Origin of the sequence: Xanthomonas sp. D-109 (assembly GCF_017746095.1) — a bacterium.
Lineage (GTDB): Bacteria > Pseudomonadota > Gammaproteobacteria > Xanthomonadales > Xanthomonadaceae > Xanthomonas_A > Xanthomonas_A sacchari.
Genome location: NZ_JAGHWV010000011.1, coordinates 1 through 55,710, shown reverse-complemented (window position 1 = coordinate 55,710; position 55,710 = coordinate 1). Strand labels below are relative to the sequence as shown.

General features: G+C 69.5%; 54 protein-coding genes and 1 tRNA gene (1 of these 55 only partly in view). 35 read left to right on the top strand and 20 right to left on the bottom strand.

Annotated features, from left to right (window positions below; translation table 11 throughout):
- Window positions 1-1,460 carry the 5' portion of an aldehyde dehydrogenase family protein gene (locus J7357_RS11715; protein WP_209246639.1) on the bottom strand. 73 nt of this gene lie to the left of the window's left edge, so the window shows 1,460 of its 1,533 coding nt (coding positions 1-1,460); it begins with the start codon at window positions 1,458-1,460; the stop codon falls past the left edge of the window.
- A gap of 249 nt (window positions 1,461-1,709) precedes the next feature.
- Window positions 1,710-1,786, bottom strand: a tRNA-Arg gene (locus J7357_RS11710).
- A 353-nt stretch (window positions 1,787-2,139) separates the two neighbouring features.
- Here J7357_RS11710 and J7357_RS11705 point away from each other — a divergent pair.
- The 3 genes from J7357_RS11705 to J7357_RS11695 all read left to right on the top strand — a co-directional run bounded on the left by J7357_RS11705 (window position 2,140) and on the right by J7357_RS11695 (window position 6,453).
- Window positions 2,140-2,499: a hypothetical protein gene (locus J7357_RS11705; RefSeq protein ID WP_244667456.1), complete on the top strand. Its 360-nt coding sequence runs from the start codon at window positions 2,140-2,142 to the stop codon at window positions 2,497-2,499.
- A gap of 463 nt (window positions 2,500-2,962) precedes the next feature.
- Entirely contained in the window at window positions 2,963-5,488 is a 2,526-nt protein-coding gene (gene thrA / locus J7357_RS11700; protein WP_209246637.1) for a bifunctional aspartate kinase/homoserine dehydrogenase I, read from the top strand.
- A gap of 5 nt (window positions 5,489-5,493) precedes the next feature.
- Complete coding sequence (locus J7357_RS11695) at window positions 5,494-6,453, top strand: homoserine kinase (RefSeq protein WP_209246635.1); 960 nt, start codon at window positions 5,494-5,496, stop codon at window positions 6,451-6,453.
- A 528-nt stretch (window positions 6,454-6,981) separates the two neighbouring features.
- Here J7357_RS11695 and J7357_RS11690 read toward each other — a convergent pair.
- Window positions 6,982-7,275, bottom strand: coding sequence for a hypothetical protein (locus J7357_RS11690; protein WP_209246633.1), 294 nt, complete (start codon window positions 7,273-7,275; stop codon window positions 6,982-6,984).
- Between the two features lie 61 nt (window positions 7,276-7,336).
- Here J7357_RS11690 and thrC point away from each other — a divergent pair, with 61 nt between their 5' ends.
- Entirely contained in the window at window positions 7,337-8,638 is a 1,302-nt protein-coding gene (gene thrC / locus J7357_RS11685) for a threonine synthase (RefSeq protein WP_209246631.1), read from the top strand.
- 34 nt (window positions 8,639-8,672) lie between these two features.
- On the opposite strand, the gene J7357_RS11680 is transcribed toward thrC, so the two are convergent.
- Both J7357_RS11680 and J7357_RS11675 read right to left on the bottom strand, forming a co-directional pair.
- Window positions 8,673-8,987: a hypothetical protein gene (locus J7357_RS11680; RefSeq protein ID WP_010340756.1), complete on the bottom strand. Its 315-nt coding sequence runs from the start codon at window positions 8,985-8,987 to the stop codon at window positions 8,673-8,675.
- Window positions 8,988-9,288: 301 nt separating this feature from the next.
- Entirely contained in the window at window positions 9,289-10,044 is a 756-nt protein-coding gene (locus J7357_RS11675) for a helix-turn-helix domain-containing protein (RefSeq protein WP_209246629.1), read from the bottom strand.
- Between the two features lie 111 nt (window positions 10,045-10,155).
- On the opposite strand from J7357_RS11675, the gene hisS reads away from it, so the two are divergent.
- Window positions 10,156-11,556: a histidine--tRNA ligase gene (gene hisS, locus J7357_RS11670; protein ID WP_209246627.1), complete on the top strand. Its 1,401-nt coding sequence runs from the start codon at window positions 10,156-10,158 to the stop codon at window positions 11,554-11,556.
- A 60-nt stretch (window positions 11,557-11,616) separates the two neighbouring features.
- Here the strand turns inward: hisS and J7357_RS11665 are convergent, their stop codons facing one another.
- Window positions 11,617-12,918 carry a hypothetical protein gene (locus J7357_RS11665; protein ID WP_244667455.1) on the bottom strand — a complete coding sequence of 434 codons (1,302 nt, stop codon included), beginning with the start codon at window positions 12,916-12,918 and terminating at the stop codon, window positions 11,617-11,619.
- A gap of 189 nt (window positions 12,919-13,107) precedes the next feature.
- On the opposite strand from J7357_RS11665, the gene J7357_RS11660 reads away from it, so the two are divergent.
- The 21 genes from J7357_RS11660 to J7357_RS11560 all read left to right on the top strand — a co-directional run bounded on the left by J7357_RS11660 (window position 13,108) and on the right by J7357_RS11560 (window position 32,391).
- Entirely contained in the window at window positions 13,108-13,434 is a 327-nt protein-coding gene (locus tag J7357_RS11660; protein ID WP_209246625.1) for a YerC/YecD family TrpR-related protein, read from the top strand.
- A gap of 9 nt (window positions 13,435-13,443) precedes the next feature.
- On the top strand, window positions 13,444-14,358 hold the full coding sequence (gene hisG / locus J7357_RS11655; protein WP_010340765.1) for an ATP phosphoribosyltransferase: 915 nt from the start codon (window positions 13,444-13,446) through the stop codon (window positions 14,356-14,358).
- Window positions 14,355-15,650, top strand: coding sequence for a histidinol dehydrogenase (hisD, locus tag J7357_RS11650; RefSeq protein WP_209246622.1), 1,296 nt, complete (start codon window positions 14,355-14,357; stop codon window positions 15,648-15,650). The genes hisG and hisD overlap by 4 nt, the downstream gene beginning before the upstream one ends.
- Window positions 15,647-16,747 (top strand): histidinol-phosphate transaminase, encoded by a 1,101-nt coding sequence (gene hisC / locus J7357_RS11645; RefSeq protein ID WP_209246620.1) that lies wholly within the window; start codon window positions 15,647-15,649, stop codon window positions 16,745-16,747. The genes hisD and hisC overlap by 4 nt, the downstream gene beginning before the upstream one ends.
- On the top strand, window positions 16,744-17,817 hold the full coding sequence (gene hisB / locus J7357_RS11640) for a bifunctional histidinol-phosphatase/imidazoleglycerol-phosphate dehydratase HisB (protein ID WP_209246618.1): 1,074 nt from the start codon (window positions 16,744-16,746) through the stop codon (window positions 17,815-17,817). The genes hisC and hisB overlap by 4 nt, the downstream gene beginning before the upstream one ends.
- A gap of 28 nt (window positions 17,818-17,845) precedes the next feature.
- On the top strand, window positions 17,846-18,448 hold the full coding sequence (hisH, locus tag J7357_RS11635; RefSeq protein ID WP_209246616.1) for an imidazole glycerol phosphate synthase subunit HisH: 603 nt from the start codon (window positions 17,846-17,848) through the stop codon (window positions 18,446-18,448).
- Window positions 18,445-19,179 carry a 1-(5-phosphoribosyl)-5-[(5-phosphoribosylamino)methylideneamino]imidazole-4-carboxamide isomerase gene (gene hisA, locus J7357_RS11630; protein WP_209246614.1) on the top strand — a complete coding sequence of 245 codons (735 nt, stop codon included), beginning with the start codon at window positions 18,445-18,447 and terminating at the stop codon, window positions 19,177-19,179. The genes hisH and hisA overlap by 4 nt, the downstream gene beginning before the upstream one ends.
- Window positions 19,173-19,949: an imidazole glycerol phosphate synthase subunit HisF gene (hisF, locus tag J7357_RS11625; protein WP_209029142.1), complete on the top strand. Its 777-nt coding sequence runs from the start codon at window positions 19,173-19,175 to the stop codon at window positions 19,947-19,949. Before hisA ends, hisF begins: the two co-directional genes overlap by 7 nt.
- Complete coding sequence (gene hisIE, locus J7357_RS11620; protein ID WP_209246612.1) at window positions 19,939-20,562, top strand: bifunctional phosphoribosyl-AMP cyclohydrolase/phosphoribosyl-ATP diphosphatase HisIE; 624 nt, start codon at window positions 19,939-19,941, stop codon at window positions 20,560-20,562. The genes hisF and hisIE overlap by 11 nt, the downstream gene beginning before the upstream one ends.
- 274 nt (window positions 20,563-20,836) lie before the next feature.
- The gene (locus tag J7357_RS11615; RefSeq protein ID WP_209246610.1) at window positions 20,837-21,511 is read left to right on the top strand and encodes a GrpB family protein; all 675 of its coding nucleotides are present in this window, start codon (window positions 20,837-20,839) and stop codon (window positions 21,509-21,511) included.
- Between the two features lie 60 nt (window positions 21,512-21,571).
- Window positions 21,572-22,348, top strand: a complete 777-nt coding sequence (locus J7357_RS11610; protein WP_209246608.1) for an ABC transporter permease — start codon at window positions 21,572-21,574, stop codon at window positions 22,346-22,348.
- 2 nt (window positions 22,349-22,350) lie between these two features.
- On the top strand, window positions 22,351-23,223 hold the full coding sequence (locus tag J7357_RS11605) for a CCA tRNA nucleotidyltransferase (RefSeq protein WP_244667454.1): 873 nt from the start codon (window positions 22,351-22,353) through the stop codon (window positions 23,221-23,223).
- 11 nt (window positions 23,224-23,234) lie between these two features.
- Window positions 23,235-24,515 carry a hypothetical protein gene (locus J7357_RS11600; protein WP_209246606.1) on the top strand — a complete coding sequence of 427 codons (1,281 nt, stop codon included), beginning with the start codon at window positions 23,235-23,237 and terminating at the stop codon, window positions 24,513-24,515.
- Window positions 24,516-24,715: 200 nt separating this feature from the next.
- Entirely contained in the window at window positions 24,716-25,264 is a 549-nt protein-coding gene (locus J7357_RS11595) for a hypothetical protein (RefSeq protein WP_209246604.1), read from the top strand.
- Window positions 25,264-26,613, top strand: coding sequence for an AMP-binding protein (locus J7357_RS11590; protein ID WP_209246602.1), 1,350 nt, complete (start codon window positions 25,264-25,266; stop codon window positions 26,611-26,613). Before J7357_RS11595 ends, J7357_RS11590 begins: the two co-directional genes overlap by 1 nt.
- Window positions 26,606-26,887, top strand: a complete 282-nt coding sequence (locus J7357_RS11585; RefSeq protein ID WP_010340779.1) for a phosphopantetheine-binding protein — start codon at window positions 26,606-26,608, stop codon at window positions 26,885-26,887. Before J7357_RS11590 ends, J7357_RS11585 begins: the two co-directional genes overlap by 8 nt.
- Complete coding sequence (locus tag J7357_RS11580) at window positions 26,884-28,233, top strand: coproporphyrinogen-III oxidase family protein (RefSeq protein WP_209246600.1); 1,350 nt, start codon at window positions 26,884-26,886, stop codon at window positions 28,231-28,233. Before J7357_RS11585 ends, J7357_RS11580 begins: the two co-directional genes overlap by 4 nt.
- Before the next feature lie 5 nt (window positions 28,234-28,238).
- Window positions 28,239-28,994 (top strand): hypothetical protein, encoded by a 756-nt coding sequence (locus tag J7357_RS11575; protein WP_209246598.1) that lies wholly within the window; start codon window positions 28,239-28,241, stop codon window positions 28,992-28,994.
- Window positions 28,991-29,695, top strand: a complete 705-nt coding sequence (locus J7357_RS11570; RefSeq protein ID WP_019800376.1) for an SDR family NAD(P)-dependent oxidoreductase — start codon at window positions 28,991-28,993, stop codon at window positions 29,693-29,695. Before J7357_RS11575 ends, J7357_RS11570 begins: the two co-directional genes overlap by 4 nt.
- Window positions 29,689-30,537, top strand: coding sequence for a sulfotransferase (locus J7357_RS11565; RefSeq protein WP_209246596.1), 849 nt, complete (start codon window positions 29,689-29,691; stop codon window positions 30,535-30,537). The genes J7357_RS11570 and J7357_RS11565 overlap by 7 nt, the downstream gene beginning before the upstream one ends.
- Before the next feature lie 267 nt (window positions 30,538-30,804).
- Entirely contained in the window at window positions 30,805-32,391 is a 1,587-nt protein-coding gene (locus tag J7357_RS11560) for a calcineurin-like phosphoesterase family protein (protein ID WP_209246594.1), read from the top strand.
- A gap of 109 nt (window positions 32,392-32,500) precedes the next feature.
- On the opposite strand, the gene J7357_RS11555 is transcribed toward J7357_RS11560, so the two are convergent.
- The 7 genes from J7357_RS11555 to J7357_RS11525 all read right to left on the bottom strand — a co-directional run bounded on the left by J7357_RS11555 (window position 32,501) and on the right by J7357_RS11525 (window position 40,111).
- Window positions 32,501-33,046 carry a hypothetical protein gene (locus J7357_RS11555; RefSeq protein ID WP_209246592.1) on the bottom strand — a complete coding sequence of 182 codons (546 nt, stop codon included), beginning with the start codon at window positions 33,044-33,046 and terminating at the stop codon, window positions 32,501-32,503.
- A gap of 554 nt (window positions 33,047-33,600) precedes the next feature.
- Complete coding sequence (locus tag J7357_RS11550) at window positions 33,601-34,659, bottom strand: C13 family peptidase (RefSeq protein WP_209246590.1); 1,059 nt, start codon at window positions 34,657-34,659, stop codon at window positions 33,601-33,603.
- 8 nt (window positions 34,660-34,667) lie between these two features.
- Window positions 34,668-35,366: an acireductone synthase gene (gene mtnC, locus J7357_RS11545; RefSeq protein WP_209246588.1), complete on the bottom strand. Its 699-nt coding sequence runs from the start codon at window positions 35,364-35,366 to the stop codon at window positions 34,668-34,670.
- 3 nt (window positions 35,367-35,369) lie between these two features.
- Window positions 35,370-35,936 carry an acireductone dioxygenase gene (locus J7357_RS11540; RefSeq protein WP_010340791.1) on the bottom strand — a complete coding sequence of 189 codons (567 nt, stop codon included), beginning with the start codon at window positions 35,934-35,936 and terminating at the stop codon, window positions 35,370-35,372.
- A gap of 95 nt (window positions 35,937-36,031) precedes the next feature.
- Window positions 36,032-36,673, bottom strand: coding sequence for a methylthioribulose 1-phosphate dehydratase (locus J7357_RS11535; protein ID WP_017912143.1), 642 nt, complete (start codon window positions 36,671-36,673; stop codon window positions 36,032-36,034).
- Between the two features lie 446 nt (window positions 36,674-37,119).
- The gene (locus J7357_RS11530) at window positions 37,120-38,553 is read right to left on the bottom strand and encodes an amino acid permease (RefSeq protein WP_209246586.1); all 1,434 of its coding nucleotides are present in this window, start codon (window positions 38,551-38,553) and stop codon (window positions 37,120-37,122) included.
- A gap of 85 nt (window positions 38,554-38,638) precedes the next feature.
- The gene (locus tag J7357_RS11525) at window positions 38,639-40,111 is read right to left on the bottom strand and encodes an amino acid permease (RefSeq protein WP_209246584.1); all 1,473 of its coding nucleotides are present in this window, start codon (window positions 40,109-40,111) and stop codon (window positions 38,639-38,641) included.
- 169 nt (window positions 40,112-40,280) lie between these two features.
- On the opposite strand from J7357_RS11525, the gene J7357_RS11520 reads away from it, so the two are divergent.
- Window positions 40,281-40,856 carry an NUDIX hydrolase gene (locus J7357_RS11520; RefSeq protein WP_209246582.1) on the top strand — a complete coding sequence of 192 codons (576 nt, stop codon included), beginning with the start codon at window positions 40,281-40,283 and terminating at the stop codon, window positions 40,854-40,856.
- Between the two features lie 389 nt (window positions 40,857-41,245).
- Here the strand turns inward: J7357_RS11520 and serA are convergent, their stop codons facing one another.
- Entirely contained in the window at window positions 41,246-42,487 is a 1,242-nt protein-coding gene (gene serA / locus J7357_RS11515) for a phosphoglycerate dehydrogenase (protein WP_010341823.1), read from the bottom strand.
- Between the two features lie 261 nt (window positions 42,488-42,748).
- Here serA and J7357_RS11510 point away from each other — a divergent pair, with 261 nt between their 5' ends.
- From J7357_RS11510 to J7357_RS11500, 3 genes are all read left to right on the top strand, one after another.
- Window positions 42,749-44,137: an FAD-binding oxidoreductase gene (locus tag J7357_RS11510; RefSeq protein ID WP_209246580.1), complete on the top strand. Its 1,389-nt coding sequence runs from the start codon at window positions 42,749-42,751 to the stop codon at window positions 44,135-44,137.
- Window positions 44,138-44,253: 116 nt separating this feature from the next.
- Entirely contained in the window at window positions 44,254-44,571 is a 318-nt protein-coding gene (locus tag J7357_RS11505) for a DUF2388 domain-containing protein (RefSeq protein ID WP_010341821.1), read from the top strand.
- Between the two features lie 41 nt (window positions 44,572-44,612).
- On the top strand, window positions 44,613-46,490 hold the full coding sequence (locus tag J7357_RS11500; protein ID WP_244667453.1) for a DUF4105 domain-containing protein: 1,878 nt from the start codon (window positions 44,613-44,615) through the stop codon (window positions 46,488-46,490).
- A gap of 341 nt (window positions 46,491-46,831) precedes the next feature.
- On the opposite strand, the gene J7357_RS11495 is transcribed toward J7357_RS11500, so the two are convergent.
- From J7357_RS11495 to J7357_RS11470, 6 genes are all read right to left on the bottom strand, one after another.
- The gene (locus J7357_RS11495; protein WP_209246578.1) at window positions 46,832-47,263 is read right to left on the bottom strand and encodes a hypothetical protein; all 432 of its coding nucleotides are present in this window, start codon (window positions 47,261-47,263) and stop codon (window positions 46,832-46,834) included.
- Window positions 47,264-47,267: 4 nt separating this feature from the next.
- A complete protein-coding gene (gene yeiP, locus J7357_RS11490; protein ID WP_010343353.1) occupies window positions 47,268-47,834 on the bottom strand; it encodes an elongation factor P-like protein YeiP in 567 nt (188 codons plus the stop codon).
- A 113-nt stretch (window positions 47,835-47,947) separates the two neighbouring features.
- Window positions 47,948-48,718, bottom strand: coding sequence for an SDR family oxidoreductase (locus J7357_RS11485; protein WP_209246576.1), 771 nt, complete (start codon window positions 48,716-48,718; stop codon window positions 47,948-47,950).
- Between the two features lie 112 nt (window positions 48,719-48,830).
- Window positions 48,831-49,727: a hydroxymethylglutaryl-CoA lyase gene (locus tag J7357_RS11480; RefSeq protein ID WP_209246574.1), complete on the bottom strand. Its 897-nt coding sequence runs from the start codon at window positions 49,725-49,727 to the stop codon at window positions 48,831-48,833.
- 166 nt (window positions 49,728-49,893) lie between these two features.
- On the bottom strand, window positions 49,894-50,298 hold the full coding sequence (locus J7357_RS11475; protein WP_209246572.1) for a VOC family protein: 405 nt from the start codon (window positions 50,296-50,298) through the stop codon (window positions 49,894-49,896).
- The gene (locus J7357_RS11470) at window positions 50,295-51,083 is read right to left on the bottom strand and encodes an enoyl-CoA hydratase-related protein (protein ID WP_209246570.1); all 789 of its coding nucleotides are present in this window, start codon (window positions 51,081-51,083) and stop codon (window positions 50,295-50,297) included. The genes J7357_RS11475 and J7357_RS11470 overlap by 4 nt, the downstream gene beginning before the upstream one ends.
- A 124-nt stretch (window positions 51,084-51,207) precedes the next feature.
- On the opposite strand from J7357_RS11470, the gene J7357_RS11465 reads away from it, so the two are divergent.
- The 5 genes from J7357_RS11465 (at window position 51,208) to J7357_RS11445 (ending at window position 55,587) form a co-directional block, all read left to right on the top strand.
- A complete protein-coding gene (locus tag J7357_RS11465) occupies window positions 51,208-51,459 on the top strand; it encodes a FeoA family protein (RefSeq protein WP_010343348.1) in 252 nt (83 codons plus the stop codon).
- The gene (gene feoB, locus J7357_RS11460; protein WP_209246568.1) at window positions 51,456-53,315 is read left to right on the top strand and encodes a ferrous iron transport protein B; all 1,860 of its coding nucleotides are present in this window, start codon (window positions 51,456-51,458) and stop codon (window positions 53,313-53,315) included. The genes J7357_RS11465 and feoB overlap by 4 nt, the downstream gene beginning before the upstream one ends.
- A gap of 1 nt (window position 53,316) precedes the next feature.
- Complete coding sequence (locus J7357_RS11455) at window positions 53,317-53,571, top strand: DUF6587 family protein (protein ID WP_209246566.1); 255 nt, start codon at window positions 53,317-53,319, stop codon at window positions 53,569-53,571.
- A 73-nt stretch (window positions 53,572-53,644) separates the two neighbouring features.
- On the top strand, window positions 53,645-54,853 hold the full coding sequence (locus J7357_RS11450; protein WP_209246564.1) for a PLP-dependent aminotransferase family protein: 1,209 nt from the start codon (window positions 53,645-53,647) through the stop codon (window positions 54,851-54,853).
- A 20-nt stretch (window positions 54,854-54,873) separates the two neighbouring features.
- The gene (locus J7357_RS11445) at window positions 54,874-55,587 is read left to right on the top strand and encodes an MOSC domain-containing protein (protein WP_209246562.1); all 714 of its coding nucleotides are present in this window, start codon (window positions 54,874-54,876) and stop codon (window positions 55,585-55,587) included.
- Window positions 55,588-55,710 lie beyond the last annotated feature (123 nt).

Here is a 55,710-nt window from a genome sequence, read left to right as displayed (position 1 = left end):
ATGTACACCTTCCACGCGTCCGAGCCGGATTCGCGGCCGCCGCCGGTGTCCTTCTCGCCGCCGAAGGCGCCGCCGATCTCGGCGCCGGAGGTGCCGATGTTGACGTTGGCGATGCCGCAGTCGCTGCCGGCCGCGGACAGGAACTTCTCCGCCGCCTTCAGGTTCTGCGTGAAGATCGACGAGGACAGGCCCTGCGGCACGCCGTTCTGCATGTCGATGGCCTCGTCCAGGGTGCTGTACTTCATCACGTACAGGATCGGCGCGAAGGTCTCGTGCTGCACCACTTCATCGCTGTTCTTCAGGCCGGTGACGATCGCCGGCAGCACGAAGTTGCCCGGGCGGTCCAGCGCGGTGCCGCCGGTCTCGACGGTGCCGCCGGCGGCCTTGGCCTTGGCGATCGAGTCCAGGAACTGCTCGACCGCGCCGCGGCTGTTCAGCGGACCCATCAGGTTGGCCGGGTCGGTGGGATCGCCGATCTTGCCTTCGACCTGCTTGTAGGCCTTGACCAGGGTGGCCAGCACGGTGTCGTAGATCGATTCGTGCACGATCAGCCGGCGCGTGGTGGTGCAGCGCTGGCCGGCGGTGCCGACCGCGCCGAACACGATGCCGGGCACGGCCAGCTTCAGGTCGGCGCTCTCGTCGAGGATGATCGCGTTGTTGCCGCCCAGTTCCAGCAGGCAGCGGCCCAGCCGGCGCGCGCACTTCTCGGCGACGACGCGGCCGACCTGGGTCGAGCCGGTGAAGCTGATCAGCGGGATGCGGGTGTCCTCGACCAGGCGCTCGGACAGCGCCACGCCGGCGTCGTTGATCAGGAAGAAGATGTCCGGGAAGCCGGCATCGCGCAGCGCGTCGTTGCAGATCTTCATCGACGCGATGGCGGTCAGTGGGGTCTTGTTGGACGGCTTCCAGATGCAGATGTCGCCGCAGATCGCCGCCAGGAACGCGTTCCAGCTCCACACCGCGACCGGGAAGTTGAACGCACTGATGATGCCGACCAGGCCCAGCGGCTGGTACTGCTCGTACATGCGGTGGCCCGGACGCTCCGAGTGCAGGGTGTAGCCGTACAGCATGCGGCTCTGGCCGACTGCGAAATCGGCGATGTCGATCATCTCCTGCACTTCGCCGTCGCCTTCCGGCTTGCTCTTGCCCATTTCCAGCGCGACCAGCGAGCCCAGCGCGTCCTTGTGCTTGCGCAGTGCCTCGCCGCACAGCCGCACCGCCTCGCCGCGGCGCGGGGCCGGGGTGGTGCGCCAGACCTTGAACGCGGCCTGGGCGCGGGCGATCACCGTCTCGTAATCCTGCTCGGTGGTGGCCTGCACCTCGGCGATGATGGCGTTGCTCGACGGGTTCAGCGGCTGCAGTACGCCGGCGCCGGTGGCGCTGGACCACTCGCCGTTGCCGAGATAGGTGCCGGAGTTGGTGGCGGCGAGGCCGAGCGCCTTGAGCAGGTCAGCGGACATGGAATCTCCTGGGTTCGTTGCGACAGGGAAGGCGACCGCAGGCGGGGGACGCGGGACGCGAAGCCGGCAATTTTAGCAGACCGGACGTAGCCGGCCGTCGCCGCTGCCGGGCTGGGTGCCTCGTGGGCGCGAAAGCCCACCGGCGCGCCGTCATGGCGGCTCCGCCACGTGCTTCGGCAAGCAAGAAGGAGGACCGGGGGGAGAGAGTCGCTGCCGGCAGGAGCGCCGCTGCCGCCGACATGAACGAAATGGTGACCCCGGCGCGATTCGAACGCACGACCTGTCCCTTAGGAGGGGACCGCTCTATCCAGCTGAGCTACGGGGCCATTGGCCTGCGGGGGGATTCTACGACGCTGAATCGCGCGTTGTCGCCCCGGCCTGCAATAACGTCCTTTACACCTTGTGCCGACGCGGACTGAGCATCGCCCTGCGTAGGCTGCGGACGTCGGCCACTGCGCCTGGCGGCGATTCGCGCCGCGATCCCGCGTCGTCGCAGAGTCGACACATGACGGACGCAGTTGCCTCCGTCACGTTCGCTACAAGCGTCCCGACCGCAGTTGCTGCGGCGGGATGATCGCCGCCGCGCATCGGCGGTCCTGGTCGCCGCGGGCTGGCATGACTGCCGGTTGTCCGGCATGCCCGCAGCGATTCCCACCCCTATGCGAAGCAGGAGTTACAGATGAAAACAGCAATGAAGATGGTCCTGGTCGGTTCGATGCTGGCTGCCCTGGCAGCGTGCAAGCGCGATGGCGACCAACCGGCCACCGATCCGAATGCCGCCAACCCGCCGGCCGCGGCCGATGGTAGCCCGGCAGGCGGCAGCACCGCGCCGGCAGGCAGTACGGCGCCGGCGGGCAGCACCAGCGGCGACGCCACCGGCACCGCGACCGGCACCGCGACCGGCACCACCGGCACCGATGCCGGCCAGGGCACCATGCAGGGACAGGACGGCACGTCGCCGACCACCCCGCAGGACCCGGCCAACCCGGATCCGCAGCAGCCGACGCAGACGCCGCCGGCGGATCAGAAGCAGCAGTAAGGCTTGCGCAAGCGCGCGGCGCCACGGGCGTCGCGCGCTCGGTCGGTGCGGATCGTTCGGTACGGGTCGCATCGGCATTTTCCGCGTGCTTGCTTGCCATGCGACCCGGCGCAACACCGGGTTTTTCAGGCTTTCGCGATAGTCACTTTTGCAACCGTCTTGCTTGGCCAGTCGGCCGATGCTGCGCTTGCACACGCGGCGCTTGACAGCGCCCCGGCGCATGATGTCCTCTTGCGTCCATGCCTCTGGTCCACGCCCTCGTCGCTCCCTCGCTTCCGCGTTCGCTTCTGCGCGCGGCTGCGGGCGCTGCGGGCATTACCACCGGTATTACCACCCTCACCATTCGCCCGGTGCGGCCCGTCGTCTTCGTCTGATCGTCGAACACCACGGCCCCGCACCCGGATCAGGATGCGGGGGACACCCTCGGCCTGATGCGAGCGGGGCCTCCACTCCGAGGTCTCCCATGTCGTCCCCCGCCGTCGCTTCCGCTGTCGCCGTTTCGCCCGATTCCGCCGTCGATCCCGCGCTCGCCGCTGCCACCGTCGTGCACAAGTTCGGCGGCACCTCGGTGGCCGATGCCGAACGCTACCGCCATGTCGCGCAACTTTTGCTGGCGCGCCCGGAGCGGCTCCAGGTCACCGTCGTCTCGGCGATGAAGGGCGTCACCGATGCCTTGATCGGCCTGGCCGAGTTGGCCGCGCGCGGCCACGGCGACTGGCGCGAGCGCTGGCACGAAACCCGCGCCCGCCATCGCGCCGCCGCCGTGGCGCTGCTCGGCGAGCACGCCGGCGCCACGGTGGAATGGCTGGACGCGCGCTTCGAGCATCTGGCCGAGATCCTCGCCGCGCTGGCGGTGATCGGCGAGCTGCCACGGGAAGTGCTGGATCGCGTGCAGGGCCTGGGCGAGGTGTATTCGGCGCAACTGCTGGGCGATCACCTGCGGGCGCTGGGCGAGGACTGCGCGGTGCTGGATGCGCGCGAGGTGCTGGTGGTCGACCGCGGCGAGCTGGGCGTGGACGTGGACTGGGAGGCCAGCGCGCAGCGCCTTGCGCAGTGGCGCGCGCAGCACCCGCAGCAGCGCATCGTGGTCACCGGCTTCGTCGCCCGCGACCGCGCCGGCCGCATCACCACGCTCGGCCGCAACGGCAGCGACTACTCCGGCGCGATCTTCGCCGCGCTGTTCGAGGCGGCCGAACTGCACATCTGGACCGACGTCGACGGCGTGCTCTCGGCCGACCCGCGGGTTGTGCCCGAAGCGGTGCAACTGGAAACGCTCAGCTACGACGAAGCCTGCGAACTGGCGTACTTCGGCGCCAAGGTCGTCCATCCGCAGACCATGTCGCCGGCGATCGAGCGCGGCCTGCCGATCATCATCCGCAACACCTTCCAGCCCGAACACCCGGGCACCCGCATCACCGCCAGCAGCGCCACCAGCGGCCCGATCAAGGGCCTGACCCTGAGCCCGGACCTGGCCGTGCTGAATCTGGAGGGCACCGGCCTGATCGGCGTGCCCGGCACCGCCGAACGCGTGTTCGCCGCGCTGCGCAACGCGCGCGTGTCGGTGGTGATGATCTCGCAGGGTTCTTCCGAACATTCCATCTGCTGCGTGGTGCGGCAGAACGAGGCCGAGCGCGCGCGCGACGCGGTGCTTTCCGCGTTCGCGCACGAACTGGTCGTCGGCCAGGTGCAGCGCGTGCAACTGACCACCGGCATCAGCGTGCTGGCCGCGGTCGGCGACGGCATGGCCGGCCAGCCCGGCGTGGCCGCGCGCCTGTTCGAGTCGCTGGGCCGCGCCCAGGTCAACATCCTGGCGATCGCGCAGGGCTCGTCCGAGCGCAACATCTCGGTGGCCATCGACAGCGCGCACGCGACCAAGGCGCTGCGCGCCGCGCATGCCGGCTTCTGGCTGTCGCCGCAGACCTTCTCGGTCGGCGTGATCGGGCCGGGCAACGTCGGCGCGGCACTGCTGGACCAGTTGCGCGCCGCGCAGCCGCAATTGCTGGCCAAGGCCAACCTCGACCTGCGCCTGCGCGCGGTCGCCTCGCGCAGCACGATGCGCCTGGAGCCGCGCGCCTTCGCCGGCGACTGGCGGCAGGCGCTGGCCGCCGGCCAGCAGCCGACCGACCTGGACGCGTTCACCGCCCACCTGCTGTCGGCGCACCTGCCGCATGCGGTGATCATCGACTGCAGCGGCAGCGCCGACGTCGCCGACCGCTATGCCGGCTGGCTGGCCGCCGGCATCCACGTGGTGACTCCGAACAAGCAGGCCGGCGCCGGGCCGCTGCCGCGCTTCCACGCGATCCGCGCCGCCGCCGCCGCCAGCGGCGCGCGGTTCCGCTACGAGGCCACGGTCGGCGCCGGCCTGCCGGTGATCACCACCTTGCGCGACCTGGTCGATACCGGCGACGCCGTCACCGCGATCGAAGGCATCTTCTCCGGCACCCTGGCCTGGCTGTTCAACAAGTACGACGGCAGCGTGCCGTTCGCGCAGCTGGTGGCCGAGGCGCGCGGCATGGGCTACACCGAACCGGACCCGCGCGACGACCTGTCCGGCACCGACGTGGCGCGCAAGCTGGTGATCCTGGCGCGCGAGGCCGGGCACGAATTGAGCCTGGAGGACGTGGCGGTGGAAAGCCTGGTGCCGGAGGCGCTGCGCCAGGCCAGCGTGGACGATTTCATGGCGCGCCTGCACGAAGTCGATGCCGTCTTCGCGCAGCGCCTGCAGGCGGCCAAGGCGCGCGGCTGCGTGCTGCGCTACGTGGCGCGGCTGGCGCCGGGCCATGCGCCCAGCGTGGGCCTGGTGGAACTGCCGGCCGACCATGCCTTCGCCAACCTGCGCCTGACCGACAACGTGGTGCAGTTCACCACCCGCCGCTACTGCAACAATCCGCTGGTGGTGCAGGGGCCGGGCGCCGGCCCGGAGGTGACCGCCGCCGGCGTGTTCGCCGACCTGCTGCGGGTGGCGGCGGGCGAGGGCGCGCGCCTGTGAGCCGGATGCAGACGCTCGCGGCCGGTGCTGTCGGCACCGCTGCGCTGCCGACGCAGGCCCGCGCGTTCGCGCCGGCTTCGGTGGCCAACGTGGCGGTGGGGTTCGACCTGCTGGGCTATGCGGTGGAGGGCGTCGGCGACACGGTGACGGTACGTCGCATCGATGCGCCTGAGGTGCGCATCGCGGCGATCCGCGGCACCACCGTGGCGTTGCCGCTGGAGGCGGCGCGCAATACCGCCGGCGCTGCCCTGATGTCGCTGCGCGAGGCCTTGGCGCTGCCGTTCGGCTTCGAACTGGAGATCGACAAGGGCATTCCACTCAGCTCCGGCATGGGCGGCTCGGCCGCCTCGTGCGTGGCGGCGCTGGTGGCGGCCAACGCGTTGTTGGACGTGCCGCTGTCACGCGACCAGCTGTATCGCTATGCGCTGGACGGCGAGGCGGTGGCCAGCGGCAGCCGCCACGGCGACAACCTCGGGCCGATGCTGCTGGGCGGGCTGGTGTTGTCGACCCTGGAGCGGTTGGTGCCGGTACCGGTGCCGGGCGGTTGGCACAGCCTGCTGGTGCATCCGGACGCCACGCTGGAGACGCGCCACGCGCGCGCGGCGTTGGCCGGGGAGTACCGGCTCGGCGAGTTCGTGGCGCAGAGCGCGAACCTGGCGTTGGTGCTGGCGGGTTGTCATGCCGGCGACGAGTCCCTGGTGCGCGCCGGCTTGCGCGACGTGCTCATCGAGCCGCGGCGTGCGCCGCTGATCGTCGGTTTCGACGCGGCCAAGGCGGCGGCGTTGGCGGCGGGGGCGATGGGCGCGGGCATTTCCGGCGCCGGCCCCAGCGTCTTCGCTTGGTTCGCCACCCGCGCCGAGGCCGAGGCGGCGGCACCGGCGGCGCAGGCGGCCTTCGCTGACGCGGGCTTCGGCAGCCAGCATTGGGTCTCGCCGCTGCAGTGTCCGGGAGCGACGTTGCTGTAGCCACTTATGGAGCGGTGCGTTGTCCGCGCCGCTGTTGCTCTTGCTGTTGCTAGTGTCGTTGCTGTTGCCGATTTCGAATTTGCTTTTGCTGTTGCAGTCGCTGTTGCTGTGGTCGTTGGTTTTGTTTTTGCTGTTGCCGTACCGGGTTCCCTTCCGAAGCGGCGGCCATCGCGGGGAAACACCCGAAGGGCGGCGTACATGGATGTACGCCGTCCGCGGCAGGGGCAGGATGCCCCTTCCGCGGATCCCCGTGCTGGACGCGGACCCGGAGCGCGCAGCGCGGAGGGCGCGAGGCAGGGCGCGCTTTCTTTTGGTTACCTTTTCTTTGCGCGAGCAAAGAAAAGTAACTCGCCCGCAAGGGCGAAAGCCTTTGCTGTTGTTGTTGCTTTAAGACCCATGTAGGAGCGGCTTCAGCCGCGACCAAGGAGGTGACGAAGCACCTGTCGCGGCTGAAGCCGCTCCTACAAGTTCCGTGCGTCCGACAGGAAAAAAAGCAACCAACAGCAACAGCTTTCGCCTGGCGGCGAGTCACTTTTCTTTGCTTGTGCAAAGAAAAGTAACCAAAAGAAAGCACACCCCGCAGCGCGCCCTCCGCGCTAACGCGCTCCGGGTCCGCAGCCACGACGGGCATTTTTCGACGGCACATCCCTGTGCCGGCGAAAAACGACGCGCATCCTGCGCGTCGCCCTTCGGGTATTCGCCCGCCGCGGCTGCCGCGCCGAGGGGACCCCGGGTGAAGCAAAACAGCAACAGCCACAGCCACAGCAACAGCCACAGCAACAGCAACAGCCACAGCCACAGCCACAGCAACAGCAACAGCAACAGCCACAGCCACAGCTAAGAACGACAGTGCGATCGAATTCCCCCTGTTAATGGAACCACCATGAACTTCATCTCCACCCGTAATGCCGCACCTTCGGTCTCGCTCAGCCAAGCCATCGCCGCCGGCCTCGCCCCCGATGGCGGCCTGTACGTGCCCGATCGCATGCCCGCCGCCCGCGACCTGCGCGCCGGCGCCAGCCTCGCCGAGACCGCGGAGGAGCTGCTGGCACCGTTCTTCGAGGGCGACGCCCTGGCCGCGGAACTGCCGGCCATCTGCGCCGAAGCCTTCGACTTCCCTGCGCCGCTGCAGCCGCTGGCCACGCCGGGCGACCACGCGCTGGAGCTGTTCCACGGGCCGACCGCCGCGTTCAAGGACTTCGGCGCCCGCTTCCTGGCGGCCTGCCTGACCCGCCTGCGGCGCAGTGCGGCGACGCCGCTGACCATCCTGGTCGCCACCTCGGGCGACACCGGTGCCGCGGTCGCGGCCGCGTTCCATCGCCAGCCCGGGCTGCGCGTGGTGGTGCTGTATCCGGACGGGCGCGTGTCGCCGCGGCAGGCGCACCAACTTGGCTGCTTCGGCGACAACATCCACGCCTTGCGCGTGGCCGGCTCCTTCGACGATTGCCAGGCGCTGGTCAAGCAGGCGCTGAACGACGCCGAGCTGCAGGCACAGGCACCGTTGAGTTCGGCCAACAGCATCAGCCTGGGGCGCTTGCTGCCGCAGATGAGCTACTACGCACACGCAGCGCTGCAGCACCATGCCGCGCATGCGCAACTGCTGAACCTGGTGGTGCCGACCGGCAATCTCGGCAACGCATTGGCCGCGATCCTGGCGCGTGCGCTGGGCGTGCCGCTGGGCCGGATCGTGCTGGCGACCAACGCCAACCGCGTGTTGCCGGACTTCTTCGCCGGCGCCGACTACGCGCCGCAGCCCAGCGTGGCGACCCTGGCCAACGCGATGGACGTCGGCGCGCCGAGCAACGTCGAGCGCCTGCGCTGGCTGTACCAGGGCGACGACGCCACGCTGCGCACGCAGTTCCAGGCGTACTCGGTGGACGATGCGCAGATCCGCCAGACCATCGGCGAGCGTTTCCGTCGCTACGGCGAGGTGCATTGCCCGCATACCGCCACCGCGCTGCACGTGCTGCAGCAACTGCGCGCCGAAGGCGCCGAGGCCGACGCCGGCGACTGGGCAGTGGCGGCCACTGCGCATCCGGCCAAGTTCGAAGGGGTGGTGGAGCCGCTGATCGGGCAGCCGGTGGCGGTACCGCCGGCCCTGGCGGCGTTGCTGCAGCGGCCGGCGCAGGCCGAGCCGATCGCGCCGGACTACGCGGCCTTGCGCGCGCGGCTGCTCGCCGGCTGAGCGGTGCGCAGGCGGCGCCTGCGCACGTGGTGGCTCAGTCGGACGGCTGCAGCCGCTGCCAGGCGGCCAGGACGATGCCGCGTACTTGCAGCCAGTCCAGGCGCGAACGCGGGTGGTCGCGCAGGAACACGTCGCGCAGCTGCGCGACCACGTCCTCCACGCGCTGGCCGTGGTACTTGAGGTAGGCGTCGTAAGCCAGCTTCAGCGCCGGCTCGTAGTCGTGGAACGTGTAACCGGGCTGATGGAAGGGGCTGTGTACGAACTGCGCCTTCCAGAACTCCAGTTCGCGCTCGCGATCCAGCATCACGCAGGCGCGCGAGGCGTGTTGCATCTCGATGGCGACGGCCATGTTGGCCCTCCGAGTGGTCCCCCCCACCGGCACCGCGGCGGCGCCGCAGGTGTATTGCGCACGCAGTCTAAGCCGGCAGGACGCTGCTGCCGCGGGGGCCGGCTGAAGCGTTCAGAGCGGGCGCGGCGACAGCATTGCACGCGCTGGCAGACAAGGCGACCCGTTGGCCGCCAGCGGAGACTGCACGGTTGTCCACACGCGATGTGGAGCGTTGCCCTGGAATCCTGTGGATAACTGGCCGGGCGCCGCACGGCGTCAGTGCCTGCAGCGGCGTGGCGAAAAAATCGCCACCTCGGTCCGCTCAGTCTTCGTCCGACGCCAGCCGGTGCAGCGCGGCGAAGTCACGGATCTCGACCACATGCAGCTGCGGCAAGGCGATCAGACCCTGCTGGCGCAGCTTGGTGAAGGTGCGGCTGACCGTCTCCATGGTCAGGCCGAGATGGTCGGCGATGTCGCCGCGGCCCATTGGCAGCACCACCTTGTTGCCGGCATCGCCCTGGCGCGCGGCGCGGGCGGCGAGCTTGAGCAGGAAATCGGCCAGCTTCTCGGTCGGCTGCAGCCGCGCCAGCGCCAGCGCCGCGTCCTGCGCCGCGTCCAGTTCCAGGCAGGCGCGCTGCAGCAGCTTGCGCTCCAGGTGCGGGAACTGGCTACGCAACTGCTGCATCTGCGCCACCGGGACCCGGCACACCCGGCTGTCGGCGATGGCTTCGATGTCGTGCCGGTGCCGGGCCGATTCGCTCAGGCCCACGTAGTCGCCGGGCAGCACGAAGCCGGCCACCTGGCGACGGCCGTCGGCGAGGGTACGGACCAGGCGCAGTGCGCCGGCGGTGACGGTATAGACCGCCTGCCGTGCCTCGCCGGTGCGCGCCAGGGTGGCGCCGGTGGCATAGGTCAGCGAGGTGGTGACCCGTTCCAGCGCCTGCACCTCGTCGCAGGCCAGCGCCGAGCAGATCGCCAGGTGGCGGACCGCGCAATGCAGGCATTCGTTGCCGTGCGGCACGCGCGGGGCGGCCGGTTCGGCGTACGGCACGTCGAATCCGGAAGGAGGCCTGTTCATGGGCATGGCAGCGGCTTCGGCACCCGCGAATGATACGCCGATGCGGCCGGGCGTGGCCGGTGCGGCTAGAATTGGCATCCCGCTCGCCCCCGAATCGCAGGAGTTCCGCACGTGATCAAGCCCCGTACGCCGCCCGGCATCATGGAATTGCTGCCGCGCGAGCAGATCGCGTTCCAGCGCATGCTGGACGTCATCCGCCGCAATTACGAGCGGTTCGGGTTCCTGCCGGTGGAAACGCCGGTGTTCGAGCTGTCCGACGTGCTGCTGACCAAGTCCGGCGGCGAGACCGAGCGCCAGGTGTACTTCGTGCAGTCCACCGGCGCGCTGGCCAATGCCGCGGCCGAGGGCGCCGAGGGCGGGCTGCCGGAATTGGCGCTGCGCTTCGACCTGACCGTGCCGCTGGCCCGCTATGTGGCCGAGCACGAGCACGAGCTGAGCTTCCCGTTCCGTCGCTACCAGATGCAGCGCGTGTACCGCGGCGAACGCGCCCAGCGCGGCCGTTTCCGCGAGTTCTACCAGTGCGATATCGACGTGATCGGCAAGGATGCGCTGAGCATCCGCTACGACGCCGAGGTGCTGGCGGTGATCCATGCGGTGTTCGCCGAACTGGGGATCGGCGATTTCGCCGTGCAATTGAACAACCGCAAGCTGATGCGCGGCTTCTTCGAGAGCCTGGGCGTGGCCGAGGGCGAGCGCCAGCTGGCGGTGCTGCGCGAGGTCGACAAGCTGGACAAGCGCGGTGCCGACTACGTGCGCGAGACGCTCACCGGCGAAGGCTTCGGCATTCCCGCCGAGCAGGTGCAGCGCATTCTCGACTTCGTCGCGGTGCGCTCCAGTGGCCATGCCGATGCGCTGGCGCGGCTGCAGGCGCTGGAGGCCGATGCGGCGTCCAGTGCGATCCTGCGCGAGGGCGTGGCCGAACTGCGCGAGGTGCTGGCCCTGGTCAAGGCGCTGGGGGTGCCGGAGACCGCGTACTGCCTGAATTTCTCCATTGCCCGTGGCCTGGACTACTACACCGGCACTGTCTACGAGACCCTGCTGACCGACTATCCGCAGATCGGCTCGATCTGCTCGGGCGGCCGCTACGAGGACCTGGCCAGCCACTACAGCAAGTCCAAGCTGCCCGGCGTGGGCATCTCCATCGGCCTGACCCGGCTGTTCTGGCAGTTGCGCGAGGCCGGGCTGATCGACGGCATCGCCTCCAGCAGCGTGCAGGCGATGGTGGCGCTGATGGACGAGGCCAAGCTGGACGACGCGCTGGACATCGCGCGACGCCTGCGCGCCGGCGGCATCAATACCGAAGTGCAGATGGAGCCGAAGAAGATCGGCAAGCAGTTCCAGTACGCGGCCCGCGCCGGCATCCGCTTCGTGGTGCTGGCCGGCGACGACGAACTGGCGCGCGGCGTGGTCGCGGTCAAGGACCTGCTGCGCGAGCAGCAGTTCGAGGTCGCCCGCGACGAGCTGGCCAGCACGCTGCAGGTGGAACTGGAGCAGGCCAAGGTGATGGCCTGAGTTTGGTGGCGACGGCCGGCGACGGCCGCCGCGCTCTGCAGGATTCTCGTAGGAGCGGCTTCAGCCGCGACCAGTATGGCCGGTAAACCCGGCCGTGGCTGATCCCCCAAGCGCGGGCGACAGCAGGCCCGCACCCTGCAGCATCGCCTTCAGCGCACGCCGCTGCGCGGCGTCGTCCGCCGGCCAGCCCTGCAACTGCGCGACGACCTTGCCGTCGCGCACCAGGAAGAACGTCGGCATGCGCCATTCGCGCGGCAGCAGCGGCCATTCCTCCACGTCGTAAATCGGATGCAGCGGCGTCTGCGGCTGCGCCTGGTTCCAGGCGCGCAGTGCCTCCAGGTCCTCGCTGCCGGGCGGCAGGGTCAGCCACAGCGCATGGCGGCGGAACGCCGGGCCCAGTTCGGGATCGGCGGCAATGGCGCGCGCGGCGTCGGCGGCGAAATGGCAGCCGGCGGTGACCAGGAGTTGGGTCGGCCCCAGATCGATGCGCTGCCGGCGCAGGGTGCGGCCATCGGCGTCCAGCGACCACAGCGTCGGCCCCTGCGCCGTCGCGCCCAGGCGGTCCTCGAAGCGCAGCCAATGCGGCCATTCGGCGCTGCCGCCATCGGCCAGCAGGCGCCGTGCGTCTTCCACACGATGCGCGAGCAGCAGCGCGTTGCCGGCGTCGTCCACCTGCGCCGCGCTGGCCTGGCCGCGGCGCCGCAACTGCGCCAACACCTGCAGTTGCGTGTCCAGTCCCGCCGGGGTGGGGCGCAGCGCGTAGGTCGCGACGACGGCCCGATACAGAAGGTCCAGCGCGGTCGCGTCCGATTGCCCGAGGGCGGCGGGGTCGAATGCTTCGGGCAGAGCGCTGCGCACTGCGGGCCAGGGATCGCGTCCAGTGCGGCCGAGGCTGTCCAGATTCAGGTTGTAGACGTTGTAGCGACGTTCCAGGTCGCCGATGGGGGCGGCGGGATCGTGGGCGCGCGGCTGCGTCGCCCAGTGCGGCAAGCTCTCGGCGTAGCGCTCGGCGCCGAACAGGGCCAGCAGTGCGCGGCCCTGTTCGCGGGTGAGCTGCGGCAGATCCTGCGTATCGAATCCGCCCAGGCCGTTGCGGCCGAACACCAGGCCGTCGAGAAAGCGCTCGCGCGCGCCGGGCGTGAGGGCATCCAGGGGCGTGGGCTGGCCGGCGTGGGCGCGCAGGTAGGCCTTGAGCTGGGCGGTGGAGCGGATCGGCAGTCCTGGCACAGTGGCCGCGGTCTCGCCGCTTGCGGCTCCTTGGAGGGGAGGCAGCGGCTGCGCAAGCGCCTGCGTCGCCAGGCACAGGGCAAGAGCGGCAGAACACGCATGGCGCATGCGGCATTCCAGAGCGGCGGCGGTCATCGCCGATCCTAACGGCTGCCGGGTACTCCTTCCATGCGCTGCCGGCGGCGTCTGCGCGCAGCGTGAGGCCAGATCGCGGCAACGCGCTGTGCGCCGGAACGCGCAACAGGATGGCCCGGAGGCTGAACGCCAGGTCGCTGCGACCCGCCCAAGCTTGACCTTGTAATAGCGTGCTATTACATTAGCGCAATGAAACAACGTCCCGCCCCTGCAGCAGACCGCGATGGCGACGCCTCGTTCAAGGCGTTGGCGCGTACCCTGGCCCAGCTCGGCAAGCCGCAGGAAGTGGCGGCGTTCCTGCAGGACCTGTGCACGCCGGCCGAGCTGGAGGCGATGGCGGACCGCTGGCGGGTGGTGCCGCTGCTGCTCAAGGGCGTGCCGTACCGCGAGATCCACGACCTGACCCAGGTCAGCGTCACCACCATCGGCCGTGTCGCACGGACCCTGGAATACGGCGCCGGCGGCTATGCCGCGGCGCTGCGCCGGCAGACGGCGCGCCCCTCCGATTCCCACTGAGATGTCCTGATGAGTGCTTCCCTGGCAGCACCGGCCCGCGACCGGCTGCGTATCGCGATCCAGAAGAGCGGCCGCCTGGCCGAGCCGGCCCGCGCGGTGCTGGCCGCCTGCGGGCTGAGCTGGCGCGAGAGCCGCGACAAGCTGTTCTGCTACGGCGAATCCCTGCCGGTGGACCTGCTGCTGGTGCGCGACGACGACATCCCCGGCCTGATCGCCGATGGCGTTTGCGACTTCGGCATCGTCGGCCGCAACGAACTCGACGAGCAGGCCGGCGAGCGCCGCCGCAATGGCTTGCCGGAGGCCTATCGCGCCCTGCGCGGGCTGAACTTCGGGCAATGCCGGTTGATGCTGGCGGTGCCGGAGAGCTGGGAGTGGAGCGGCCCGCAACAGGTGCAGGGGCTGCGCATCGCCACCAGCTATCCGGCGGTGCTGGCCGACTGGCTGGACGCGCGCGGCATCGCTGCGCAGGTGGTGGAGCTGTCCGGCTCGGTGGAGATCGCGCCGCGCCTCGGTACCGCCGACCTGATCTGCGATCTGGTGTCCAGCGGCGCCACCCTGGCCGCCAACCAGCTCAAGCCGGTGGAGACGCTGCTGGAGAGCGAGGCGGTGCTGGCCGGCCCGGTCCGCGAACCGGCCGATGCCCGCGCGGGCCTGGCGGCGATGCTGCTGCGCCGGCTCGACGGCGTGCTCAAGCTGCGCGACAGCAAGCTGCTGATGTTTCGCGCTGCGCGCGAGCGGGTCGCCGACCTGGCGCGGCTGCTGCCCGATGCCGAACCGCTGGTGCAACTGCCCGGCGACGCCGACGGCCCGCTGCAATTGCAGACCATGTGCCACGGGGCCATCACCTGGCAGCGCATGGAGGAACTGGAGCGCGCAGGCGCGCAGGGGTTGATGGTGTTGACGGTGGAGCGGTCGCTGGCATGAATCGATTGGAATGGAGCGCGCTCGACGCGCAGGAGCGCACCCAGGCGCTGACCCGGCCGGTGCAGCGCGTCGCCGACCAGACTCGCAGCGCCGTGGCGCAGGTGCTGGACGCGGTGCGCAGCCGCGGCGACGTCGCGTTGCGCGAGCTCACCGCGCGCTTCGACGGCGTGGTGCTGGAGACGCTCGAAGTGAGCGCCGAGGAGTTCGCCGCCGCCGAAGCGGCGGTGCCGGCGCCGCTGCGCGGGGCGATGGCCGAGGCGGCGGCGCGGATCGACACCTTCCACCGTGCGGGCATGGCGCAGCCGTATGCGGTCGAGACCGCGCCGGGCGTGGTCTGCGAGCGCGTGGTGCGGCCGATCGGGCGGGTCGGCCTGTACGTGCCGGCCGGCAGCGCACCGCTGCCGTCGACCGCGCTGATGCTGTGCGTGCCGGCGGCACTGGCCGGCTGCCGCGAGGTGGTGCTGTGCACGCCGCCGCGCGCCGACGGCTCGGCCGATCCGGCGGTGCTGGTCGCGGCGACGCTGTGTGGTGTGGACCGGGTGTTCAAGCTCGGCGGCGCCCAGGCGATCGCGGCGATGGGCTTCGGCACCGAGACCGTGCCGTCCTGCGACAAGCTGTTCGGTCCCGGCAACAGCTACGTCACCGAGGCCAAGCAGCAAATCGCGCAGGCCGGCGCGGCGGCGATCGACATGCCGGCCGGTCCGTCCGAGGTGCTGGTGATCGCCGACGCCGGCGCCGATGCCGCCTTCGTCGCCGCCGACCTGCTGTCGCAGGCCGAGCACGGCCCGGATTCGCAGGTGCTGCTGCTGTCCGACAGCGCCGCGCTGATCGAGGCGGTGGAGAACGAACTGGAGCGGCAGCTGGCGACGCTGCCGCGCGCGGCGATCGCCCGGCAGGCGCTGGCCGCGTCGCGGCTGATCCGTGTCGACACCCTGGAGGATGCCTTCGCCATCAGCAACCGCTACGCCCCGGAACACCTGATCCTGGCGCTGCGCGCGCCGCGCGACTGGCTGGACCGGGTCGAGGCCGCCGGCTCGGTGTTCCTGGGCGACTACACCCCCGAGGCGCTGGGCGATTACTGCAGCGGCACCAACCACGTGCTGCCCACCAGCGGCGCGGCGCGCGCCTACAGCGGCGTGAGCGTGGCCAGCTTCCAGAATTTCGTCAGCGTGCAGAGCGCCAGCGCCGCCGGCATCGCCACGATCGGCGGCTGCGCGGTGCTGATGGCGCGTGCCGAAGGCCTGGACGCGCACGCCAATGCGGTGGCGCTGCGCATGGAGAAGGCGGCATGAGCGCGGCCTCCGACGCGCGCGCCGTGCTGGCGCTGGTCCGCCCGGACCTGCGCGACTTCGCCGGCTACTCGTCCGCACGCAGCAGCGCGCTGCAGGGCGACATCTGGCTCAATGCCAACGAGTCGGCCTGGGCCAACGCCGCCGATGGCGACGCCGGCAACCGCCGCTATCCCGACCCGCAGCCGCCGGCGCTGCGCGCCGCCCTGGCGCAGCTGTACGCCTGCGCCCCGGAACAGGTGCTGCTCGGTCGCGGCAGCGACGAGGCCATCGACCTGCTGCTGCGCGCCCTGTGCGAGCCGGGCCGCGACGCCATCGTCATCACCCCGCCGGTGTTCGGCATGTACGCGGTCTGCGCGCGGCTGCAGAACGCGCGCGTGGTCGAGTTGCCGCTGCGCGATACCGCCGAAGGCCTGCTCACCGACGTGGACGCGGTGGTGGACGCCGCGCTGAGCCAGATGGCCAAGCTGGTGTTCCTGTGCTCGCCGGGCAACCCCGGCGGCGCGGCGATCGCGCTGGCCGACATCGCCCGCGCCGCCGAGCGCCTGCAGGGCCGTGCGGTGCTGGTGGTGGACGAAGCCTATGGCGAGTTCTCCGACGAGGCATCGGCGACGACCTTGCTCGCGCGCCACGCCAACCTGGCGGTGCTGCGCACGTTGTCCAAAGCCCACGCGCTGGCGGCGGCGCGGATCGGTTGCGTGATCGCCGATCCGGCGCTGATCGCGGTGCTGCGGCGTTGCCAGGCGCCGTATCCGATTCCGGCGCCGTGCACGCAACTGGCGCTGGCCGCGCTGCAGCCCGAACCGCTGCGGCAGACCGCGGCGCGGGTGCAGGAAGTGCGCGCCGAGCGCACGCGCATGCAGGCGGCGCTGGCGGCGCTGCCCGGCGTGCGCCAGGTGTATCCGTCGCAGGGCAATTTCCTGCTGCTGCGTTTCGACGACGCCGAGGGCGCGTTCCAGGCGCTGCTGGCGGCCGGCGTGGTAGTACGCGACCAGCGCGCCGCGCCCGGCCTGGGCGACGCACTGCGCATCACCCTGGGGACGCCGGCGCAGAACCAGCGCGTGCTTGGCGCGCTGCAGGCGTGGAGGGCGGCGGCATGACCCCGATCCTGTTCGTGGACCGCGACGGCACCCTGATCGAGGAGCCGGCCGATTTCCAGATCGACGCCTACGAGAAGCTGCGCTTCGTGCAGGGCGTGATCCCGGCGATGCTCAAGCTGCGCGACGCCGGCTACCAGTTCGTCATCGTCACCAACCAGGACGGCCTCGGCAGCGAGGCCTACCCGCAGGCCGCCTTCGATGGCCCCAACGGCCTGATGCTGCAGATCTTCGCCAGCCAGGGCATCGTGTTCCGCGAGGTGCTGGTCGACCGCAGTTGGCCGGCCGACAATGCGCCCACGCGCAAGCCCGGCATCGGCCTGATGCTGCCGTACCTGCAGGACCGCAGCATCGACTGGGCGCGCTCGGCGATGGTCGGCGACCGCGTCACCGACATCCAGTTCGCCGAGAACCTGCGCATCCGCGGCTTCCAGTTGCGCACCGCGCAGTTCGGCGGCGAGTGGGACTGGGCCGGCATCGCCCACGAGCTTGCCGATGCGCCGCGGCGTGCGCGGGTGCAGCGCGACACCAAGGAAACCCGCATCGCGGTGGAACTGGACCTGGATCTGGTGCGCGACCCGCACTGCGCCACCGGCCTGCCGTTCTTCGACCACATGCTCGAGCAGATCGGCAAGCATGGCGGCTTCGCCCTGGACGTGCGCGCCGAAGGCGACCTGCACATCGACGAACACCACACCATCGAGGACACCGGCCTGGCGCTGGGCCAGGCACTGCGGCAGGCCTTGGGCGACAAGCGCGGCATCGGTCGCTACGGCTTCACCCTGCCGATGGACGAGACCCTGGCCAGCGCCGCGCTGGATTTCAGCGGGCGCCCGTACTTCGTGTTCGAAGGCGAGTTCAAGCGCGAGCGGGTCGGCGACATGCCCACCGAACTGGTGCCGCACTTCTTCCGCTCGCTGTGCGACGCGGCCGGGCTGAACCTGCACCTGAGCGTGCGCGGCGACAACGACCACCACAAGGTCGAGGCCTGCTTCAAGGCGCTGGCGCGCGCCTTGCGCCAGGCGCTGAAGCGCGAGGGTGCGGCGCTCCCCTCGACCAAGGGGGTACTGTGATGCGCGCGGGTTTCGCAGGGAGCGTGCGATGAGCGATGTCGCCCTGATCGATGCCGGCGGCGCCAATCTCGGTTCGGTGCGCTACGCGCTCGAACGCCTCGGCGTGGAAGCCCGGCTGGTGCGCGACGCCGCCGGACTGCAAGGCGCGGACCGGGTGATACTGCCAGGTGTCGGCGCCGCGCCGCACGCGATGGCGCGGCTGCGCGAACAAGGTCTGATCGAGCCATTGCGCGCGCTACAGGTGCCGCTGATCGGCATCTGCCTGGGCATGCAGTTGCTGTTCGAGCGCTCGGAGGAGGGCGATGTCGACTGCCTGGGCCTGCTGACCGGCGTGGTCCGGCGCATGCCGCCTGCGCTGGGCATCCGCGTGCCGCACATGGGCTGGAACCGGCTGTTGCCGCTGCGGCCATCGTCGCTGCTGGCGGGCGTGCCGGACGGTGCCAGCGCCTACTTCGTGCACGGCTATGCCGCACCGGTCACAGGCGACACTGTTGCCGCCTGCGATCATGGCGGCCTGTTCACCGCGGTGGTGCAGCATGGTCGCCGCTGTGGCGCGCAATTCCATCCCGAGCGCTCGGCCGACACCGGCGCGCGCATCCTGCGCAACTTCCTCGAGACCGATTTCCCATGAGCTTCGTCGTCTATCCCGCGCTGGACATCCGCGACGGCCGCGTGGTGCGGCTGGCGCAGGGCGACTACGCCCGCGAGACCCACTACGGCGACGATCCGCTGCGCCGCGCGCAGGCCTTCGCCGAGGCCGGCGCGCAGTGGATGCACCTCGTCGACCTGGACGCGGCCCGCGCCGGCGGCTACACCCTGGCGCCGCTGCTGCAGCGGATCCGCAGCGAGACCGGGCTGCAGGTGCAGACCGGCGGCGGCGTGCGCTCGCGTGCCGACGTGCAGCGCCTGCTCGAGGCCGGCGCCAGCCGCGTGGTGATCGGCTCGCTGGCGGTGCGCGATCGCGAATCGGTGCTGGAATGGCTGGCCGAGTTCGGTCCCGAGCGCATCACCGTGGCGCTGGACAGCCGCCAGGACGCGCGCGGCGTCTGGCGCCTGCCCGTGCACGGCTGGACCGAGACCTCGTCGCTGAGCCTGGATACGCTGGCCGGCGAGTACGCCGCGGCCGGGCTGGTGCATCTGCTGTGCACCGACATCGCCCGCGACGGCATGCTGTCCGGGCCGAATCTGGCCTTGTACGCGCACCTGCGGCAGCTCGCACCGACGCTGGCAGTGCAGGCCTCCGGCGGCATCCGCGACGCCGCCGACGTGCGCGGCGCGCGCGAGGCCGGCTGCGCCGGCGCGGTGCTCGGCAAGGCCTTGCTGGAAGGGCGGCTGCGCCTGGATGAGGCGCTGGCATGCTGAGCCGGCGCATCATCCCGTGCCTGGACGTACGCGAAGGGCGCGTGGTCAAGGGCGTCAAGTTCCGCGACCACGTGGACATGGGCGACATCGCCGAATTGGCGTTGCGCTACCGCGACCAGGGTGCCGACGAACTGGTGTTCTATGACATCGGCGCCAGCCCGGAAGGACGCTCGGTGGACTACGCCTGGGTCGAGAAGGTGGCGCGGTTGCTGGACATCCCGTTCTGCGTGGCCGGCGGCATCCGCGACGTCGCCACCGCGCGCGCGGTGCTGCACGCCGGCGCCGACAAGATCTCGATCAATTCGCCGGCGCTGGAGCGGCCGGCGCTGATCGCCGAGCTGGCCGAGGCATTCGGCGTGCAATGCGTGGTGGTCGGCATCGATTCGATCCGCGAGGACGATGGCCAGTGGCGCGTGCGCCGCTTCACCGGCGATCCCAGCAAGACCCAGGCGCTGCGCGTGCGCACCCTGGACTGGGTGGTGGAGGCGCAGCGCCTGGGCGCCGGCGAGATCGTGCTCAACTGCATGGACAGCGACGGCGTGCGCCGTGGCTACGACATCGCCCAACTGCACGAGGTGCGCGCCCTGTGCAAGGTGCCGCTGGTGGCCTCCGGCGGTGCGGGCGAGATGCAGCACTTCGCCGACGTGTTCGAGCGTGCCGACGTCGACGGCGCGCTGGCCGCCAGCGTCTTCCACAGCGGCGCGATCCCCATTCCCGAACTCAAGCGCTTCCTGCGCCAACGACAGATCGAGGTGCGCGATGGCGCATGAACATTCCCACGATGCGGACGCCGCCGACGCGGCGCTGGACTGGGGCAAGGGCGACGGCCTGTTGCCGGTGGTGGTGCAGGACGCCGCCACGCTGCGCGTGCTGATGCTGGGCTACATGAACCAGGAGGCGCTGGCGGCCACGCGCCGCAGCGGCCAGGTCACCTTCTACAGTCGCAGCAAGCAGCGGCTGTGGACCAAGGGCGAAAGCTCCGGCCATGTCCTGGACGTTGTGGTGATCGACACCGATTGCGATCGCGACACCTTGCTGGTGCTGGCGCATCCGCGTGGGCCGACCTGTCACCTCGGCCGCGACAGCTGCTTCCCGCAGGCGCCGGGCCAGTTCCTGGGTGCGCTCGATCGCCTGGTCGCGCAGCGCGAGCGCGAGCGGCCGGCCGGCAGCTACACCACGCAGCTGTTCGAGACAGGCACGCGGCGCATCGCGCAGAAGGTGGGCGAGGAGGGCGTGGAGACCGCGCTGGCCGGCGTCGCCCAGGGCGACGAGGAACTGCTCGGCGAATCCGCCGATCTGCTCTACCACCTGACCGTGCTGCTGCGCGCGCGCGGCCTGGGCCTGGCCGACGCGGTGGCGGTGCTGGAAGCGCGGCACCGGTAGTCCAGGTGACGCCGCGCCAGGCGTCGCCCATCTTGTCCACATCGCAGCCGCCTTGCCGGTCTGATGTCGCTTGACAACCCGCATGCCTTTGATAAGCATGCGGACACGTGCGAATGCGCTGCCAAGATGGCAGCAATCACGCGGATGTGGAGGCCACGAACCGCGTTCGCGGCGATCAACTGACGTGCAATGGAGATGCAATGGGAAGTTGGCTGGATGCATCACGCCTCGATGCGGGCACTGCGCTCCCTGCGCGGTGCGCCGGTGTCGGGCCATGAGCCCCGACGCCCAGGATCTCGGGGGCGCCCTGCAGCTGGCGCGCGTCATCAGGCGACTCAAGGCGCAGGTGCAGCCCGGCGAGTTGGGCGCGGAGACGGTCGAACACCTCGTGCGCCGCTACGCGCGCGTGCGCCCGCCGGCGTTGACGCTGGACATGCAGAGCCACTACGACCCAGGCTGGCCGCGCGCATTCGAAGAGGAAAAGGATCGGCTGCTGGACGCGTTCGCCGGAGAGGATGTGCCGGGTGTCGAGCATATCGGCAGCACAGCGATCCCGGACTTGCCGAGCAAGAACATCCTGGACATCGCGATGGCACGCGGCGCATCGCTGTCGGCCGAACGGCAGTCCGGCATATTGTCGGAACTCGGCTATCAGGCATATGGCGAAAGCCCGATCGATGCAGGATTCTCCTGGCATTGGCGCATCGGGCAGGCCGGCGATCGCGCGGTCGTGGTCCATACCTGCGCCGCCGACAATCCCCGATTCACCGACATCCGCAATTTCCGCGATTTCCTGCGTGCGTTTCCGCAAGAGCGGCAGCGCTATCTGGAGCTCAAGCAGGCATTGGCGGCGGTGCCCGGGCAGACCTGGCTGGACTACAGCGTGTTCAAGAAAGTCCTCGTGGTGCGGATCACCGCACGCGCCAATGCGTGGCGCCAGGGGACCTGACATGCCGGCATCCCTCCTGGAGGAATCCCGGTTTCATCTGCCGACGCGATCCGGTGCGGTGTGAGGGCCTCGCACAGCCTGATCGCGCTGCAGGCCCTGGTTCGGCGCGAAATCGCGCACATGTTCCGCATGTGGGTGCAGACGCTGGTTCCGCCGCTGACGATGATGGTCCTGTACGTCCTGATCTTCGGCAAGTTGATCGGAACCCGGATCGGCACCGTCGACGGCGTCAGCTACCTGCACTTCATCGCGCCGGGCCTGGTGATGATGTGCGTCATCACCAACAGCTACGCAAACGCATCGAACGCGTTCTATTTCATCCGCTTCAATCGCGCGATCGAGGAACTGCTGGTATCGCCCATGCACGACTGGACCATCCTGCTGGGCTATGTGGCCGCGGCGGTGGTGCGCGGCCTGCTCGTCGGCGGCCTGGTGTTGCTGATCGCATTGCCGATGACCGCGCTGCAGGTCGCGCACCCGTTCATCGTCTTTCTTTCGGCGCTTCTGGCGGCCACGATCTTTTCGTTGGTCGGCGTCATCGTCGCGATCTACGCGAAGAACTTCTACGACACGGCGCATGTGTCGACCTACGTGCTGACGCCGCTGTCCTATCTTGGCGGTGTGTTCTACCCGATCGGCCTGCTGGGCGAGCCCTGGCAGAGCCTTGCGCGCATCAATCCCCTGATGCACGTGATCAGCGCGTTCCGCTACGGCGTGCTGGGCGCGGACGCCGCAGCGAGCGTCGGCACCTCGCTTGTGGTCATGCTGATGTTCATTATAGGCTTGGGCGCTGTCGCGCTGACGTTGCTCGGCAGAGGTGTCGGCGTCAGATCCTGAGCATGGCGGTGAAGCATGCGCGGGACGCAGCGGTGACGATCGGCCGTCAGGACCAGGGAGCTCGCGACATGGACATCGGCGACGCCGCGCTTGCGCCAGGCCTGCTGGAAGCCGCATTCGATCAGCCGGTGTATCGGGACGCCCGATACGACGTGCGCGTGCGCGATCTTGTCGCCGTATTAGGCCGTGCCGGCAAGCGCGTCTTCGTCGTCGGAGGTGCGCCGCGCGACTGGCTGGTGGGCCTGCCCGGCAAGGACATCGACCTGGCGCTGGAGTGCGGCGTGGACGAGGCGCTGCGCCTGCTGCGCGACGCCTATCCCGATGCGGAGGCTGCGGTGCGCATGCGCAACGACCGGTTCGGCGTGGTGCGCTGGGGCGACCCCGCATCAGGTGCGGTCGATCTCAACATCCTGCGCAGCTGGCGGGATATCCAGGGCAACGACATGTGGACGACGACGTTCGTCGCACGTTCGGATCTGGTCGAAGACGCGCTGATGCGCGATTTCTCGGTCAATGCGTTCTATTACGACTGCGCCGGGCAGGTGCTGCGCGACCCGCTGCACTGCGGTACCCGGGATCTGCGCGAAAAATCCCTCCGCATCATCGCCCATCCGCGCGTGCTGGCGGCGAGCTACCGGATGACCTTCCGCATCGCGCAATTCCTCAGTCGCGGCTATTCGCCGACGTCGAACGTGCTCGAGTATCTGAAAGACCATGCCGACCGCGACATCCAGGGCATGGGCGCGCGCATTCGTCGATGGACACCGGAGCAGCTGCGCGTGGAACGCGATCAGCAGGCAGCGTTCAAGGGCGTCCTCTATGCGCACGCCCGCCAGGCCGCCTCCATCGAGACCTTGGACGCCTTCTTCGGCTGAGGGAAACCTGCATGCACGCATCCATCGCCACGACGCCGGCCCCGTTCCGGCGCGTCTTCCAAGCCGGGATGCGCGACGGCGACGGCCACCTGCTCGGCGGCACGGAAGTGCTGCATCTGGTGCCGCATCGAGGAAAGCTGTTTTCCCTGTTGTCCTATTCCCACAACCGCTACCTGCCGGGCGACCCCGCGGTCGGCGCCCAGGTCGCCATGCTGGATCGCGCCGACGGCGAATGGCGCCAGGTGCACGCCTACGACCGCGACTACTGGCGGGCAACGCTCAGGTCGGTGGCGTTTACCGAGGACGAACGCGGGCGAACGCTCGATGCGCCCGTCTCGCTGCTGCTCGCCGGGCCGTCCAACAACAAGGGCGCCGTGTATGTCGATTGCCTCGACGACGACACCGGGACGTGGGCGCGCACGCACCTGGGGAGCGGGTCGGGCCTGACCGCCGCGCGCAGCTTCTTCGTCCACCGCGACACGGTGACCGGGCAGGAGCGCGTCTTCGTCGGCACTTTGCCGCTCGGCATCTTCAGCGGCAGCTACGATCCGGACGTGCCAGGCAAGATCCGCTGGGACCCACAGGCCGAGCTAAGCGGCTACCGGCGCCGTCCCATGGCCTTCACCGAATGCGATGGGGTCCTGTACGTCAGCATCAGGCCGCACATCTATCGGCGCATCGACGGCCCTGTGCCGCGATGGGAGAGCGTGCACACGATCGCCGAACCGCTGATCTTCCCGAGTTGCGGATATCGCGGGCTCATGGGCGTGCCGCATCCCTCCGGATCGGGTCAGGTGTTGCTGGCGGCGTTGGAAGGCGACCGTTGCCGCATCGTCCGGATCGATCCGCAGGACGACTTCAGGGAGACCCTCGAACTGGATGTCCTCGAGTTTCTGGGCGCGCACTGGGGAAAGCGCCCGGCCTTTGGCGTGGTCGCCTACGACGACTTCACGTCGGTGCGCGATCCCGCCAGCGCACAGACGTTGCTGCTCGCAGGCGTTGGAGCCAGCGACAGTGCCCGCGACGACGTGCATCCGCCCGACGGCTGGGCCCGCGACGCCTGGTATCTGATCCGCGATCCGGACGGGCAGCGGCATACGCTCGCGCGGATCGAATCTGCGGATCTGGCGCCGTCCACGCCTCTTTTTGCCGCACGCAGCTTCGCGGCATCGCCGTTCGAACCCGGCATGCTGTACGTGGGCGGCTACGATCCCAATGCGCAACCGTGCCGAGACACCGCATGGGTGTTTTCCGCAGCGGTCGAGACCGTGCTCGCACCGCGAACGCGATGAGATCGAGTGCACTGCCGCGCCCGCATCGACGCCGTCACTTGTCTACATTTTCGAGTCGCGGATGAAAGGTGCGTTGAATTTCAAAAATTCTTCTGAATATACTCAGGTCATAGCCCTTACAGCATAAGGAAATGCACACGTGTTGGTTGTGCATCTGACGGCCGTATGTGCGCGGCCTGCAGCATGTTTCAAGGACGGATATGACCTCGCACTTGTTGGCCTCCTGGACCGCTTTTCCGGATGCGCGCCCTGCGGACTTGTATGCCGATAGGCGCTGCGCCGATGCCGTCCCCACGCAACGGCTCAACGATTATCTGGCCTTGCGCGGCTCCACCACCTTCTTTCTGGAGGCGCTCGCCGGATCGCCCGTCGAGGTCCATGTCCTCGATCAGCATATCGAAGCGCGGGCGAACGAAGGCGAGGTCCTGTGCCGCCGTTCGCGCCTTTACGTGCGCGATCCGCGCAACATCCTCCTGGTCGCCGAATCGTCGATCCGCCTGTCCTGCGTCGACGCGCAGCAGCGGCAGAAGCTGCTCGACGGCAGCGTAGGAATCGGCAAGCTGTTCGATCCGCACGATCGTGGTCTCCTTGAAAAGACCGACCTGGAGACGCTTGCCGTGCCCGCACCTCGCAGTCTCCGTACCGAATCGACCTGGGCGCTCTCGCGGCGCTACGCGATGAAACTCAACGGCATCGACTGCGTCGAGGTCAGCGAAATCCTCAACAACGAATCGCTGGAGCGCGCATGATGACGCCGGTCGAGCGCGCCCACGCTTCCGCGTGCGACTGGCGCGGCGCGCTCGCCGCCAGCGGCAGCGTGGTGCACCTGAATGGAGCGCGGGCGACGCTGCAGGACCTGCTGCACAGCGGGCGCGAGCGCTGGAAGGCCAAGCGCGGGTACACGCGGGCGGCGATGCTGGGCGTCGGCGATCTGGAGATGCTGTCGCAATTGCTGGCCGCCATTGTCGATGGGCATTCGCTGCTGCTGTGTGCAGGCAACGCCGCGCCACCGCCGCTGTGCGATGTGCATGTCGGTGCGGCGATCGAAAGTGGCGCTGCGCCGTCCCCGCTGCAGATCGTCCCGCCGCCGGCCGGGCATGCGCAGTGGCCCGCGGGCTTGGCGGTGCTCTCCTCGGGCACGGTGGGCGCGCCCAAGGTGATCTGGCATGCATACGACGATCTGCTGGCGACCAGCGCCATGGTGCTGCGCCGGTTGCAACTCGGCGCCGACGATCGGGTGTTGATCACCGTTCCCCTGCATCACATGTACGGTCTCGGCGCGGCGCTGCTGCCGGCATTGCTGGCCGGCGCGCAGATCCATCTGCTGCCCAAGGCCAATCTGCTGGGCTTCAACGATGCGTTGCGCGCTGCGAGGCCGACCTGGGTCTTTTCCACGCCGCATCTGTTGCGAATGCTGCTGCAGCGCAAGAACGCCCCGGTCGTCGGCTGTCGCGGCCTGGTGCTTGCCGGCGACGCGACGCCGCCGGTACTGCACGCGCAGGCGCAGCAGGTCTTCAATCGCGTTTTCGACCTCTACGGAAGTTCCGAACTGGGCGTGGTCGCGATTTCCGCGCCCAATGCGCCCGGGGCGTTGCGTCCGCTCGAGGGCGTGTCCGCATGCATCGCGGACGCCAACGCCGGACAGGGCAATCTGCTGGTGACCCATCCGCACGCCGCCACGCATCTGGCCCATCAAGGCGAACTGACGGCGTTTCCCGCGGTCTGGGACACGCGCGACATCGCGGCCTTCGATGACAGTGGCGGCTTCTGCATCCGCGGCCGCGCCGATCTCAGCCTGAACCGCGCGGGCAGGCTGCTGATCCTGGCCGATCTGGAGAGCACCATGATGGCGTGGCCCGACGTCGCGCAGGCCGTGGCGATCGTGCTCGACGAGGACACCACGGCGGGCAAGGCGATCGCGGCCGTGGTCAAGCCTGCCAACCCCACGCTGACCGTCGACGTGCTCAAGCAGCATGCGTCGATCACGCTGCCGGCCTTCGCCAGGCCGGATCACTACTCGCTCGTTTCGGATCTGCCTTGTCTGGGCAGCGGAAAGCCCGACCGGAAGACCATCATCAAGGACTACTGCCATGGATAAGCCCCAGATCGTCGATACCTTGAAGCGGCTGATCGCCGAGGACCTGGATCTCAATGTGCGCTACGAGCAGATCCCGGATGGGGCGTCGTTCCTGGAAGACGGGCTTGCGCTGGATTCGATCAGCATGGCGGAGTTCATAAACCATCTGGAGCGTCGTTTCCCGATCCGCATCCTGGACGAAGACCTGGAGTCGGACACGTTCAGGTCGCTGGACAGCGTGGCCTCGCTCGTGCTCATGCGCCTGCCGGCGCGCACGGCCGAGGCGGCGCAATGACCGAGCTCACGATCGCGCTGGTCGACGACGCGCGTGGTCCGCCCCTGCCGCCGCCGCCGGACTATCGCAACGAACTGCCCAACCGCGACGGCTTCGTGGTGGCGTGGCCGCCCCAGCGCTACTGGAAGTCGGCCGGCGACGCCGATCTCCTGGCCGAACAGCCGCTGCATCTGTACTTCCATATCCCCTTCTGCCTGCAGCGCTGTCGCTACTGCTTCTTCAAGATCGAGATCCTGTCCGACTCCTCGCACGCGGTGCGCGAGCGCTATGTCGACGCGCTGTGCCGCGAGATCGAACTGGTCGCCGATGCGCACAGGTTGCGCGGACGCACGGTGAAGTCGATCTACTTCGGCGGCGGCACGCCGAGCGTGATCCAGCCCGAGCAGTTGCGCCGCATCAAGCGCAAGATCGAGGAGTGCTTCGTGCTCGATGCGCCGGAGTTCGTCTTCGAGATCGAGCCGATCACGTTGAACAACCGCATGATCGATGGGCTGGCGGACCTGGGCGTCAACCGGATCAGCTTCGGCATCCAGTCCTTCGACGACCGCGTGGTCGCCCTGACCGGTCGCCACGATACCGACGAGAAGAACTCGCGGGCGATCGAGCGCGCCCTGAAGACCGGTGCCGTGGTCAATGTGGACCTGCTGTCCGGGCTCGAAGGCGAGGTGATGGGCAGCTGGCAGCATTCGATCAACCGCGCCATCTCCCTCGGCGTGCATGCGGTCACCGTCTACAAGATGGAGTTGTACTCCAACGCGCACTACATGAACGACGTCCGCCAGGGCACGCTCACGCTGCCCGGTGCGGACCAGGAAATGGCGTTTGCGCGCTGGGGCCTTTCGCGGCTGCGCGAGGCAGGCTATCTGCCGTCCACCTATTTCACCTTCACCCGCGAAGGGAAGTATCCGCAACGGCACATCATCAGCCGCTGGCGCGGCGAAGACCTGTATGGCTTCGGCGCATCGGCGTTCGGCACCGTGGGCGGACGCAGCCGGCAGAACGTCACCGAGATCGATGCCTATCTGGACCGCGTCGAGCGCGGTGCGATCCCGACGCAGCGGGTGCTGGAGATCAGCAGCGCCGACCAGATGCTGCGCGACCTGGTGATGGGGCTGAAGACGACCGCGATCGACCTCGGCGCCTACCGCGACAGGCATGGCGTGCAGCTGGACACGACGCTCGCCGAGGACCTTGCGCACCTGCAGCAGCAGGGCCTGGTCACGCTCGAGGACGAGCGGCTGCGCCTGACCGACGAAGGCATCCTCTACGGCGACTACTGCGGCCGTTATCTGGGCGCCGGACTGCGCCGCAAGCTCACCGGAAAGGCCGGGCCGCTGAGAGCCTGACCACGATGCTGATCACGCCGGATTTCGTTTTCATCCATATGCCCAAGACGGGCGGAACGTTCATCACCGAGATGCTGCGACGTGCATACGGCCCGCGGGCCGTCGAGACCGGGCGCAAGCACGGTACCTGCGACGAGATCCCGGACGCGGACCGGGGCAAGCCGATCCTCTCGGTCATGCGCTCGCCGTTCGATCGCTACGTCTCGCAGTACCACTATGGCTGGTGGAAGACGCATCCGCAGGAATACTGCGATCCTGCGCGGATCCAGCAGGAGTTCCCGGCGTATCCCCAGGTCGGTTTCGGGGAGTTCGTCGCGATCGCCAATCGGTTCTTCGTCAATGTGCATCGCGGCATGGCCAGCGGCTACGACACGCCGAAGCTGCCGGCCGAACGTGCGATCGGATGGCATACCGAGCAGTTCATCCGCTTCTTCTGCCGGGACCCGAAGCGCGTGTTCGCCGGCATCGTCGACCAGGACCTGGACCGGGGCCATCTGCAGGCGCATGAGTATCCGGTCGAGTTCCTGCGCACCGAGACGCTCAACGACGACCTCGCCGATTACCTCGAACGGCTGGGTGCGGATGCGGCGCTGTCCAGGCGCGTCCGACAGCACGACCGGATCATGCCGGATCAGGCCCACGAAGCGCGGGCGCGCCCGCACGCACGCGATTACTTCGACGATCGCTTGCGCGATTTCGTCGCGCGCAAGGAGGCCTTCCTGTTCAATCGCTTTCCGGAATACCGGGCAGGTGTGCAATGACGCAGACGCGCAGCGGCGATCGCGTCGCCCTCATCAGCGGCGGCAATCGCGGGATCGGGCTGGCGACGTGCGAAGGCCTCGCCGAGCGTGGCATGCAGGTGTACATGGGCTGCCGGAATCTGGCCGACGGCATGGCGGTGGTCGCGCGCCGCCAACTGAGCGGGGTGACGCCGATCCAGCTGGACGTCTGTTCCGAAGCGTCGATGGCCGCGGCCGTCGACGTCATCGCACAAGCCCACGGACATGTCGATTTGCTTGTGAACAATGCCGGCGTCTCCGTCGGCGTGCGCGATACGCCCAGTACGGAAGCCGAGGCGCAGGCGCGGGCGACGTTCGACGTCAACTTCTTCGGCCCGTGGCGGCTGATCCAGTTGGTTCTGCCCCTGATGCAGTTGCGGCCGCAGGCGCAGATCATCAATGTCTCCAGCGGGCACGGCAGTTCGACCAAGATCGAAGGCAACAACCTGGCGTACCGCAGCTCGAAGTCGGCATTGAATGTGCTGACCCAGGCGCTGGCCATGGAGCTCGCCGACCGCGGCATCCGCGTCAATTGCATGACGCCGGGCTGGGTCAGGACCAAGCTCGGCGGCATCGCCGCGCCACGCTCGCCGGAGCAGGGGGCCGAGACCATCCTGTGGCTGGCCGATGGCGGCGGCGAGACCGGCAAGTTCTACAAGGACAAGGCGGTTTTCCCGTGGTGAAGCCGCCCAACCTGTTCGTGATCGGCGCGCCGAGGTGCGGGACCACCTCGTTGTTCGCCGCGCTCAAGCAGCATCCGGACGTCTACGCGACCGTGCTGAAGGAGCCGCACTTCTACGCCGCGGACCTGCCCGCACAGCCGCACACCGTCTCCGATCCCGCAGACTACCAGCGGCTGTTCGCTGCTGCGGGCGACCAGCGCTATCGCGCCGAAGCGTCGGTCTGGTACTTCTACAGCCAGGAGGCGCCGGCACGGATCGCCAGGGCGCATCCGGAAGCGCGGATCGTGCTGCTGCTGCGAAGCCCGGCCGACATGCTGCTCAGCCTGTATGCGCTGTATCTGCGCACGGGCAACGAAGCCGACACGGATCCAGAGGCGGCCGTGTTCCGCACGAGCGAGGCACGTTTCGCGAACACGTATTTCCCGTTCGGGCTGCACTACCTCAACTTGCTGGACGTCACCCGGCCGCTGTCGCGCTGGCGCAGCTTCTTTCCCAGGGAGCGGTTGCGGGTGCTGACCTACGAGGACATGTACGCGTCGCCGCAGGCGGGGTTTCGCGATCTTTGCGGCTGGCTGGGCATCGACCAGGAAGCGCCGGTGAGCTTCGATGCCCGGCAGGCACGCGAGGCGGTGCGTCGCATGGCAACCAAGCAACTGCGCGATCTGCCCGATCATCTCCGCCGGAAGCTCAATCCCGCTGCCTCCGGATTGCACGCCGGCAAGGCGGACGTTGCGATCCCCGCTGCGCTGCGCACGCGTCTGCGCCACCACGCGCAGGAACGCAACGCCGGCTTCGCGCTGGCAGCGGACAGGCCATGGCCTGACGCGTGGCGAGCTGCCTGACGGTGTCGCTGCGAACATGATCGCCCGCGTGGCGGGTGAGGGCAGGGGGGCATGTCTTCGGGTGGACGCCTGAGCGGACCGCGGGCGCCCAGCCACCTCAAGCGCCGGGCTGCGGCGCCGTTGATCGCCTGCGTCCGCCCAACCATTGGAGCGGCTGTGCAGGGCTTCGCCGGCCCGCTGGCTGTGCGCTGCACCGTCCGGTCGCGGTCACTGTCGTTCCGTGATCAATGGCTACAATGGCGGTTTCGCTTGCTCCCGGGATTGACCATGTTGCTGCGTGCCGTCGTGCTCACCTGCCTGTTGACCGCCGCGCTTCCTGTGCTGGCGCAGCCGGCGACGATCAGCGGCAGCGTCTACCAGGAGCGCGATGGCCATGCCGGCCGTGGCGATGGCGAGCCCGGCGTCGCCGGCGTGCAGGTCTCCGACGGCGTGCACATCGTGCGCACCGATGCGCAGGGGCGCTACTCCCTGCAAGTGGAGCCGGGACGCACGGTCTTCGTGATCAAGCCCGATGGTTACACCTTCGCCAGCGCAGGCAACGGTCTGCCTGCCTATTGGCGCCACTACGCGCCGGCCGGCTCGCCAAGGCTCAAGTACCCGGGGATCGCGCCGACGACCGGCGCCACCGAGCACTGGGATTTCGCCCTGCGCGCGCAGCCCAAGGCCGACAGCACCGAGGTGCTGGTCTTCGCCGACAGCCAGACCGCCTCGATGACCGACGTCGGCTACTACGCCCGCGCGATCGTCGCCCCGCTGGTCGGCAAGACCCAGGCACGCCTGGGCACCACGCTGGGCGACCTGGTCAGCGACGACTTGTCGCTGTTTCCCGCGCTGAACGCCGAAACCGTCAAGCTGGGCGTGCCGTGGTTCCACGTGCCCGGCAACCACGACCTGAATTTCGACGCGACCGACGATCTGGGGTCGTTGGCCAGCTGGCGCGCGATCTACGGCCCGGACACCTACGCGGTGGAGGATGGGGGCGCCAGCTTCGTGTTCCTCGACGACGTGATCTATCAGCCGCAGCGCCAGCCCGACTACATCGGCGGCTTGCGCGAGGATCAGTTCGCGTTCCTGCAGACCTACCTGGCGAGCGTTCCCAAGGATCGGCTGCTGGTACTGGGAATGCATATCCACCTGTTCGACGCGGTCCCCGGCAAGGAGTCCTTCCGCCATGCCGACCGTGCGCGGCTGTTCGCGCTGCTGAAGGACTTCCCGCACGTGCTGGTGCTCACCGCGCACAGCCACACCCAGCGGCACATGTACTACACCGCCGCCGACGGCTGGCAGGGCGCTAGCCCGCTGCACGAGTACAACGTCGGCGCCGCTTGTGGCGCCTATTGGTCCGGCGTCAAGGGCGCCGACGGCATGCCGGTGACGACGATGTCCGACGGCACGCCCAATGGCTATGCCGTGCTGACAGTGAAGCGCGGCGGCGACTATGCGCTGGCCTATCACGCCGCACGCGCCGCCGGCGATCCGCAGTTGCAGTTGCATGCGCCCAAGGTGCTGCGCCGCGGTGCCTACCCGGCCTGGGGGGTGTACGCGAACGTGTTCATGGGCGAGGACGACACGCGCGTGGAGTACCGTCTCGATGGCGGCCCCTGGAAGCCGATGCGGCATGTCCGGCAGCCGGATCCGGACCTGCTCGCGGAGAACGCGCGCGACGATGCCGCCGAGGCGTTGCGTGGTTACGACCGTTCGCCGGAAGCCACGCCGTCGGAACACCTGTGGCGCGGCGTCCTGCCCACCGACCTGGGCGTCGGCGCCCACCGCATCGAGGTCCGCGCCTTCGATCGCTGGCGCGGCGAGCAGCGGGCAAGCACCAGCTACCGGTTGCAGGACGCGTCGCCCTGAATCGCCGTTCCCTGGAGCGCTGGCGTCGCCTGCCGGTGACCCCGGCCGATCCATCGGCCTGGTGTTTTGACCGGCGATCCGGATTGCGCGCATGCGCGCCAGGCGCGGCTCACTGTGCGTCGAAGTCGAAGTAGAAGCGGCCGTTGTAGTTGGCGATGAAGCCGGTGAGCTGGTCGGCAATGGCATTGGTGAATGTGCCGCCGTTGACCCACTCCGGCGCGCCGTCCCAGTAGCCGTGCCAACTGTCCGGAATCTCGACGAGGTCTTCCGGGGGCAGTTCCCGTTCGTCCACCCAGACCGGTGTATTCGCGTCGATCCGGAATCCCCAGAACTGCTCCTGCTCGGGCAGCGTGGCGACGTGTGCACCCTCCAGCACCGCTTCCAGCTGCGCCTTGATCGCGTCCAGGTGCGGCTCGTGGAAGCCGAGGACGTTCAGTTCGTGGTGTGCGCTGTCATCGCTGAGCCAGTCCGCGAGCGCGGCACTGACCGCGTGTTGATTGCCGTCGAAATGTGTGTAGGCCGCGCGCGAAGTGGCCTCGCACCAGATCGCCACCGGCGAGCAGGGTCCGCCCAATGCGGAATAGAAGCCGACGTTCTGCGCGCCGTCGGCATCCACCAGGCCCCAGGCGTTCTGAGGAATGTAGTAATAGTTCATGTGCACGCTCCGCGTCGTTGGCGAAATGAACCGGCAGAGTGCGCGATCGTCTGCCGCGCATGCTCGGTCCGGACATGGACAACAACGTCGGCGCCGCGTGCTTGTGAACTGCGCGGGCGACGCTAGGGCGGGGCAGCCGGGTGTGAGCATCGTGCGCAGCCACGCGGCCCGCGCAGGCCCTGCCAATCGCCACACCCCGGAAACAAAAAAACCTCCACGAAGGAGGCCGACGACACGAAGTGATCCTGGCTGGCGAGCGGAGGCTGGCGGGCGGATCGGGGCGCAGCTGGCTGGCGAGAAGCGGGCGGGCTTGCTGCGGGGGCGATTCTAGCGATCGCCCGTGCGGCGTGATCGAACGCGAATCACTCTCATCTTCTGCCTGTTGCGCGGGTTCGGGTCCGCGTGATCGCGGCGAGGATCGGCCGGCAACTGCGCGGGCACCGTCGCGTGCCTTGGATCCACGTCCTGCCCGGTTGCGTCACCCTGCGGGCGGCGTCGCATCCGGTGGGGTCGGATCCTGCGCGTGCATCGGCATCGGCATCGGCATCGGCGCGTCAGCGCGCGGCGCTGCGCCCTTCGCCAGCCTGCTCGCCATCGGCCGCGTCCGTTGCATCTGCCGCATCGGGTTCCGGATACGGATAGGGCGGGGCCGCCGCATTCGGCAACTGTGCGCGCCAGTGCTGCAGCCATGTGCCGATGCGCGCACCCACGTACAGCTGCGGATACGACGGCGCTTCGCCTTCGGCCTGTTCGCGTGCGCTGATCTCGGTGCTGGCCAGGCGGTAGCTTTCGACCATGTCGGTGGTGCGTGCCAGTGCGTCGATCAGCCAGGCACGGCCGAAATAGGTGGCGCTGGCGGTGTTGCCGCAGCCGAACGAGGGCCGGTCGCGGCGTGCGGCGGTGATCACCAGGGTGTCGGCGGTCTTCAGCGCCGGCACGAAGCCGCCGGAGTAGCAGGCCGAGATCACGATGATGCGGTTGCGGATGCCGGCGTCGTCGAGCAGGCGGCGCAGTTCCTGCGGGGTGATGGTGTCGTACTCGGCATCCTCGCCGGGGCCGAACTGCAGGTACAGCTCGTGCTGGTCGGTGCCGTGGCTGGTCAGGAACAGCAGCAGCGCATCCTCGCGCGGATCCATCAGCTTGCCGACGCGGTCCAGCGTATCGGCCAGGTTGTCGTAGGACGCCTGCGGCGCGTAGGCGTGCGCGCCCAGGTTGTCGCCGTGGTTGATCAGGGTGGCGATGCGGCCAGCGGCGCCGAAGCGCTGCGTGAACATCTGCCGCAGGTACAGCACTTCGTTGCGGAACACGTCCTCGCTGGCGTCGCCGGCGAAGCCGACCACGTACAGGTCGGGAATGCCTGGGCGCTGCGCCTGCAGCGATCCCAGCGCCTGGCGCAGTTGCGCCTGGTCGACCGGATCCGGTGCCGCCTCGTCCTGTGCCGCCTCGTCCTGCGCGGTGTCGGCCGCGCCGGCGGGCATGGCGCCGGCATCGGAATGGCAGGCGGGCAGGGCCAGCGCCAGCAGCGCGGCCGGCAGCAAGCGGCGTCGCAGCAAGGCGAGCGGGCGCTGCCACGCCGCCAGGACGGCCACCAGGGCAGCGACAGGCCGGCGCATGCGTGTTCTCAGAAGCCCAGGTCGGCGAAGCTCTCCGCGCGGCGGTGGCCGTTGCAGGCCTCGCCCTGGCGCGGTTGCGGGTAATCGTCGCGGCGGTCGATCAGCACCGTGTCCAGGCCGGCGGCGCGGGCCGCATCCAGTTCGGCGACCACGTCGGACAGGAACACGATCTGCGCCGGCGCCACCCCGACCGCCTCGGCGATGCGCGCATAGCTGGGCTGCTCGCGCTTGCCGCCGATCTCGGTATCGAACCAGCCGGAGAACAGCGCGCGCAGGTCGCCGGCGTCGCTATGGCCGAAGAACAGTTTCTGCGCCGGCACCGAGCCGGACGAGTACACGTAAAGCGCGCGGCCGTCGGCATGCCAGCGGCGCAGCGCCGGCGCGGCATCGGGATAGATGTGCGCGGTGAAGTCGGCATCGCGGTAGCCGGCCTCCCAGATCATGCCCTGCAGCGCCTTGAGTGCGGTGTGCTTGCGGTCCTGGTCGATCCAGCCCTGCAGGGTCTCCACGATCACCGCATCGGTGCAGATGCCGCCGCATTCGCTGGCGACGGCATCCAGCCATTGCCGCACCTGCGGCTGCTGGCCGTGCTCGCGCACGAAGCCGGGCAGGGCGCGGCGCGCGTATGGGAACAGCACGTCCTTGACGAAGGAGATGCTGCTGGTGGTGCCTTCGATGTCGGTGAGCACGACGCGCGGATCGGTCATCGCTCAGTGCGCCTCGCCACGCAGCTTCGCCTCGTAGCGCGGGAAGCGCTGGGCGATGTCGGTGCCGGTGAAGTGGCCGACCCAGCCGTCCGGCTCGGTGAAGAAGCGGATCGCGACGAAGCGCGGCTCCGGGCCCATGTCGAACCAATGGTGGGTGCCGTCGGGCACGGCGATCAGGTCGTTCTGTACGCACTCGATCTCGTAGACCTTGCCGTCCACGTGCAGGGTGAACAGGCCGGAGCCGGCGACGAAGAAACGCACCTCGTCTTCCTTGTGGAAGTGCTCGTCGAGGAACTTCTTGCGCATCTCCTCGCGCTGCGGGTTGTCGGGGGCGATGCTGACCACGTCCACGGTCTTGAAGCCGTTGGCGGCGACCAGGCGGTCGATGTCGGCCTTGTAGGCGGCCATCACCGCCTCCGGCGACGCGCCGGCCTCGATCGGCTGGTTGGCCTGCCAGCGCTCGAAGGTGACGCCGATCTTGCGCAGTTCGGCGGCGATCGCGTCGCCATCGCGGCTGTCGAACAGCGGCGTGTCGGGAGTGGTGTCGGCGAAGATGCGGAGTCGGCTCATGGCGGCGGGCGAAAGCGGAAGGGGGGAACGAAAAGGGTAGCAGGTGCGCGGCCGGCGGCCGTTGCGGCGCTGGAACGCTGTCGCGCCGCGGCGGATCAGCCGGCGGCGCGCAGCTTGCGCAGCTCCAGCTCGCAGTGCAGCAGGAACTCGAAGGCCTCCAGGTGGCGGCGCGCCTCGGCCATGTCGCGGCCCCAGGCGTACAGGCCGTGGCCGTCGATCAGGTAGCCCCACAGCGGCGTGCGGTCGAGCAGGGCGTCGACCTGCGCCGCCAGCACGGTCATGTCCTGGGTATTGGCGAACACCGGCAGGTCCACCGCGGTCTCGTGGGTCTGGTTGCCGTGCAGCGCCTTCAGCAGCTCGTAGCCTTCCAGGCGGATATGGCCTTGCGGCGCATACAGGCGCGAGGCGATGGTCTGCACCGGCGAATGCGTGTGCAGGATGCAGCCGACCTCGGGGAAGCGCCGGTACAACTGGGTGTGCAGCAGGGTCTCGGCGGACGGGCGCAGCGGGCGGCCGACGGCCTGGCCGTCGAAGTCCACCACCATGATGTCGTCCTCCACCAGCCGGCCCTTGTCGCGGCCGGAGACGGTGATCGCCGCATGGCGATCGTCCAGACGGTGCGAGAAGTTGCTGCTGGTGGCAGGGGTCCAGCCGGCCTGCGAGAGCTCGCGGATGTTGTCGATCAGCAGGTGCGCCAGCGTGCGCAGGCGCTCGGAATCGTAGGGCAATGCGTTCATGCGCGTAGTGTAGGGCTTGGGGGTTGGATTGGGATGACAGGTGGCTGGATCCAACCGCATCTGCTCATGCCGTACCCTCACTCCAACCCGTCTCCAGACGGGTCACGAGCGGTCGGACCCTCACCCCAACCCCTCTCCCGGGGGGAGAGGGGCTTTGGCTTTTCCCTTCTCCCCTTGGGAGAAGGTGCCCCGCAGGGGCGGATGAGGGTCCGGGCGAAGCCTCGTGCGGCCGAAACACCGCGTGCACTGCGCTTCCGTACCCTCACCCCAACCCCTCTCCCGATGGGAGAGGGGCTTTGGCTTGTCCCTTCTCCCGTCGGGAGAAGGTGCCCCGCAGGGGCGGATGAGGGTCCGGGCGAAGCCGCGTGTTGCCAGATGGGGGCAGCGCTTCGCGGGCCGTACCCTCACCCCAAACCCCTCTCCCGGAGGGAGAGGGGCTCTATGGCTCAGCCTTCGCTGCCGCGCAGGCGGCTGTGGCGGTAGCCGTAGCCGAAGTAGATCGCCAGGCCGATCACCGTCCAGCCGGCCATCAGCATCCAGTTGTGCGCAGTCATCGCCGACAGCAGCGCCAGGCAGCTGAGCACGCCGGCGATGCAGATCGGCCAGGCGAACGGGATGCGGAACGGACGCGGCAGATCCGGCTGGGTGCGGCGCAGGATCAGCACGCCGGCGCAGACCGCGGCGAAGGCGATCAGGGTGCCCATCGAGGTCAGTTCGCCCAGCACGTCCAGCGGGAACAGCGCCGCCAGCAGCGCGATGCCGATGCCGGTGATCACCGTGTTGACGTGCGGGGTGCGGTAGGTCGGGTGGATCTTGGTGAACACCGGCGGCAGCAGGCCGTCGCGGGCGATGATCATGAAGATGCGCGGCTGGCCGATGATCATCACCAGCACCACCGACGACAGGCCGATCAGCGCCCCGACCTCCACCACCACGCGCAGCCAGCCCAGCTGCGGATGTGCGGCGACCGCGGTCACCACCGGCTCGTCGGTGCCCAGTTGCGTGAACGGCACCAGCCCGGTCATCACCGCGGCCATGGCGATGTACAGCACGGTGCAGATCACCAGCGACAGGATCATGCCGATCGGCAAATCGCGCTGCGGACGGTGCGATTCCTGCGCGGCCACCGACACCGCCTCGAAGCCGATGTAGGCGAAGAACACCATCGCCGCGCCACGCAGCACGCCGTCCATGCCGTACTTGCCCGGGCCTTCGTTGGCGGGGATGAACGGGTGCCAGTTGGCCGGGTCCACGTATTTCCAGCCGGCGGCGATCACCAGCACGATCAGGCCGCTCTTCAGCACCACCATCGCCATGTTCATCGCCGAGGACTTGCGGATGCCGACGTAGCACAGCCAGGTCAGCAGCAGCACGATGCCGGCCGCGGGCAGGTTGGCGATCGCGCCGGTGGGCTGCAGCTTGCCGTCCAGCGGTGCGTTGACCAGGGACGCCGGTAGATGGATGTTGAAATGGTCGAGCAGGCTGAGGAAATAGCCGGTCCAGCTCACCGCCACCGCCGAGGCCGACACGCCGTATTCCAGCACCAGCATCCAGCCGATGAACCAGGCCGCCAGTTCGCCGAAGGTGGCGTAGGTGTAGGTGTAGGCGCTGCCGGAGACCGGCACCATCGCCGCGAACTCGGCGTAGGCCAGCGCGCAGAACGCGCAGCACACCGCCGCCAGCACGAACGAGAGCATGATCGCAGGCCCGGCATGGTTGGCCGCGGCCTGCCCGGTGATGACGAAGATGCCGCCACCGATCACCGCGCCGATGCCCAGCGCGGTCAGGCCCCAGGGACCGAGCGCGCGTTGCAGGCCCAGCCCGCCGGCGTCCTCGTGGCTGGCATGGGGGTGTTTGGTGGCCAAGAGTTGTTTGAGCATGGAGCGGTTCCAGCCGGGCGCGGCGCGCGAGGAAGAGGGGACGAACGCGAAGACCGGCGCGGACGCCGGTCTTCGGGGGGTCGGATCAGGCCTTGGCGGCCAGGCGGCTGTTGCGGATGCCGTAGAAGAAGTAGATGCACAGCCCGATCAGGGTCCAGCCGACGAACACCTTCCAGTGCTCCTGGAACGCCTGGAAGAACAGGCCGACGCAGAACAGCGCGCCCAGCGGGCACACCGCCCAGAACAGCGGCACCCGGAACGGACGCGGCAGGTCGGGTCGGGTGAAGCGCAGCACCATCACGCCGACGCAGACCGTGGCGAAGGCCAGCAGGGTGCCCATCGACACCAGTTCGCCCAGCACGTCCAGCGGAATCAGCCCGGCCAGCAGCGCGGCCAGCACGCCGACCACCACCGTGCCGACGTAGGGCGTGTGGAAGCGGCGGTGGACCTTGCCGAACAGCTTCGGCAGCAGGCCGTCGCGGGCCATGGTGTAGAAGATGCGCGGTTGCGCCATCAGCATCACCAGCACCACCGAGGACAGGCCGGCGATGGCGCCGATCTCGACGAAGGTCTTCAGCCAGGCCAGTTGCGGGTAGTGCTCCAGCGCGGTGGCCACCGGCTTGGCGGTGCCCAGTTGGGTGTAGGGCAGCAGGCCGGTCAGCACCGCGCAGACGATGATGTAGATGATGGTGCAGATGGCCAGCGACACCAGGATGCCGATCGGCATGTTCTTCTGCGGATCCTTGGTCTCGCCGGCCGAGGTGGAGACCGCATCGAAGCCGATGTAGGAGAAGAACACGATGGAGGCCGCGCGGAAGATGCCGCTCCAGCCGAACTCGCCCGGGCCGGTGTTCTCGGGGATGAACGGATGCCAGTTGTCCGGGTTGATGTAGAAGATGCCCACGCCGACGAACAGGCAGATCACCAGCACCTTGATCGCCACCACGATGGCGTTGACGAAGGCCGACTGGGTGACGCCGATGTAGCACAGCGTGCTGACCGCGGCCACGATCAGCACCGCCGGCAGGTTGACGAGGTTGCCCGAGGCCACGAACGCGTGGCCGGTCCAGGTCAGCGGCGCGCTGGCCAGTTCCGCCGGGAAGGGCAGGCCGAGGGTGCCGGTGACGAAGCTGATCAGGTAGGCCGACCAGCCGACCGCGACGCTGGAGCCGGCGAACAGGTATTCCAGCACCAGGCACCAGCCGATGAACCAGGCCACGCCTTCGCCGAGCGTGGCGTAGGAATACGAGTAGGCGCTGCCGGAGACCGGCAGCATCGCCGCGAACTCGGCGTAGCACAGGCCGGCGAAGGCGCAGGCCAGGCCGGCGAACACGAACGAGAGCATCACCGCCGGGCCGGCATGATTGGCCGCGGCCTGGCCGGTGAGCACGAAGATGCCGGCGCCGATCACCGCGCCGATGCCGAGCAGGATCAGGTGTCTGGCGGTGAGGGTACGTTTGAGGGTGGCTTCGCCCTCCAGACTGCCTTCGAACGGTTCGCCGGCATCGACGTGACCGGCCGGTTCGATCGGCTTGACCCTCAGCAGAGACTTGAGCATTCGGTGCATCCCCAGGTGGCGGTACGGGGCGAGCGGCCCCGGCAATGGCGAAGCGCCGGGCCCGAAGCGGGCGACGCAAGCGTCGTACCATGCCAAAGCCGGCCGGCCGCCACAAGCCGCGCTGCACCGTCGGCGGCGATAATGGCGGCCCCCGAACGCGAGAACGCCGATGCCGGAGTCGCCCCTACGCCAGCAGTTGCAGGTCCATGCCCGGCAGTGTCCGCAGCAGGCCGAGGTCGCTGCGCAGTTCCTGGCCTTGCTGGACGATGCCGCCGATCCATTCGTGCGCGCGCGCCTGGACGGCCATTTCACCGGCTCGGCCTGGCTGGTCAGCGCCGACGGCACGCGCACCCTGCTGACCCATCACCGCAAGCTGCAGCGCTGGCTGCAACTGGGCGGACACGCCGACGGCGACCGCGATCTGGCGCGGGTGGCGTTGAAGGAGGCCGAGGAGGAGTCGGGGCTGGCTGGCCTGGTACTGGACGATGGCGCGATCTTCGACCTGGACCGGCACTGGATTCCTGCGCGGGGCGAGGTGCCGGGGCACTGGCACTACGATGCGCGGTATGTGGTCCGCGCCGGCGCGGACGAAGTCTTCGCGGTCAGTGAAGAATCGCTGGCGTTGGCCTGGCGCCCGATCGCTGAATTGCTGGATGAAGCGGATCTGGATCCGTCGCTGCGGCGCATGGCGCGCAAGTGGCTAGAGCGGCAAGCCCCTCTCCCCCCGGGAGAGGGGTTGGGGTGAGGGTACGGGCGCGAAGCGCTGCATCCATCTGGCAACACGAGGCTGCGCCCGTACCCTCATCCGCCCCTTCGGGGCACCTTCTCCCGAGGGGAGAAGGAATAGCCGGCTCTGGTCGGATGGCTGAGCCCCTCTCCCATCGGGAGAGGGGTTGGGGTGAGGGTCGGGCGCGCAGCGCACGCGGTGTTTTGGCTCTACGAGGCTGCGCCCGCACCCTCATCCGCCCCTGTGGGGCACTTTCCCCCGCAAAAGGGGGCCATGGTCCCGAGGGGAGAAGGAACAGCCGGCTCCGGTCGGATGGCTGAGCCCCTCTCCCACCGGGAGAGGGGTTGGGGTGAGGGTCGGGCGCGCAGCGCACCCACGAATCCCCAATCCCCAATCCCCAATCCCAGCTAGTAAAGAATGCGCGTCCGCAACGTCCCCGCCACCTGCGCCAGTTCCTCCTTCAGCACCGCCGCCTGCTCCTCGCTGGCGCCGACGTCGATCACCACGTAGCCGACCTTGGGATCGGTGCGCAGGAACTGGCCGTCGATGTTGACGTTGTGGCGCGAGAACAGTTCGTTGATCTGCGACAGCACGCCCGGCACGTTGCGGTGGATGTGCAGCAGGCGCAGGCTCTCGGCGTGCTCGGGCAGGGTGACCTCGGGGAAGTTCACCGCCGACAGGGTGCTGCCGTTGTCGCTGTAGCGCACCAGCTTGGCCGCCACTTCCACGCCGATGTTGTCCTGCGCCTCCAGCGTGCTGCCGCCCACGTGCGGGGTCAGGATCACGTTGTCGTGCCCGACCAGCGGCGATTCGAACAGGTCGCCGTTGCCCTTGGGCTCGATCGGGAACACGTCCACCGCGGCGCCGCCGATGTGGCCGCTGCGCAGCGCCGCGTCCAGTGCGTCGATGTCGATGACGGTGCCGCGCGAGGCGTTGATCAGGTGCGCGCCCGGCTTCATCTGCGCCAGCTGCGCCGCGCCGATCATGTCGCGGGTGGCCGCGGTTTCCGGCACGTGCAGGGTGACCACATCCGAGCGCGCCAGCAGGTCGTCCAGGTCGGTGGCGGTGCGGGCGTTGCCCAGCGACAGCTTGGTCTCGATGTCGTGGAAGATCACCTGCATGCCCAGCGCCTCGGCCAGCACGCCGACCTGGGTGCCGATATGCCCGTAGCCGACGATGCCCAGCACCTTGCCGCGGGTCTCGTGGCTGCCGGCGGCCGACTTCGACCAGCCGCCGCGGTGGCATTCGGCGTTCTTCTGCGGAATGCCGCGCAACAGCAGGATGGCCTCGGCGATCACCAGTTCGGCGACGCTGCGGGTGTTGGAGTAGGGCGCATTGAACACCGGGATGCCGGCCAGTTCGGCGGCATCCAGGTCGACCTGGTTGGTGCCGATGCAGAAGCAGCCGACCGCGATCAGCCGCTTGGCGTGGGCCAGCACCTCGGCGCTGAGCTGGGTGCGCGAGCGGATGCCGACGATGTGCGCCTCTGCGATGCGCTGCTTGAGCTCCTCTTCCGGCAGCGACTTGGCGTGCAGCTCGATCTGCGAGTAGCCGGCCGCGCGGAACACGTCGACGGCGGTCTGGCTGATGCCTTCGAGCAGCAGCACGCGGATATCCTGCTTCGGAAACGAGGTCTTCTTGGGCGACATTGCGATGAGGGAGCGATGGCCAGCGGGCCGGTCACTATGCCAGATGGCTCCACGCTTTGGTGCGCCGCAATAGGATGCCGGGAGACCGTGGATGCAACGCCGGTGGACGGTTTCAGGTGCATCGATTGGCGGTGGCCGGCGGAGGATTCGGGAGTGGGGATTGGCGATTCGCAAAAGCAGCGACGCGCTGGCAGCGAACTGGACGCCGTTGCGCAACGCTGGCACGCTTGAATGCTTGCCTCCGCCGATGCCTCTCCGCTCATGACCGACCCGCGCCTGGATGCCCTGGCCCTCGCCGTTCCCGGCCTGCGCCTGAAGACCGATCCCGCCGACCTTGAGCACTACGGCCGCGACTGGACCCGGCGCTGGACCCCGGCGCCGCTGGCGATCGCGCTGCCGGCGACGGTGGAGGAAGTCCAGGCGGTGCTGCGCTGGGCCAACGAACACGCGGTGGCGGTGGTGCCCTCCGGCGGTCGCACCGGCCTGTCCGGCGGCGCGGTGGCCGCGCGCGGCGAGCTGGTGCTGAGCCTGGAGCGGATGAACAAGGCGCTGGCCTTCGATCCGGTCGACCGCACCCTCACCGTGCAGGCCGGCATGCCGCTGGAAGCGGTGCACAACGCCGCGCGCGAGCACGGCCTGCTGTACCCGGTGGACTTCGCCGCGCGCGGGTCCTGCTCGATCGGCGGCAACATCGCCACCAACGCCGGCGGCATCCGCGTGATCCGCTACGGCAACACCCGCGAGTGGATCGCCGGGTTGAAGGTGGTCACCGGCAGCGGCGAGCTGCTCGAGCTCAACCGCGGCCTGATCAAGAATTCCAGCGGCTACGATTTCCGCCAGTTGCTGATCGGCTCCGAAGGCACCCTCGGCATCGTCGTCGAGGCCACCCTGCGGCTCACCGATCCGCCGCCGCCGAGCAACGTGATGCTGCTGGCGCTGCCCTCGTTCGAGGTGCTGATGCAGGTGTTCGCCGCGTTCCGCAGCCGGCTGCAGTTGGAGGCGTTCGAGTTCTTCACCGACCGCGCGTTGCAGCACGTGCTCGCGCATGGCGCGCAGGCGCCGTTCGACACCGTCTATCCTTATTACGTGGTCACCGAGTACGCCAGCGGCAACGAGGCGCAGGAGGCCGCGGCGCTGGCCGCGTTCGAGGCCTGCATGGAGCAGGGCTGGGTGCTGGACGGGCTGATCAGCCAGAGCGAGGCGCAGGCGGCGCAGTTGTGGCGCCTGCGCGAAGGCATCACCGAGGCGGTGGCGCGCTACACCCCGTACAAGAACGACGTCTCGGTGCGGATCTCGGCGATGCCGGCGTTCCTGGCACGGACCCAGGCGCTGCTCGGCGAGGCCTACCCGCAGTTCGAGGTGGTGTGGTTCGGCCACATCGGCGACGGCAACCTGCACATCAACGTGCTCAAGCCCGACGCCACCGCGCCGGCCGAGTTCATCGCCGCCTGCGAGCAGGTGACCAAGCTGCTGGCGCAGGTACTGGCCGAGCACGGCGGCAGCATCTCCGCCGAGCACGGCATCGGCCTGGTCAAGAAACCCTACCTGGACAGCACCCGCAGCGCCGAGGAGATCGCGCTGATGCGTGCGGTCAAGCGCGTGTTCGATCCGTCCGGCCTGCTCAATCCCGGCAAGCTGTTCGATCCCTGAGCCCAGCCGCGCCGCTGCCGCGCGACCCGTTCAGGCGCTGCGCGCGGCGGACCGCTAGGCTATGCGGCGCGGCGCAGGCCGTCCCCCTTTTCACGATCCTGTTTGGAACGAATGCGATGACCCGAGTGACCGCGCGCTGCGCCCTGCTGTTCGCCCTGATCCTGCCCGCGTTCGCGCAGGCGTCCAGCTTCGCCGGCAGCTCCGCCGGTTCGGCCTCGGCCGGTTCGGCCGGCAGTTCGGCGTCTTCGGACAGCAGTTCCAACAACGACAAGGTGGTGCTGCAGGCGCGCGACGACGCGGCCGGCTTCGTCGCCAGCGCCGGGCGCATCCGCGGCGTGCAACTGGAAGCGGCGCTGCGCGTGCTGCGCGAGCGCAACCCGCAGGCACAGCAGGCCAGCGACCTGGAACTGGCGCAGGCGATCCTGGCGCTGTGACCGCGTGCCGGCCACGGCGCCTCGGCGCGCGGTGGCTGGCGATGCTGGCGCTGGCCGCTGCGATGCCCGCAGCGGCTGCGCCGCTGTCTGCCGACGAAAGCGGGCTGAGCCCAGCCGAGCGCAACGCCAGCCAGGCCGTGCTGGCCGCGGCGCAGGCGCGGCTGCCGCCGGCCTGGGCCTCCGCGCTGCCGACAGGGCTGCCGCTGCAATGGCGCGACGACCTCCCCGCACAGGTGCACGGGCGCGCGCAGGCCAAACGCCTGCTGTTGAACAAGCGCCTGCTGCGCGACTGGATGGCGGCAGAGGATCCCGGCACCGACCCGGCCGTCGATCCGGCGCGGCGGCCGGCCCTGGCCGCGGTGCTGCACGAACTGGCGCATTTCTACGATCGTTCCGCCGCAGGGCGGCTGTCGTCCGATCCGCGCCTGCTGGATCTGGCCGGCTGGCAGGTCAGCCCGATGCGCCTGGGCCTGCGCCGCGGCCACAACCGCTTCACCGAGCGCAGTCCGGACCGCTACGAATTGCAGTCGCCGGCCGAGTTCGTGGCGGTGAATCTCGAACACGTCCTGCTCGATCCGGACTACGCCTGCCGCCGGCCGGCGCTGGCCGCGTATTTCGCCGAGCGCCTGGCGTGGACGCCGCCGGCCCGCGACTGCGCGCCGGGCCTGGCGTTCGTGCAGGATCCGCTGGCCGAGCAGGCGGCGCTGCTGCAGATCGACCCGGCGCGGGTCTACGCGGTGGACTACCTGCTGGCCGAAGGCAACGCGCAGCCGATGAGCCACTGGGGCCACAGCATGCTGCGCCTGGTCATCTGCGCGCCGGGGCGGCCGCTGGGGCCGGCATGCCGGCTGGACCTGGCCGAGCATCGGGTGCTGTCGTTCCGCGCCTTCGTCGACGACGTGCAGATCTCCAGCCTGCGCGGGCTGACCGGTTCCTATCCGTCGCGGCTGTTCGTGCTGCCGCTGCGCCAGGTGGTGGACGACTACACCCAGGTGCAACTGCGCGGCCTGCAGTCGCTGCCGCTGCGGCTCTCGCGCGAGGAGATCGCCGCGCTGCTGGAGCGCGCCGCGCAACTGCACTGGAGCTACGACGGCCGCTACTACTTCCTCAGCAACAACTGCGCGGTGGAGACCTACGCCTTGCTGCACGACGGCGTACCGCGGCTGGCGACCGCGCACCTGTCCGGCATCAGCCCGACCGGATTGCGCCGGCGCCTGCTACGGGCCGGCATCGCCGATGCATCGGTGCTCGACGATGCCGACGCGGCGGTGCGGGAGGGCTATTACTTCCCGGCGGCAAGCGCGCACTTCGCGGAGATGTTCGCGGTGGCGCGGAGCTCGTTGGCGCTACCGGCGCGCAATGCCGATGCCTGGCTGGACCTGCCGGCGGCGCAGCGCGCGCCGTGGCTGCAGCGCGGCGATCTGCGCACCAGTGCGGCCTTGCTGGTGCTGGAGAACGCCGCGCGCCGCCGCGCCGAACAGCGCGGTCGCGATGCATTGAAGCGGCGCTATCTGGGCAAGCCGCTGCCGTTCGCGGTGGCCGCTGCGGGCGAGGGCGAGGCGGGTGCCGACACCCGCGACGCCGCCAGCGCGGTACGTGCCGTCCTGGCCGAGCAGGGGCTGCTGAGTCAGCCGGCGAGCCTGCTGCAGGGGCAGCCGGGCTATGGCCTGCCGCAGGCGCAGGAACGCGCCTGGCTGCAGGTTCAGGGACAAGCGCGAATCGCGGCGCTGCGCGAGGACGGCGCCGCGCTGCAGGCGCGCCTGCGCGGATTGCTGCCGGCGCCGCTGCAGGCGGACCTGGCGCAGATCGATGCCAACCTGGCGACGCTGGGCGAACGCCTGCGCACGCTCAATCGCGAAGGTGGCGGGCTGCAGTTGGATTCGCCGTCGCTGTTGCGGCAGCGTGGTGGGCAGCCGTAGTGCGGCATGCGGGCTTGCGACGCGAGGCGATCGAATGGGAGGTATCACGCGTGCGGTTGACGGCGGCGCGGTTGCGGCTGAAGCCGCTCCTACGACGCGGCCGGCGGTGGGTTTGTTGCATCGGCTGGTTGCAGCGCAGCTTTTTCGTTATGAACGGAGGCCGATAGTTCCAGTCGTCGGGACTGAAGTCCCTCCCACAAAAAAGCGGCGTCCCCTCCGCTCGGTTTGTAGGAGCGGCTTCAGCCGCGACGAGCGAAGCGGGGGAGCTGGCCGATGGCGACTACCTTCAGGCCGACGCCGATGCCCGCAAGGGCACCATCTTGCCGGCCGGCAAGCCTCCATCACGGCAGCTCGAGACCGACATCCTCGCCGTAGCGGCGCAGCCAGGCGTCGCGCGGCGGATCCTGGCGGTACTGCGCGCGCAGCGTCGCCCACGTCTGTTCGTTGCCGTCGCAGTACTTGGCCATCGCCCGTTCCAGTTCGCGCCGCCGCGCCGCGTCGTAGGGCTCTTCGCCGGCGAAATGAGTGCAGGTGTCCTGGCGCGCGACGAAGGCGCGGATCGGCGCGGGCATCGCGCAGAACCCTTCGTAATGCTCGGGATCGACCGCGTCCGGAATCGTGCACGCGGGCTTGGCCGCGGCTGCGGTGGCCGGCGGCACCGGCGTGGCGAGCGCCAGCGCCGGCACGGCCAGCAGCAGGCCGAGGGACGCGCGCCGTGGCGCGTGCCCGGCGCGGCCGGCGCGGGAGGCGTGATTGGCATGGCGCCCGCGCATGGGCTCAGTCGGCGCGGCCGGCGAATTCGCCGGTGGTGGTGTTGACCAGCACGCGCTCGCCGTTGCCGATGTACTCCGGCACCATGATCTCGATGCCGGTGTTGAGCTTGGCCGGCTTCGGCCGCTTGGTGGCGGTGCCGCCCTTGAGTTCCGGCGGGGTCTCGATCACTTCCAGGGTCACGCTCTGCGGCAACTGGATCGCCACCGGCTGGTCGTCGATGACCTGCACGTAGATGCCGCTGAGGCCGTCGGTGATGTAGCCGGCGTCGGTGCCGATCGCATCGGCATCCAGGGTGTAGGGCGTGTAGTCCTCGTCGTCGAGGAACACAAAGGCCTCGCCGTCCTTGTAGGAGAAGGTGGCCTGGCGGCGCATCAGCTCGACCTCGCGCAGGTCGTCGTCGCCGTCGAAGCTGGCATCGAGCTTGTTGCCGCCCGGCACGCTGTACATCACGAAGCGGAAGCGCACGTTGCCGCCGCGGCCCTGCGGCGAGCTGCGCTCGATGTCGCGGATCTGGTACACGCCGTTGTTGTACTCGACGACGTTGCCTTTCTTGATTTCGTTGGCTTTCATTTGGGGCTGGGAATCGGGAGTTGGGAATCGGGAATGGGAAAAGCAAAGGCAGAGAACTGGCAATCGGAGGGAAGCGCTTTTGCGACTCCCCATTCCCGATTCTCCATTCCCGGCTACTTCGGCGCCAACCGCACCGCGCCATCGAGGCGAATGGTCTCGCCGTTGAGGTAGCGGTTGCGCAGCAGGAACATCACCGTGTCGGCGAATTCGTCCGGGCGGCCGAGACGCGAAGGATACGGGATCGCCGCGGCCAGCGACTGCTGCACGGCCTCGGGCATGCCGTCGACCATCGGCGTCCAGAAGATGCCCGGGGCGATGGTGTTGACGCGGATGCCGAAGCGCGCCAGTTCGCGCGCCATCGGCAGGGTCATCGCCACCACGCCGCCCTTGGACGCGGCGTAGGCGGCCTGGCCGATCTGGCCTTCGTAGGCGGCGACGCTGGCGGTGTTGACGATGACGCCGCGCTCGCCGTCCTCGCCCGGGGCGTTGTGCTGCATCAGGTCGGCGGCGGCCTTGGCGACGTTGAAGCTGCCGACCAGGTTGACCATCACCGTGCCCTGGAAGGTGGCCAGCGGCATCGGCGCTTCCTTGCCGAGCACGCGGCCGGCGCCGAGGATGCCGGCGCAGTTGACCGCGGCATTGAGTCCGCCGAGGAAATCGCGTGCCGACGCCAGCTGCGCCGCCACCTGGGCCTCGTCGCTGACGTCGGTGCGCAGGTAGCAGGCCTGCTCCGCGCCCAGCGCGGCGACCGCGGCCGCGCCCTTGTCGTCGTTCAGATCGAACAATGCGACCTTGCCGCCTTCGGCGACGATGCGTTGCGCCACCGCCAGGCCGAGGCCGGACACGCCGCCGGTGACCACCGCTTTCAGATCGGCGAGCTGCATGGATGTTCCCTCCCAGGAAAACGCCCAGTTTAGAGGCTGCCGCCCATTGCGGCGAGACGCGACGACCACCCGCGGTGCGCAAGCCTGTCGCCGGATGCGGCGCCGTCGCGGCTCAGGCCTCGGCCGCCAGCGCCTGGCCGACCTTGCTGCCGGTGGGTCGGCCGAGTTTCTGTGCCAGCCAGCGGCCGGTCGCGGCCAGTGCCGGCAGGTCGATGCCGGTGTCCACACCATTGCCGTGCAGCAGGTAGACCACGTCCTCGCTGGCCACATTGCCGCTGGCGCCCTTGGCGTAGGGACAGCCGCCGGCGCCGGACACGGCGGCATCGACCACGCGCACGCCTTCTTCCAGGCAGGCGGCGATGTTGGCCAGGGCCTGGCCGTAGGTGTCGTGGAAATGCACCGCCAGCGCCGCCATCGGCACCGCCGCGGCGACCGCGCGCAGCATCGCCCGCGCCTTGCCCGGCGTGCCCACGCCGATGGTGTCGCCCAGCGAGATCTCGTAGCAGCCCAGCGCATGCAGCCGCTGCGCCACCCGCACCACGTCGGCCAGCGGCACCTCGCCCTGGTAGGGGCAGCCGAGCACGGTGGAGACGTAGCCGCGCACCTTGACCCCGTCCGCCGCCGCGCGCTCCAGCACCGGCGCGAAGCGCGCCAGCGATTCGTCGATGCCGGCATTGGTATTGGTGCGATTGAAGGTCTCCGAGGCGGCGGTGAACACCGCCACCTCGCGCACCCCGACCGCGGCGGCGCGCTCGTAGCCCTGCAGGTTCGGCACCAGCACCGGATAGTCCACCCCCGGCACCTGCGCGATGCCGGCGTAGACCTCGGCCGCATCGGCCAGCTGCGGCACCCATTTCGGGCTGACGAAGCTGGTCGCCTCGATGCTGCGCAGGCCGGTGCGGCCCAGCCGCGCGATCAGTTCGATCTTGTCGGCGGTGGCGACCCAGGCCTTCTCGTTCTGCAGGCCGTCGCGCGGGCCGACTTCGACGATGCGGACGCTGTCGCTCATCGCGCACGCTCCCGCACCGGGAGGGAGCGCGCGCGCCGCGGCGTCTGCCGGGTACTGCGCATGAGACGGGAAACGGCGAGGCGCATGGGAATTCCTGATGGATGGAGACGATGACACTGCGGTGGCACGGCCGGCGCCTTGCGCGGGTACGACGCGGCGGCGCGGATCAGGCCGCTGCCGGGCGGTGGCAGACCGCTTCGATGTTGTGGCCATCCGGATCCAGCAGGAACGCGCCGTAGTAGTCGGGGTGGTAGTGCGGGCGCAGGCCCGGTGCGCCGTGGTCGCGTCCGCCGGTGGCCAGGCCGGCGCGATGGAAGGCGTCCACCTGCGCGCGGCTGGCGGCGACGAAGGCCACGTGCACGCCGTTGTCGCCGGCGTCGCGGCCGCCGTCGGCGATCCAGAAGCTGGGCTTGCCGTCGCGGCCGAAGCCGACGTGGCGCTGGCCGCCGCTCTGTTCGGCGCTCACCTGCATCGCCACGTCCAGGTCCAGCGCGGCCAGGGCGGCGCGGTAGAAGGCCAGGCTGCGGTCGAGGTCGCTGCAGCGCAGGCCGAGATGGTCGAGCGGGTTCATGGGCAGGCCCTCCAGGCCGGTTCGCGTTTGTCCAGGAACGCATTCAGTCCTTCCTGGCCCTCGGCCGAGACCCGCAACTGCGCGATCAGCGCCGCATTGGCCTGGTCCAGCGCATCGCGCTCGCCGCCGGCCGCGACCCGCCGCACCAGCACCTTGGCGCCGGCGGCGGCCAGCGGCCCGGCCTGGCCGAGCAGGGCGACCTGGCGTTGCACCGCCGCGTCCAGCGCCTCCGGCGCCACCGCCTGGTGGACCAGGCCGATCTGCGCGGCGGTGGCGGCGTCGAAGGTTTCCGCGCTGGCGAACCAGCGCCGCGCCTGGCGCGCGCCGATCGCCGCGATCACGTACGGCGAGATCACCGCCGGTAGCAGGCCCAGGCGGCTTTCGCTGAGCGCGAAGCGGGCATCGGTGGCGGCCACGGCGATGTCGCAGCAGGCCACCAGGCCCACCGCGCCGCCGAACGCGGCACCTTGCACCCGTGCCACCGTGGGCTTGGGCAGTTCGTCGAGCAGGCGCATCAGCCGCGCCAGGGCCAGCGCATCGTCGAGGTTCGCCTGCTCGCTGGCGCCGGCCATCGAGCGCATCCACTGCAGGTCGGCGCCGGCGGAGAACGCCGCGCCGGCGCCGGCCAGGACCACGACCTGCACCTGCGGATCGGCGCCGATCTGCAGCAGGGCGTCGCTGAGCTGGGCGATCAGCGCGGCGTCGAAGGCGTTGCGGACCTCGGGTCGGTTCAACTGCAGGGTCAGGACCTTGCCGGATCGTTGCAACAACAGGGCATCGCTCATCGAACACGCTCGTACAAAGGGAAAACGGCAGCCATACGGCGATCATAGCCGGCCGCGCCGGCGCCGCCATGACGCGCCGCGGCGATGCTACAATTGATAACCATTCTTATCGACGGAACGTGCTGTGACGTTGTCCGACATGCCGTTGCGCAGCAGCGCCCTCGTGGAATCCGTGCACGACCGCCAGCCCAATGACGCCATTGCGCGGCGTCTGCGCGAGCTGGGCTTCGTCGCCGGCGAGCAGGTGCAGGTGCTGACCAGCGGGCCGATCGGCGGCGAACCCCTGCTGGTGCAGGTGGGCTACACGCGCTTCGCGCTGCGCCGCAGCGAGGCGGCGCGGGTGCAGGTCAGCGCGCTGGACGAGGTGCGCCCGTGAGCGCGGTGGCCGCGCCGCTGCGCCTGGCCCTGGTCGGCAATCCGAACTGCGGCAAGACCGCGCTGTTCAACCAGCTGACCGGCAGCAAGCAGAAGGTCGCCAACTACGCCGGCGTTACCGTCGAGCGCAAGGAAGGCCGCTTCCGCGCGCCGTCCGGGCGCGAGTTCGCGGTGCTGGACCTGCCGGGCGCCTACAGCCTGCAGCCGGCCAGCCTGGACGAGGCGATCACCCGCGACCTGTGCCGCGGCTTCTACCCGGGCGAGCCGGCGCCGGACGTGCTGGTCTGCGTGGTCGACGCCACCAACCTGCGCCTGCACCTGCGCTTCGCGCTGGAGCTGCGCGAACTGGGCAAGCCGATGCTGGTGGCCCTGAACATGGTCGACGCGGCGCAGCGCCGCGGCATCCAGATCGACCGCCAGGCGCTGGAGCAGGCGCTGGGCGTGCCGGTGATCGAGACCGTGGCGGTGCGCCGCAACGGCGCGCGCGCCCTGGTCGAACGGCTCGATGTACTGGCGCCTGCGCTGCCGCCGGCGGTGGCGCCGGCCGAGGGGCAGGGCGACTATCACCAACAGGTGCGCGCGATCCTGGCCTCGGCGGTGTCGATGCCGACGCGCACCTCGCGAGTGGACGACGCGCTGGACCGCTGGCTGCTGCATCCGGTGGCCGGGCTGCTGACCCTGGCGGTGGTGATGTTCCTGATCTTCCAGGCGGTGTATGCCTGGGCGGCACCACTGATGGACCTGATCGACGGCGGCACCAAGGCGCTGGGCGCCTGGATCGGCGGGACGCTGCCGGAGGGGCCGCTGAACAGTCTGCTGGTGGACGGCATCATCGCCGGTCTCGGCGGGGTGGTGGTGTTCCTGCCGCAGATCCTGATCCTGTTCGCTTTCATCCTGGCGCTGGAGGAATCCGGCTATCTGCCGCGCGCGGCGTTCCTGCTCGACCGCATGATGGCCGCGGCCGGCCTGTCCGGGCGCTCGTTCATCCCGCTGCTGTCCAGCTTCGCCTGCGCGGTGCCCGGGATCATGTCCACGCGCAGCATCCAGGACCCGCGCGACCGCTTGGCCACTATTTTGGTGGCGCCGCTGATGACCTGTTCGGCGCGCCTGCCGGTGTACGCCTTGCTGATCGGCGCGTTCATCCCGCAACGGCAGGTGTGGGGCGTGTTCAACCAGCAGGGGCTGGTGCTGTTCGGCCTGTACTTCGCCGCCATCGCCAGCGCGCTGCTGGTGTCGTGGACGATGAAGAAGTGGCGCCGCGACAAGGGCGAGCACCCGCTGCTGCTGGAGCTGCCGTCCTACCGCGTGCCGCACCTGCGCGATCTGGCGCTGGGCCTGTGGGAGCGCGCGGCGATCTTCCTCAAGCGTGTCGGCGGCATCATCCTGGCGCTGACCATCCTGCTGTGGTTCCTGCTGTCGTTCCCGGCAGCGCCGGCCGACGCCACCCTGCCGGCGATCGACTACAGCTTCGCCGGCCGCATCGGCCATGCCATGACCACGGTATTTTCGCCGCTCGGCTTCAACTGGCAGATCTGCATCGCGCTGATTCCCGGCCTGGCCGCGCGTGAGGTGGCGGTGTCGTCGCTGGCGACGGTGTACGCGCTGTCGGCGGCCGACGACGATGCCGCCGCGCAGGCGCTGTCGCCGCTGATCCACGATGGCTGGTCGCTGGCCACCGCGCTGTCGCTGCTGGTCTGGTACATCTACGCGCCGATGTGCATTTCCACCCTGGCCACAATCAAGCGCGAGACCAACTCGTGGAAGCAGATGAGTTTCGCCGCGTTCTACCTGTTCGCGCTGGCATATCTGGCCTCGCTGGTCACCTACCAGGTCGCGGTGGCGCTGGGAGCCGGCTGAAATGAGCGCCTCGCTGCTGCTGCAGTACCTGGTGATCGCGCTGGCGGTGCTGGTCAGCGCCTGGGTGGTGTTGAAGAAGCAGTTCCCGGGCACCACGCGCAAGCTGCGCGGCGCACTCGCACTACGCCTGCTCAAGCCCGGTCGGGCGGCCTGGCTGCAGGCGCTGGGGCGGCGCATCGCACCGCCGGCCAGCGCCGGTGCAGGCGCCTGTGGCGGCTGCGACAGCTGCGGGCCGACGCCGCCGCGGCGGCACTGAGCCGCGCCACGCGTTGCCGGCCGCCGCACGCTTGTGCGCCGCACATGCGCGCGGCCAGGGCGGCGACTATCCTATGCCGATGACCAGCCCATTCCAGTTCTCCCGCCGTGCGCAGGCGCTGACCAGTTCGGCGATCCGCGAAATCCTCAAGGTCACCGAACGCCCTGAAGTGATCTCCTTCGCCGGCGGCCTGCCGTCGCCGGATACCTTCCCGGTCGCGCGCATGCGCGAGGCCTGCGACAAGGTGCTGCGCGATGCGCCGCAGGCGGCGCTGCAGTACGGCCCGACCGAAGGCTATCTGCCGCTGCGCGAATGGGTGGCGGCACGGCTGAGCCGCGACGGCGCCAGCATCCGGCCCGGCCAGGTGCTGATCACCACCGGGTCGCAGCAGGGCCTGGACCTGCTCGGCAAGGTGTTCATCGACGAAGGCAGCAAGGTGCTGGTGGAGACGCCCAGCTATCTCGGCGCGCTGCAGGCGTTCTCGCTGTTCCAGCCGGCGTTCGCGGCGATGCAGTCGGACGACGACGGCGTGGTGGTGGACGCGCTGGACGATGCGCAACTGGCCGGCGCGCGCTTCATGTACGTGCTGCCGAACTTCCAGAATCCGACCGGGCGGCGCCTGCCGCTGCACCGCCGCCAGGCATTGGTCGCGCGTGCGGCTGCAGCCGGCGTGCCGATCGTCGAGGACGATCCCTATGGCGAGCTGTGCTACAGCGGCGATACGCTGCCGAGCCTGCTGTCGATGAACCCGGACGGCGCCATCTACATGGGCTCGTTCTCGAAGGTGTTCGCGCCGGGCCTGCGCTTGGGCTATGTGGTCGCGCCGGAGGCCGTGCATGCCAAGCTGGTGCAGGCCAAGCAGGCGGCCGATCTGCACACGCCCTCGTTCAGTCAGCGCATCGTGTACGAAGCGGTGCAGGACGGCTTCCTGGATGCGCATATCCCCGGCATCCGCACGCTGTACGCCAGCCGCTGTGAGCAGATGCTCGCGGCGCTGACCAAGTATTTCCCTGCGCAGGTGCGCTGGAATCGCCCAGCCGGCGGCATGTTCATCTGGGTCGAACTGCCGGAGGGCATGGACGGCGGCGCGCTGCTGAGCAAGGCGATCGAGCGCAACGTGGCCTTCGTGCCCGGCGCGCCGTTCTTCGCGGTCGCGCCGCAGCGCAATACCTTGCGGCTGTCGTTCGTGACCGTGCCGGCCGAGCGCATCGAAACCGGCGTGCGCATCCTCGGCGCGCTGTTGCAGGACGAGGTCGCCGCGCACCGGCGCGCGACGGCCTGAGCCCGGCCTCGCGTCTGTCGATGACGTCGTCCGATTCCGCGGTCGCCTCCTGGACCATCGATGCGGTCCTGGTCGGCCGCGCGCAGGCGTTCATCCGCCCGGGCAGCCGCAGCGCGATCGACAAGCGGCCCCAGGACGGGCGCCTGCGCATCGGCCCGGAAGGGCTGGAGCTGGACGAGCAGGGCGACCGCCGCGTGCACGGCGGCCCCGACAAGGCCTTGCACCATTATCCGCGCGACCATTACCCGGCCTGGCGCGAGGAGCTCGGCGCGCATGCCTTGCTGGACGCGCCGGGCGCGTTCGGCGAGAACCTCAGCAGTTGCGGGGTGACCGAAGCCGACCTGTGCCTGGGCGACCGTCTGCGCTTGGGGACCGCGTTGGTCGAGGTCTCGCAGTCGCGGCAGCCGTGCTGGAAGCTGTCCGACCGCTTCGGCGTGCCGGCGTTGGCGCGGCGCGTGCAGGACAGCGGCCGCACCGGCTGGTACTACCGCGTGCTGCAACCCGGGGAGGTCGCCGCCGGCGATCGCCTGGAATTGCTGGAGCGTCCGTATCCGCAGTGGCCGCTGGCGCGGCTGGTCGGCCTGCTGTACCGGCGCGAGATCGACCTGGCGCAATTGCAGGACGTGCTGGCGCTGCCGCTGGTGCCGAACTGGCGCACGCTGTTCGAGCGACGCCTGGCGCAGCGTGCGGTGGAAAACTGGGACAAGCGCTTGTTGGGGCAGGCACCGGAGTAGGGCAGCAAGGCGCCGTTCCTGTGTCTGTCGTCGCGCCGCGTCGGGGCTGAAGCCCCTCCCACAGTGGGATGCCCCATCGGCTGCGATTGCTTTCAGCTCGTCGTAGGAGTCAACTGTCATGCA

Coding starts and splice junctions, on each gene's coding strand:
- J7357_RS11705 (WP_244667456.1), top strand. CDS start 2,140: ATGAAAACAGCAATGAAGATGGTCCTGGTCGGTTCGATGCTGGCTGCC.
- thrA (WP_209246637.1), top strand. CDS start 2,963: ATGTCGTCCCCCGCCGTCGCTTCCGCTGTCGCCGTTTCGCCCGATTCC.
- J7357_RS11695 (WP_209246635.1), top strand. CDS start 5,494: ATGCAGACGCTCGCGGCCGGTGCTGTCGGCACCGCTGCGCTGCCGACG.
- thrC (WP_209246631.1), top strand. CDS start 7,337: ATGAACTTCATCTCCACCCGTAATGCCGCACCTTCGGTCTCGCTCAGC.
- J7357_RS11680 (WP_010340756.1), bottom strand. CDS start 8,987: ATGGCCGTCGCCATCGAGATGCAACACGCCTCGCGCGCCTGCGTGATG.
- J7357_RS11675 (WP_209246629.1), bottom strand. CDS start 10,044: ATGAACAGGCCTCCTTCCGGATTCGACGTGCCGTACGCCGAACCGGCC.
- J7357_RS11665 (WP_244667455.1), bottom strand. CDS start 12,918: ATGACCGCCGCCGCTCTGGAATGCCGCATGCGCCATGCGTGTTCTGCC.
- J7357_RS11660 (WP_209246625.1), top strand. CDS start 13,108: ATGAAACAACGTCCCGCCCCTGCAGCAGACCGCGATGGCGACGCCTCG.
- hisG (WP_010340765.1), top strand. CDS start 13,444: ATGAGTGCTTCCCTGGCAGCACCGGCCCGCGACCGGCTGCGTATCGCG.
- hisD (WP_209246622.1), top strand. CDS start 14,355: ATGAATCGATTGGAATGGAGCGCGCTCGACGCGCAGGAGCGCACCCAG.
- hisC (WP_209246620.1), top strand. CDS start 15,647: ATGAGCGCGGCCTCCGACGCGCGCGCCGTGCTGGCGCTGGTCCGCCCG.
- hisB (WP_209246618.1), top strand. CDS start 16,744: ATGACCCCGATCCTGTTCGTGGACCGCGACGGCACCCTGATCGAGGAG.
- hisH (WP_209246616.1), top strand. CDS start 17,846: ATGAGCGATGTCGCCCTGATCGATGCCGGCGGCGCCAATCTCGGTTCG.
- hisA (WP_209246614.1), top strand. CDS start 18,445: ATGAGCTTCGTCGTCTATCCCGCGCTGGACATCCGCGACGGCCGCGTG.
- hisF (WP_209029142.1), top strand. CDS start 19,173: ATGCTGAGCCGGCGCATCATCCCGTGCCTGGACGTACGCGAAGGGCGC.
- hisIE (WP_209246612.1), top strand. CDS start 19,939: ATGGCGCATGAACATTCCCACGATGCGGACGCCGCCGACGCGGCGCTG.
- J7357_RS11615 (WP_209246610.1), top strand. CDS start 20,837: ATGAGCCCCGACGCCCAGGATCTCGGGGGCGCCCTGCAGCTGGCGCGC.
- J7357_RS11605 (WP_244667454.1), top strand. CDS start 22,351: ATGGCGGTGAAGCATGCGCGGGACGCAGCGGTGACGATCGGCCGTCAG.
- J7357_RS11600 (WP_209246606.1), top strand. CDS start 23,235: ATGCACGCATCCATCGCCACGACGCCGGCCCCGTTCCGGCGCGTCTTC.
- J7357_RS11595 (WP_209246604.1), top strand. CDS start 24,716: ATGACCTCGCACTTGTTGGCCTCCTGGACCGCTTTTCCGGATGCGCGC.
- J7357_RS11590 (WP_209246602.1), top strand. CDS start 25,264: ATGACGCCGGTCGAGCGCGCCCACGCTTCCGCGTGCGACTGGCGCGGC.
- J7357_RS11585 (WP_010340779.1), top strand. CDS start 26,606: ATGGATAAGCCCCAGATCGTCGATACCTTGAAGCGGCTGATCGCCGAG.
- J7357_RS11580 (WP_209246600.1), top strand. CDS start 26,884: ATGACCGAGCTCACGATCGCGCTGGTCGACGACGCGCGTGGTCCGCCC.
- J7357_RS11575 (WP_209246598.1), top strand. CDS start 28,239: ATGCTGATCACGCCGGATTTCGTTTTCATCCATATGCCCAAGACGGGC.
- J7357_RS11570 (WP_019800376.1), top strand. CDS start 28,991: ATGACGCAGACGCGCAGCGGCGATCGCGTCGCCCTCATCAGCGGCGGC.
- J7357_RS11560 (WP_209246594.1), top strand. CDS start 30,805: ATGTTGCTGCGTGCCGTCGTGCTCACCTGCCTGTTGACCGCCGCGCTT.
- J7357_RS11555 (WP_209246592.1), bottom strand. CDS start 33,046: ATGAACTATTACTACATTCCTCAGAACGCCTGGGGCCTGGTGGATGCC.
- J7357_RS11550 (WP_209246590.1), bottom strand. CDS start 34,659: ATGCGCCGGCCTGTCGCTGCCCTGGTGGCCGTCCTGGCGGCGTGGCAG.
- mtnC (WP_209246588.1), bottom strand. CDS start 35,366: ATGACCGATCCGCGCGTCGTGCTCACCGACATCGAAGGCACCACCAGC.
- J7357_RS11540 (WP_010340791.1), bottom strand. CDS start 35,936: ATGAGCCGACTCCGCATCTTCGCCGACACCACTCCCGACACGCCGCTG.
- J7357_RS11535 (WP_017912143.1), bottom strand. CDS start 36,673: ATGAACGCATTGCCCTACGATTCCGAGCGCCTGCGCACGCTGGCGCAC.
- J7357_RS11530 (WP_209246586.1), bottom strand. CDS start 38,553: ATGCTCAAACAACTCTTGGCCACCAAACACCCCCATGCCAGCCACGAG.
- J7357_RS11525 (WP_209246584.1), bottom strand. CDS start 40,111: ATGCTCAAGTCTCTGCTGAGGGTCAAGCCGATCGAACCGGCCGGTCAC.
- J7357_RS11520 (WP_209246582.1), top strand. CDS start 40,281: ATGCCGGAGTCGCCCCTACGCCAGCAGTTGCAGGTCCATGCCCGGCAG.
- serA (WP_010341823.1), bottom strand. CDS start 42,487: ATGTCGCCCAAGAAGACCTCGTTTCCGAAGCAGGATATCCGCGTGCTG.
- J7357_RS11510 (WP_209246580.1), top strand. CDS start 42,749: ATGACCGACCCGCGCCTGGATGCCCTGGCCCTCGCCGTTCCCGGCCTG.
- J7357_RS11505 (WP_010341821.1), top strand. CDS start 44,254: ATGACCCGAGTGACCGCGCGCTGCGCCCTGCTGTTCGCCCTGATCCTG.
- J7357_RS11500 (WP_244667453.1), top strand. CDS start 44,613: ATGCTGGCGCTGGCCGCTGCGATGCCCGCAGCGGCTGCGCCGCTGTCT.
- J7357_RS11495 (WP_209246578.1), bottom strand. CDS start 47,263: ATGCGCGGGCGCCATGCCAATCACGCCTCCCGCGCCGGCCGCGCCGGG.
- yeiP (WP_010343353.1), bottom strand. CDS start 47,834: ATGAAAGCCAACGAAATCAAGAAAGGCAACGTCGTCGAGTACAACAAC.
- J7357_RS11485 (WP_209246576.1), bottom strand. CDS start 48,718: ATGCAGCTCGCCGATCTGAAAGCGGTGGTCACCGGCGGCGTGTCCGGC.
- J7357_RS11480 (WP_209246574.1), bottom strand. CDS start 49,727: ATGAGCGACAGCGTCCGCATCGTCGAAGTCGGCCCGCGCGACGGCCTG.
- J7357_RS11475 (WP_209246572.1), bottom strand. CDS start 50,298: ATGAACCCGCTCGACCATCTCGGCCTGCGCTGCAGCGACCTCGACCGC.
- J7357_RS11470 (WP_209246570.1), bottom strand. CDS start 51,083: ATGAGCGATGCCCTGTTGTTGCAACGATCCGGCAAGGTCCTGACCCTG.
- J7357_RS11455 (WP_209246566.1), top strand. CDS start 53,317: ATGAGCGCCTCGCTGCTGCTGCAGTACCTGGTGATCGCGCTGGCGGTG.
- J7357_RS11450 (WP_209246564.1), top strand. CDS start 53,645: ATGCCGATGACCAGCCCATTCCAGTTCTCCCGCCGTGCGCAGGCGCTG.
- J7357_RS11445 (WP_209246562.1), top strand. CDS start 54,874: ATGACGTCGTCCGATTCCGCGGTCGCCTCCTGGACCATCGATGCGGTC.